At 60.0% G+C, this 45,268-nt stretch carries 39 protein-coding genes and 1 riboswitch (1 of these 40 cut by a window edge); of the genes, 31 read left to right on the forward strand and 8 right to left on the reverse strand.

The window, feature by feature from the left end:
• From NOM06_RS11690 to tldD, 16 genes are all read left to right on the forward strand, one after another.
• On the forward strand, positions 1-49 hold the final stretch of the coding sequence (locus tag NOM06_RS11690) for a prepilin-type N-terminal cleavage/methylation domain-containing protein (RefSeq protein WP_255911698.1). Its footprint begins 623 nt before the window's first position; the window shows 49 of its 672 coding nt (coding positions 624-672); the start codon falls outside the window, past its left edge; the stop codon is at positions 47-49.
• A gap of 14 nt (positions 50-63) precedes the next feature.
• Complete coding sequence (locus NOM06_RS20890; protein WP_193860614.1) at positions 64-498, forward strand: prepilin-type N-terminal cleavage/methylation domain-containing protein; 435 nt, start codon at positions 64-66, stop codon at positions 496-498.
• Between the two features lie 56 nt (positions 499-554).
• Positions 555-1,049, forward strand: a complete 495-nt coding sequence (locus NOM06_RS11700; RefSeq protein WP_150997636.1) for a prepilin-type N-terminal cleavage/methylation domain-containing protein — start codon at positions 555-557, stop codon at positions 1,047-1,049.
• Positions 1,036-1,596, forward strand: a complete 561-nt coding sequence (locus tag NOM06_RS11705) for a prepilin-type N-terminal cleavage/methylation domain-containing protein (RefSeq protein ID WP_255911699.1) — start codon at positions 1,036-1,038, stop codon at positions 1,594-1,596. The genes NOM06_RS11700 and NOM06_RS11705 overlap by 14 nt, the downstream gene beginning before the upstream one ends.
• On the forward strand, positions 1,596-2,525 hold the full coding sequence (locus NOM06_RS11710) for a type II secretion system protein (RefSeq protein ID WP_255911700.1): 930 nt from the start codon (positions 1,596-1,598) through the stop codon (positions 2,523-2,525). Before NOM06_RS11705 ends, NOM06_RS11710 begins: the two co-directional genes overlap by 1 nt.
• Before the next feature lie 37 nt (positions 2,526-2,562).
• Positions 2,563-2,988 carry an MSHA biogenesis protein MshP gene (locus NOM06_RS11715; RefSeq protein ID WP_255911701.1) on the forward strand — a complete coding sequence of 142 codons (426 nt, stop codon included), beginning with the start codon at positions 2,563-2,565 and terminating at the stop codon, positions 2,986-2,988.
• Between the two features lie 137 nt (positions 2,989-3,125).
• A complete protein-coding gene (locus tag NOM06_RS11720; protein ID WP_255911702.1) occupies positions 3,126-7,604 on the forward strand; it encodes a DUF6701 domain-containing protein in 4,479 nt (1,492 codons plus the stop codon).
• Positions 7,605-7,808: 204 nt separating this feature from the next.
• A complete protein-coding gene (locus NOM06_RS11725; protein ID WP_005340051.1) occupies positions 7,809-8,849 on the forward strand; it encodes a rod shape-determining protein in 1,041 nt (346 codons plus the stop codon).
• A gap of 42 nt (positions 8,850-8,891) precedes the next feature.
• Positions 8,892-9,782: a rod shape-determining protein MreC gene (gene mreC / locus NOM06_RS11730; protein WP_005340053.1), complete on the forward strand. Its 891-nt coding sequence runs from the start codon at positions 8,892-8,894 to the stop codon at positions 9,780-9,782.
• Entirely contained in the window at positions 9,782-10,267 is a 486-nt protein-coding gene (gene mreD / locus NOM06_RS11735) for a rod shape-determining protein MreD (protein WP_005340054.1), read from the forward strand. Before mreC ends, mreD begins: the two co-directional genes overlap by 1 nt.
• 2 nt (positions 10,268-10,269) lie before the next feature.
• Entirely contained in the window at positions 10,270-10,857 is a 588-nt protein-coding gene (locus NOM06_RS11740) for a nucleoside triphosphate pyrophosphatase (RefSeq protein ID WP_005340055.1), read from the forward strand.
• Positions 10,858-10,952: 95 nt separating this feature from the next.
• A complete protein-coding gene (gene rng / locus NOM06_RS11745; protein WP_005340056.1) occupies positions 10,953-12,422 on the forward strand; it encodes a ribonuclease G in 1,470 nt (489 codons plus the stop codon).
• Positions 12,423-16,316, forward strand: a complete 3,894-nt coding sequence (locus tag NOM06_RS11750; protein ID WP_255911703.1) for a YhdP family protein — start codon at positions 12,423-12,425, stop codon at positions 16,314-16,316. It abuts the gene before it with no gap.
• Between the two features lie 34 nt (positions 16,317-16,350).
• Positions 16,351-16,671 carry a Dabb family protein gene (locus tag NOM06_RS11755; protein ID WP_255911704.1) on the forward strand — a complete coding sequence of 107 codons (321 nt, stop codon included), beginning with the start codon at positions 16,351-16,353 and terminating at the stop codon, positions 16,669-16,671.
• Positions 16,672-16,696: 25 nt separating this feature from the next.
• Positions 16,697-17,503 (forward strand): carbon-nitrogen hydrolase family protein, encoded by an 807-nt coding sequence (locus tag NOM06_RS11760; RefSeq protein WP_255911705.1) that lies wholly within the window; start codon positions 16,697-16,699, stop codon positions 17,501-17,503.
• 133 nt (positions 17,504-17,636) lie between these two features.
• Positions 17,637-19,085 carry a metalloprotease TldD gene (gene tldD / locus NOM06_RS11765; RefSeq protein WP_026035085.1) on the forward strand — a complete coding sequence of 483 codons (1,449 nt, stop codon included), beginning with the start codon at positions 17,637-17,639 and terminating at the stop codon, positions 19,083-19,085.
• A 132-nt stretch (positions 19,086-19,217) separates the two neighbouring features.
• Here the strand turns inward: tldD and NOM06_RS11770 are convergent, their stop codons facing one another.
• From NOM06_RS11770 to NOM06_RS11780, 3 genes are all read right to left on the reverse strand, one after another.
• Positions 19,218-19,421 (reverse strand): hypothetical protein, encoded by a 204-nt coding sequence (locus NOM06_RS11770; protein WP_005340062.1) that lies wholly within the window; start codon positions 19,419-19,421, stop codon positions 19,218-19,220.
• A gap of 159 nt (positions 19,422-19,580) precedes the next feature.
• A complete protein-coding gene (locus NOM06_RS11775; RefSeq protein ID WP_255911706.1) occupies positions 19,581-20,303 on the reverse strand; it encodes a MarC family NAAT transporter in 723 nt (240 codons plus the stop codon).
• A 138-nt stretch (positions 20,304-20,441) separates the two neighbouring features.
• The gene (locus NOM06_RS11780; protein WP_255911707.1) at positions 20,442-21,761 is read right to left on the reverse strand and encodes an MFS transporter; all 1,320 of its coding nucleotides are present in this window, start codon (positions 21,759-21,761) and stop codon (positions 20,442-20,444) included.
• Positions 21,762-21,927: 166 nt separating this feature from the next.
• Here NOM06_RS11780 and NOM06_RS11785 point away from each other — a divergent pair, with 166 nt between their 5' ends.
• Together NOM06_RS11785 and aphA are read left to right on the forward strand one after the other, a co-directional pair.
• Complete coding sequence (locus NOM06_RS11785) at positions 21,928-22,602, forward strand: adenine nucleotide alpha hydrolase (protein ID WP_255911723.1); 675 nt, start codon at positions 21,928-21,930, stop codon at positions 22,600-22,602.
• A gap of 106 nt (positions 22,603-22,708) precedes the next feature.
• Positions 22,709-23,428 carry an acid phosphatase AphA gene (gene aphA, locus NOM06_RS11790; protein ID WP_255911708.1) on the forward strand — a complete coding sequence of 240 codons (720 nt, stop codon included), beginning with the start codon at positions 22,709-22,711 and terminating at the stop codon, positions 23,426-23,428.
• A 73-nt stretch (positions 23,429-23,501) separates the two neighbouring features.
• Here aphA and NOM06_RS11795 read toward each other — a convergent pair whose 3' ends face one another.
• Positions 23,502-23,768, reverse strand: a complete 267-nt coding sequence (locus tag NOM06_RS11795) for a hypothetical protein (RefSeq protein WP_005348674.1) — start codon at positions 23,766-23,768, stop codon at positions 23,502-23,504.
• Positions 23,769-23,937: 169 nt separating this feature from the next.
• On the opposite strand from NOM06_RS11795, the gene NOM06_RS11800 reads away from it, so the two are divergent.
• Both NOM06_RS11800 and NOM06_RS11805 read left to right on the forward strand, forming a co-directional pair.
• On the forward strand, positions 23,938-24,759 hold the full coding sequence (locus tag NOM06_RS11800) for an HDOD domain-containing protein (RefSeq protein ID WP_255911709.1): 822 nt from the start codon (positions 23,938-23,940) through the stop codon (positions 24,757-24,759).
• A 128-nt stretch (positions 24,760-24,887) separates the two neighbouring features.
• On the forward strand, positions 24,888-25,385 hold the full coding sequence (locus NOM06_RS11805) for a GNAT family N-acetyltransferase (RefSeq protein ID WP_255911710.1): 498 nt from the start codon (positions 24,888-24,890) through the stop codon (positions 25,383-25,385).
• Between the two features lie 153 nt (positions 25,386-25,538).
• Here the strand turns inward: NOM06_RS11805 and NOM06_RS11810 are convergent, their stop codons facing one another.
• Together NOM06_RS11810 and NOM06_RS11815 are read right to left on the reverse strand one after the other, a co-directional pair.
• Positions 25,539-25,715 carry a hypothetical protein gene (locus NOM06_RS11810; protein WP_005340085.1) on the reverse strand — a complete coding sequence of 59 codons (177 nt, stop codon included), beginning with the start codon at positions 25,713-25,715 and terminating at the stop codon, positions 25,539-25,541.
• A gap of 506 nt (positions 25,716-26,221) precedes the next feature.
• Complete coding sequence (locus tag NOM06_RS11815) at positions 26,222-27,499, reverse strand: sodium:proton antiporter (RefSeq protein ID WP_021231596.1); 1,278 nt, start codon at positions 27,497-27,499, stop codon at positions 26,222-26,224.
• 216 nt (positions 27,500-27,715) lie between these two features.
• Here NOM06_RS11815 and metH point away from each other — a divergent pair, with 216 nt between their 5' ends.
• Positions 27,716-31,411 carry a methionine synthase gene (gene metH / locus NOM06_RS11820; RefSeq protein WP_255911711.1) on the forward strand — a complete coding sequence of 1,232 codons (3,696 nt, stop codon included), beginning with the start codon at positions 27,716-27,718 and terminating at the stop codon, positions 31,409-31,411.
• A 231-nt stretch (positions 31,412-31,642) separates the two neighbouring features.
• Positions 31,643-32,539 (forward strand): 30S ribosomal protein S6--L-glutamate ligase, encoded by an 897-nt coding sequence (gene rimK / locus NOM06_RS11825; protein WP_005340088.1) that lies wholly within the window; start codon positions 31,643-31,645, stop codon positions 32,537-32,539.
• A 95-nt stretch (positions 32,540-32,634) separates the two neighbouring features.
• Here rimK and NOM06_RS11830 read toward each other — a convergent pair whose 3' ends face one another.
• Together NOM06_RS11830 and NOM06_RS11835 are read right to left on the reverse strand one after the other, a co-directional pair.
• Entirely contained in the window at positions 32,635-33,879 is a 1,245-nt protein-coding gene (locus NOM06_RS11830; RefSeq protein ID WP_255911712.1) for a HAMP domain-containing sensor histidine kinase, read from the reverse strand.
• Positions 33,876-34,544 (reverse strand): response regulator transcription factor, encoded by a 669-nt coding sequence (locus NOM06_RS11835; protein ID WP_019446511.1) that lies wholly within the window; start codon positions 34,542-34,544, stop codon positions 33,876-33,878. Before NOM06_RS11835 ends, NOM06_RS11830 begins: the two co-directional genes overlap by 4 nt.
• An 88-nt stretch (positions 34,545-34,632) precedes the next feature.
• Here NOM06_RS11835 and NOM06_RS11840 point away from each other — a divergent pair, with 88 nt between their 5' ends.
• From NOM06_RS11840 to thiH, 9 genes are all read left to right on the forward strand, one after another.
• The gene (locus NOM06_RS11840; RefSeq protein WP_005340092.1) at positions 34,633-35,055 is read left to right on the forward strand and encodes a hypothetical protein; all 423 of its coding nucleotides are present in this window, start codon (positions 34,633-34,635) and stop codon (positions 35,053-35,055) included.
• 86 nt (positions 35,056-35,141) lie between these two features.
• Entirely contained in the window at positions 35,142-35,627 is a 486-nt protein-coding gene (locus NOM06_RS11845) for a hypothetical protein (RefSeq protein WP_255911713.1), read from the forward strand.
• Between the two features lie 260 nt (positions 35,628-35,887).
• Positions 35,888-37,351, forward strand: coding sequence for an aerolysin AerA (aerA, locus tag NOM06_RS11850; RefSeq protein ID WP_255911724.1), 1,464 nt, complete (start codon positions 35,888-35,890; stop codon positions 37,349-37,351).
• 252 nt (positions 37,352-37,603) lie between these two features.
• A riboswitch (TPP riboswitch) is annotated at positions 37,604-37,716 on the forward strand.
• A gap of 280 nt (positions 37,717-37,996) precedes the next feature.
• Positions 37,997-39,988 carry a phosphomethylpyrimidine synthase ThiC gene (gene thiC, locus NOM06_RS11855; protein WP_305120782.1) on the forward strand — a complete coding sequence of 664 codons (1,992 nt, stop codon included), beginning with the start codon at positions 37,997-37,999 and terminating at the stop codon, positions 39,986-39,988.
• Complete coding sequence (gene thiE, locus NOM06_RS11860; RefSeq protein ID WP_255911715.1) at positions 39,985-41,592, forward strand: thiamine phosphate synthase; 1,608 nt, start codon at positions 39,985-39,987, stop codon at positions 41,590-41,592. Before thiC ends, thiE begins: the two co-directional genes overlap by 4 nt.
• Complete coding sequence (locus NOM06_RS11865; protein WP_255911717.1) at positions 41,582-42,376, forward strand: HesA/MoeB/ThiF family protein; 795 nt, start codon at positions 41,582-41,584, stop codon at positions 42,374-42,376. Before thiE ends, NOM06_RS11865 begins: the two co-directional genes overlap by 11 nt.
• Positions 42,373-42,579: a sulfur carrier protein ThiS gene (gene thiS, locus NOM06_RS11870; RefSeq protein ID WP_255911719.1), complete on the forward strand. Its 207-nt coding sequence runs from the start codon at positions 42,373-42,375 to the stop codon at positions 42,577-42,579. The genes NOM06_RS11865 and thiS overlap by 4 nt, the downstream gene beginning before the upstream one ends.
• An 85-nt stretch (positions 42,580-42,664) precedes the next feature.
• Positions 42,665-43,432 carry a thiazole synthase gene (locus tag NOM06_RS11875; protein ID WP_255911721.1) on the forward strand — a complete coding sequence of 256 codons (768 nt, stop codon included), beginning with the start codon at positions 42,665-42,667 and terminating at the stop codon, positions 43,430-43,432.
• Between the two features lie 20 nt (positions 43,433-43,452).
• Entirely contained in the window at positions 43,453-44,673 is a 1,221-nt protein-coding gene (gene thiH / locus NOM06_RS11880; protein ID WP_255911726.1) for a 2-iminoacetate synthase ThiH, read from the forward strand.
• Positions 44,674-45,268 lie beyond the last annotated feature (595 nt).

A 45,268-nucleotide genomic window follows, 5' to 3' on the forward strand; every position in this document is an offset into this window, starting at 1 on the left:
TTTCAGTTACCGTCCGGCGTCCGGTCAGGTGACCACAAATATTAATTAACAGAGGAAAGTGAAATGAAAAAACAGGCGGGTTTTACCCTGATCGAACTGGTTATCGTGATCATCATTCTGGGTATTCTGGCGGTCACCGCTGCACCCAAGTTCCTGAATCTGCAGGATGATGCAAATGAGGCTGCAGCACAGGGTGTTGCTGCTGCAATCAAAAGTGGAGCTCAATTGGTATATAGTCGTTCAGCTATTGATGGGACTGAGACAAGCGGCGCTTCTTCAGTGGCTGTTGGTACCGAACGAGTAACCACTAAATTTGGTTACCCTACTGCTGATGATGCGGGTATCGGTAAAACCATTACTGTTGATGGTGGTTGGGCACAAAATAATGATGGTATCTATAAGTCTAATCAGAACAACAGTTGCCAAGTTATATACACAGCGCCTTCTGTTGCAGGGGCTACATTCTCTGTATCTCTGAGCGGTGCTAACTGTTCGTAATTGCCATGAAAGCGAGGCTTCGGCCTCGCTTTCTCTTTTCCCTAATGAGAAGTCCCATGCCTGCAACCAAGGGCTTTACCCTGATTGAACTGGTACTGGTGATCCTGTTGCTCGGGATTCTAGCCGCCTTTGCCGTGCCCAAATGGCTGGGCAAAGGCGGCTTTGAAACTCAAACCGTACGTGACGAGCTGCTGACCCGGCTGCGGCTGGTACAGACCGTCAATATGCATGAACCTGCCAACCGCTGTACCCAGCTGGTGGTTGCCTCTCCCCGTTTTGCCCACCGAACTTATGCTGCGTGTCCCGCCAGCGATGATCTGGATACCAATAGTGGCTGGACTCCCCAGTTGGAGACTCGTGGTCGACTGGTTACGCCCTCTGCCGGTATATCCATCTCCCTAGATAACAACAACCGCTTCGTGCTGCGCTTCGATCAGATGGGCAGACCGCTAGGCAACTGTGCCACCGGTTGTACCTTGCTGGTGAGTGATGGCCGCGAAATCAGCCGTATCAAGATTGAATCCGAGGGGTTTATTCATGAGATCCCTTAAGCGCGGTTTCACCCTGATTGAGCTGATCGTTGGCATAGTGCTGCTGGCGGTGGCTTTGACCGGCATTTTGGGGTTGCTTATCAATCAGGCGCCACAGGCGGTGGATCCGGTGCAGCAGGTACGCGCCGCCCAGCTGGCCCAGCGCCTCTCCGGCGAGATCTTGCAAAAGTCGTTTGATGAACATTCGGATCATAACGGTGGTCGTTATCGTTGTGGCGAGCAGGTGGCAGGGGTGATCATCTCTTCCTGCTCCACCAGTTATGGCCCGGATGGCGAGCCCGCATCCTATGCCTATAACGATGTGGATGATTTCGATACCGCAGGTAGCTGGGTGGATGCCAACACGCTGACTCAGACTGCGACGGGAGTCAGCAGCGAGGAGTATCGCAACTATCAGGTGAAAATTGCGGTGAGTGGAGCCGATTTCAGCGACGGCACCTTCAAGAGTTGTGTCGCCCCCTGCTCTGTGGGCAAGCGTATTGATCTGCAGATCAAGCTACCGGATCAGAGCGTGCTCGACTTCTCCTTCTATCGGGGGAATTACTGATGGATCGCTCTGCTATCAGGTATTGCCTGTCTACCGGAATATCAGCGCCCTTAGCCAATTTCGGCGTTCGATCACGCTTGGCGGCCAATCGAACCTACCGTAAACCTCGGGGTAACAGTGGCTTTACCCTAGTCGAGCTGGTGATGGTCATCCTGCTGCTCGGGATTATGGCGACCTTTACCAGCCAGTTTATCGGTATCGGCACCCAGATTTATGGCGATGCCAGCAGCCGTGAGCAGCTGATGAGCGATGCCCGCTTCGCCATGGAGCGGCTTAACCGCGAACTGCGCGATGCGGTGCCGGGATCGGAGCGGATCGAGACGACTGGCGGGACATGGGTCGACACCGGCGCCTGTTTGCGGTTCTGGCCCATCAGCACCTCGAGCCGCTATCTGGCACTTAACCGCGCCATGTCGGGGAGCACGGCCACCCTTGAGCTGGTGATGGCGACCCCGGCTTCTGCTGCCAATCCGCTGGATGTGGATGCCACTGCCGTCAAAAAAGATGATCAGCTGATCGTCTTCCCCGTGCCGGACAAAAAAGTCGGTTCGCTCACGGCAGGCTGCGATTATGGCCGTTGTGTAGCCAGGGTTACCGATGTGCTGACGCCCGTATCCGGAGCGCAAACCATCCGCTATACCAGCACCGAGAGTCTGGCTGGCCTCTCTCCTGGCAGCCGGGTCTACTTTGCCAACCAGCAGGTACGTTACTGTGTGGAAGGAAACACGCTGACCCGCGCTACCGCGCCCATTGGTGCATCCTTACCTGCACAGGGTGTGTTGATGGCGGACTCCCTTCGTATTGGCACCTTCTATAGAGAAACCTCGGCGTTTAACGCTGAAGGGGAGTTTGGTATGCGTTTTGTGTTCGAGCGCAAGGGGGAGTCGGTCACCTTCAACCACAAGATAGAGGTGTTCAATGTGCCCTGATCCACACGCTTTCGGACGGATGCGAGGCAGTGCCTTGATGATCGCCCTGTTTGTGATTGTGGTGATGGCGCTGCTGGCGGCTGCCATGGGCCGTTTTCTGGTCGATAGTGGTGAGAAAAATACCGTGGAGGTGCGCAGCGTGCGTGCCCTGCTGGCCGCCCAGAGCGGGCTGGAAGTAGCGCTCTATCGGTTGTTCCCCAAGCGCACGCTTGCCCAACCGACCCCCCCAGCGGTCTGCCTGGCAAGCAGCCCACTGAGCTTTGCCAGCACTCCCGGACTGACCAACTGTCAGGCTGTGGTTCGTTGCGCCACGGTGCCGGTGACCTACAACGGATCTGTGACCAATGGCTATCGTCTCGAGAGTGTCGGAACCTGTGGCAGCTCCGACCTTAACGGTGCCAACCCTGATTTTGCCGTGAGCCGAACCCTGATGGTCGAAGCTTATGATGGAGGAGCGCCATGAATCGTGATGGCGATGATGTCGGTTGTGTTAGTCACTTCTGGCTGGAGTGGTTATCGCTGTTTCAGTGCAAGTCATTCGCCTGCACTTTGTACTGACGATCGATATTGCGGCAGATGATACAAGTGGAGAGGAAAGTGATGGATTTTAAATGGCTGGTTGGTTTATTACTTTTCTGCGATACAGCTGTGGCGCAACAATATAATTTATCCATCAATCAATACCCACCATGTAATACAACATGGCAAAAGTCAGGAAATGTTTACACCTGTACTGGTGGTAATGGTCAGGTAACATTAAACGACGGTGATGTGATTGTCGCTAGTCAAGATTCAACGCTGAGTGCAGATGCCGGGATTTCTCTCACGAATAACAAGATTGGCAATGCTTCAAGTAGAATAAATCTTAAGGCTAGTTTTGGTGGTATTGTATCTCAAGGATATCAAAATACCATATATGGTGATATTTTAGCTGGCGGCTCAAATATTACACTGAACAATATCTACTTATACGGAAGTATTACTACCAGTGGGAACGTGTCGCTAAACTCGGGAGTTGTTCAGGGAAATATCACCAGCAGTAGTAACTCTGTCAGTGTGACTAATGTGCAGTTATCAGGAGATATCAGTGCAAATAGTTCTTTGACGATATCTGGCGGAACTTATAGTGGTAATATTACCATGCGCTCAAATAATCCAGTGACGTTCAACTCAGTTAATATGACTAGTGGAAGTGTCTCTGGGGCTAGCTCTTTTAATGCAACAGGTAGCCAACTGGGATCTCAGGGAAGTCCTGTCATTATCTCGACCACATCAAATAATATCACTGTTACCAATTCTACGGTTTATGGCAATCTGACTGCTGCAACAAATAATGCCGGTGGGGTGGTGAATGTCAACAATAGCTCTGTGACTGGTACTTGCCTACCAGTGTCAAATCCGGTAAATGCTTGTGTCCCGGCACCTGTTGCCTTGTATCAGCTTGAAGAAAGTAAGTGGGCTGGTGTTGCAGGAGAAGTCAAAAACGCTGTTGCTGATGTGCTACATGGTCGCGCAATGAGGGGCGCGAAAACTAATACTGTGTCGCCTGCATTACCTGCAAACGCGAATAATCTTGGTACTTGTGGTTATGGTGAGTTTACTGGCAGCAGTAATCAATACATTGAAGTGCCACATGACGCTCGCCTGTCATTTTCCAATCAGTTAACTGTTTCTGCTTGGGTATATCCGGTAAGTCGGCCATCAGCTGGAAATTTGTATTCTATCGTGTCAAAAGATGGCAACTATGAGTTTCATATGGATAGTCAAGGCAGAGTGTTCTGGTATTGGGAAAGAAGTTCTGGCGTGAACCAGACACTGACAACAAACACCAAAATACCGTTAAATACATGGTCCCATATAGTCATTCGCTATGATGCAATGGCTGCTGGCAATCAACGTCAAAAAATATATATCAATGGAGTCGCTGATACAGCTAGAGGTAATGATGCAAACTCATTAAGAGCAAATACACAAAATTTAGAGATTGGTCGAGATTATATTGATAGTCGCAGCTTTAATGGCCGAATTGATGAGGTTGCTATTTATGGTTCGGCCCTGTCTGACACTCAGATAGCTGAGTTATATAGTCAACGTCATCCCTGTGGTGGCTCGACATTGATTTGTGAGACCGATGACTTCTCCCAGCCGCTCGGTGATAGGTGGGCCGTCAAGCAGAGTGCTGGAGGATTTATACCATCCATTACGGCAGAACGACGTTTACGGATGACCCAAGCCAGCACGGGACAAGCAACCTCTGCGACTTATCAGCGGCTATTTCCTGCTGCTGGCAATCTGGTGACGCTGACATTTAATCACTACGCCTATGGTGGCACGAGCACTGGTGCAGATGGTATGACCGTTGTGCTTTCTGACGCGTCGGTGACGCCACAACCTGGTGCTGCGGGGGGGCCCTTGGGTTATGGCCATTATCAACCGAGTAACTCACCTGGATTTGCTGGCGGTTGGCTCGGATTTGGCTTGGATGAATATGGCAACTTCTCATCCTTTGGGGGGGGGGGAAGTGTGGGCTATCGCCCGCAATCGGTTGTCGTGCGTGGCTCGGGATCCAATTTTTCCGGATATAACTATCTGCGAGGCACCTGTAATAACGGAACTACCAATGTTAATACCAGTTGCTTGAGTCCAAAGGTAGATGGTAACGGTAGCGCCAACCATCGTTACCGTCTGACGATTGATTCACGAACCAGTGGGCGAGCGATGGTCAAAGTAGAGCGTGATACGGGAAGCGGGTTTATCTCTCTTATCGATTCGTTTGATGCGCTGGATCCTGCATTGGGGCAAAGTCCGTTACCGCAAGACTTTTATGTGTCATTGACAGGTTCTACAGGTGCCCTGACCAATATTCACGAACTCGATAACGTAGAAATATGTGCGCTGAAATCAAGAGAGGTAGGCGTTCAGGTAGATCATTTCGAGTTGCAGTATTCGGGTCAACCTCTGACCTGCAATCCGGAAGAGATCACTATCAAGGCGTGTGCAAATCCAGATTGCAGTCTGCTGATTACCGAACAAGTTGCTGTTTCCTTGTTGCCACAGAGTCTCCAGGATGGTGGTTGGTACCCACTGTCTGGTGCCAACAATGTGAGTGGCAATACGGTGACCTTTACCGGTGGAACGGGCAAAGTTTTGTTGCGTAACAATACTCAGACCCAAGTGACGTTGGGCGTGAACAATTCCGTTCCTGCTGTCAAACCACTCAGTGAAACCTTGTGCAAGGCCGGGGCCGGTACGCCCAGTGCGGCAGCCTGTACCCTGAACTTTGCCGATAGCGGCTTCTTCTTTGATGTGCCTGATACTTATTCCAACCAGCCTCAGGATGTGACTATCAGTGCGGTCAAAAAAGACGATATTACCAAGCAATGTGTGCCCGGATTTACCGGCGTGAGGTCTGTCGGCTTTTGGGGAACGTACAACAATCCAAATACCAATAGCTTTGGTAGCAAGATCTCCATCGATGGCAACGCCATTGCAACTTATGCCGCCAGTGTTCCTTCACCAACACCAACCACCCTCAACCTGACTTTCGATAATCAGGGTAAGGCGACCTTGAAAAAAGTGACCTACCCGGATGCGGGTCAGATGCAGCTTTCAGCCAGTCATAATGGCAGTGGTGAGACGGCGGGTCTGGTGATGACGGGGTCCGACACGTTTGTGGCACGTCCGGTCGGCCTGTGCATTACGCCCCCGCAAGGGGTCTGCGCGGCGGGTGACAGCAGTTGTCCAGTATTCAAAAAAGCAGGGGAAACGTTCCTGGTAGATATCAAGGCGATGGCCTGGGAGTCGGCCAATGATGGGGATATCTGCGTAGGGAATCAGACTACGCCCAACTTTGCCCTGCCCAATATTGCTCTGGGCAGTACGCTGGTGGCACCCAATCCGGGCACCAATGCAACGCTGGGTACTACCGCCTATAGCCATGTGGCTGCGGCCAACAGTGCCAATAACGTTAGCCAGACGGTGAGCGAGGTGGGGGTGTTCCGGATGACGGCAACGCCACCGGAGGCAACGCCACCAGAGGGAAGCGCTGTATCTACGGGCTATTTCGGCTATACCATCCCTCCCGCCAGCAGCCTGCCGGTGGGACGTTTTGTCCCTTGGGATTTCAATTTGCTGAGCGGGGTGCTTACTCCTGCTTGCGGGCAGTTCAGCTATATGAGTCAGCCATTCGGGGTCAAGATGACGGTACAGGCTCGTAACAAGAGTGCCGGGGTGACCACAAACTATGGTGGCGAGTTCGCGAAGGGGCGGCTCTATCTGGTGGCAGGCAATAATCATGATGGGATTGATCGCACGGATCGAGTGGGGAGCATGATGGCCAGCTGGGCATCAGGCGAAGCCAATATTGACAGCCAGAGCCGCTTTGCCCGGCTTTCTGAGCGCGATCCCGGCCAGACTACTCCCGAAGAGCCCTTTAAGTTACTGCGTTTTGGCCTGCAAGTGCTTGATGAGGAGTCACCCTCAGTCACTTTCATGGCTGACGCTGACCTGAATCCTGGCATCAAGAATGGTTGTACCAAAGGGGTCAACTGCAATGCCAAGCAGTTGACGATTCCTACGCGGGTGAATAACACCATGACGGCTTATTATGGCCGCCTGCTGGCTGGCACGGCGGCGGGTCTTGCCTCTGCGCCGCTGGCCATTCCACTGCAGATGCAATATTACGAAGGGGGCAACTGGCTGCAAAACAAGGAAGATAAATGTACCCAGCTCTCTTTGGCCAATCAGGGGTTCACTTTCCTCAATCCGAGTCACACCTTTGATGCGGCGACTCGCGAGCTGAATCTGGGGGCGGGTCGCAAGATCAAGCTGGGGTTGGGCAGTTCGGCACCGGGTGGGGATGCTGCACTGGCGAAAGACGGGGAGATCCTGTTCCACTTTGCCAAGCCGGACATCTCGGTGCGCATTCCCTACAAGGTCGATTTGGCAAAACAGCCATCATCGCCACTCTGGTTGTCTGACCTCACGAGTGCCAATGACGGCAACCTGCAAGGTGAGGCCATTTTCGGCTCCAGCCGGGGTAATGACAGAATTATTTATCGGCGCGAAGTATTGCAGTAAATGATGCGTGAGGGGGGTTGGCTCAACAGCATCCCCCTAAATCCTTGTTTATTAGTGTTTGCAAGCGTGTGCGAGTGAGTGATGACTCGCATTTTTGTCGCGCCTGATTGATTGGCGACAGTTTGAGCGCTTGCCCATTGGGGTGGGCATTGGTAAAGTTAGCCGGTTTTCTGCACCTCCAAATTCTTAGGATTTCCCGTAGCCATGTTCAAAAAGCTCAGAGGCGTCTTTTCCAACGATCTGTCGATCGATTTGGGAACTGCCAACACCCTGATCTATGTAAAAGATCAAGGGATCGTCCTTAACGAACCCTCAGTTGTCGCCATTCGCCAAGAGCGCGGGAACGCCAAATCGGTCGCTGCTGTCGGTCATGCCGCCAAGCAGATGCTGGGCCGTACCCCGGGCAACATCTCCGCAATCCGCCCGATGAAAGACGGCGTGATCGCCGATTTCTACGTGACCGAGAAGATGCTGCAGCACTTCATCAAGCAGGTTCACGACAACAACTATTTCCGCCCCAGCCCGCGCGTGCTGGTGTGTGTACCGTGCGGTTCAACCCAGGTTGAGCGTCGCGCCATCAAGGAGTCCGCACTGGGCGCCGGTGCCCGTGAGGTCTACCTGATCGACGAGCCTATGGCTGCTGCCATCGGTGCCGGCCTGCCGGTATCCGAAGCGACCGGCTCCATGGTGGTTGATATCGGTGGTGGTACCACTGAAGTGGCCATCATCTCCCTGAACGGTGTGGTCTACTCCCAGTCCGTCCGTATCGGTGGCGACAAGTTTGACGAAGCGATCATTAGCTACGTCCGTCGCAACTACGGCAGCCTGATCGGTGAAGCGACTGCCGAACGCATCAAGCACGAGATCGGCTCCGCCTATCCGGGCGAAGAGGTGCGCGAGATTGAAGTCCGTGGTCGCAACCTGGCCGAAGGTGTACCGCGCAGCTTCACTCTCAACTCCAACGAAATCCTGGAAGCGCTGCAAGAGCCGCTGTCCGGTATCGTGGCTGCCGTCATGGTGGCGCTGGAGCAGTCTCCGCCCGAGCTGGCTTCCGACATCTCCGAGCGCGGCATGGTGCTGACCGGTGGTGGTGCGTTGCTGAAAGATATCGACCGTCTGCTGATGGAAGAGACCGGCATTCCTGTCGTCGTTGCCGAAGATCCACTCACCTGTGTGGCCCGTGGCGGCGGCAAGGCGCTGGAGCTGATCGATATGCACGGTGGCGATCTGTTCCACTACGAATAAGACCCAAAGCCGGCCAGCGTGCCGGCTCTTTTTTGACGACCCATGAAACCCATTTTTGGTAGAGGCCCTTCGCTTCAGTTACGGTTGTTTCTCGCCGTCATCATCTCCATCGCTGCCATCGTCGCGGATTCCCGCTTCGGTGTGTTTACCCATGTCCGCGTCTACCTCAGTTCGTTAGTCAGTCCCCTGCAATACATGGCCAATGCGCCCGGTACCCTGCTCGACACCATGTCGACCCAGGTGCAGACCCGCGCCGATCTCATCGAGCAGACCAAACAGCAGGAGCAACAGCTGTTTACCCTGCGTGCCCGTCTGCTCAAAATGGATCAGCTGGAGCACGAGAACCAGCGGCTGCGTGAGCTGCTCGGTTCGCCGGTGCACAAGGAGTCCCGCAAGATGGTGGCCGAGCTGCTGTCAGTGGATTCTGACCCCTTCAGCCATCAGGTGCTGATCAACAAGGGGGCGCTGGATGGCGTCTACAACGGTCAGGCGGTGATCAACGATCAGGGTGTGATTGGTCAGGTGCTCCACGTGGGCTCCACCACCAGTCGCGTGCTGCTGATCACCGACTCCAGCCACGGTATTCCGGTGCGGGTGCTGCGCAACGACTTGCGCGCCATTGCTTCCGGCAGTGGCGAGCTCGACAAGCTTGAGCTGCGCAACCTGCCGCGCAACACCGATATTCAGGTGGGTGACCTGCTGGTCACCTCCGGTCTGGGTGGCCGCTTCCCGGAAGGTTATCCGGTGGCGACTGTGACCCGTTCCGAGTATGTGGAGGGCAAGCCCTTCGCCCAGGTCGAGGCCAAGCCGCTGGTGGAGCTGGACAGACTGCGCTATCTGCTGCTGCTGTGGACCGACAAGAAGCCTGAAGTACATGATGAGGATGGCGAACGGGCGGCTCCCGCTGCGTCCGCTGCAGGAGCCACCCGCTGATGCTAGAACCCGCCAGCGGCAGGATCTGGATCTGGATCTCGATCCTGCTGGCCTTGAGCCTGTCGATCCTGCCGCTTCCTTTCGAATTTGACCCCTTCCGCCCGGACTGGCTGGCCATGGTGCTCATCTACTGGGCACTGGCCTTGCCGCACCGGACCAACGTCGGCACCGCCTGGGTGGCGGGCCTGCTGCTGGATGTGCTGCTTGGCAGTACCCTCGGCGTGCGGGCGATGGCGATGGCCATCACCACCTATCTGGCGGCCTTCCAGTTCCAGAAGATCCGCAACTTCTCCCTCTGGCAGCAGGCACTGATCATCGGTGGCCTCTCGCTGGTGGGTAAAATGACGGTATTCTGGGCCGAGCATCTGTTCAGCCAGGCCAGTCTCAACTTCTCCTACTTTTGGTCGACGTTGACGACGATGCTAATATGGCCCTGGGTGTTTCTGGTGCTGCGCAAGGTGCGGCGCCGCTTCAATATCAGGTAAATATGAACAAAAACAACGAACCACAACTCTATCTCGCCTCGGCTTCTCCCCGTCGCCGTGAACTGCTGACCCAGATTGGCTACCGCTTCGAGGTGCTGAAACTGGATGTGCCCGAGCAGCGGGAAGAGGGTGAAAAGGCGCAGGATTATGTCTGCCGTCTCGCCCGTGACAAGGCGATGGCGGGCGTGGCGTGTGCGCCGACGGCGTTGCCGGTGCTGGGTGCCGACACCATAGTGGTGCTGGGCGACCGGGTACTGGAGAAACCGTCCGATCTGCTGGATGCCAAAGATATGCTGGAGTCCCTCTCCGGCAAGGTGCATCAGGTGATGACGGCGGTGGCGCTGGCCAGCAAGGATCGTTGTGACGTGCGTCTGGTCACCACCAACGTGGCGTTTCGCAAGCTGGACGAGGCCGAGATCGAGGCCTACTGGCAGACCGGTGAGCCCTGTGACAAGGCCGGGGCTTATGGCATTCAGGGTATTGCCGGCAAGTTTGTCAGCCGCATCGAAGGGAGCTATAGCGCCGTGGTCGGCCTGCCCCTGCTGGAGACAGACTTGCTGATCAAGCATCATCTGGAACAGCTCAAATAATTTCCCGTCAGCTGTGCTCTGCTGCGTTTCTCCCTTGCGCGCGTTGTACCGGATTGGCTCTATAGAATTCAAAACTGGAACAGGCAAGGTTACTTATGTCGGTAGAACTGCTGGTTAACGTTACCCCCTCCGAGACCCGGGTCGCTCTGGTCGAAAACGGTCTGCTGCAGGAAGTGCATGTAGAGCGTCAGGCCAAACGCGGCATCGTGGGCAATATTTACAAAGGCAAGATCAGCCGGGTGCTGCCCGGCATGCAGGCGGCATTCGTCGATATCGGCATGGACAAGGCGGCGTTTCTCCATGCCTCCGACATCGTGCCGCACACCGAATGTGTGGCGGTGAAGGAGAAGGAGCAGTTTCAGGTCGGCAACATCGCCGAGTTGGTGCGTCAGGGGCAGGACATCATGGTGCAGGTGGTGAAAGATCCGCTGGGTACCAAGGGTGCCCGTCTCACTACCGATATCACCCTGCCATCCCGCTATCTGGTCTTTATGCCGGGCAGTGCCCACGTAGGTGTCTCCCAACGTATCGAGTCCGAAGCAGAGCGGGAGCGCCTCAAGCGCACCGTAGCTGGTTATGTGGACGAGCTGGGTGGCTACATCATCCGCACCGCCGCCGAAGGGGTGGGGGAGCAGGAGCTGGAGCAGGATGCTGCCTTCCTGAAGCGTCTGTGGCGCAAGATCCTCGAGCGCAAGCAGAAGTATCCCCCCTGCAAGATCCTCTACGAGGATCCCAGTCTGGCATTCCGGGTAGTGCGCGACTTCGTCGGTGCCGAGCTCGACAAGATCCGCGTTGACTCGCGCCAGAGCTTCGATCAGCTCAAGCGCTTCACCGAGGAGTACGTGCCTGAGCTGGCCAGCAAGCTGGAGTACTACCCCGGCGAGTCGCCTATCTTCGATCTCTACGACGTGGAGAACGAGATCCAGCGGGCGCTGGAGCGCAAGGTGGAGCTGAAATCCGGCGGCTACCTCATCATCGACCAGACCGAAGCCATGACCACGGTGGATATCAACACCGGCGCCTTCGTCGGCCATCGCAATCTGGAAGAGACCATCTTCAACACCAACGTCGAGGCGACGGCGGCCATCGCCCGTCATCTGCGCCTGCGCAACCTCGGTGGCATCATCATCATCGACTTCATCGACATGCAGTCCGAGGATCACCGCCGTCGGGTACTGCACAGTCTGGAGCAGGCGCTGTCAAAGGATCGTGCCAAGACCAACGTCAACGGCTTCTCCCAGCTCGGTCTGGTGGAGATGACCCGCAAGCGCACCCGCGAGAGCCTGGAGCACGTGCTCTGCTCCGAGTGCCCCGAGTGCAAGGGGCGCGGCCGGGTCAAGACGGTGGAGTCGGTCTGCTTCGAGATCCTGCGGGAGATCATCCGGGTCAATCGCGCCTACGATGCGGATCAGTTCACCGTTTACGCAGCCCCGGCTGTGGCCGACTACCTCCATGGCGAGGAGTCCCACAGTCTGGCTGAGCTGGAAGTGTTCATCGGCAAGCAGGTGCGGGTAGTGAGCGAACCCCTCTGTGGTCAGGAGCAGTTCGACGTGGTGATGATGTAATTGGTCTATCGCTGGCTGAGTCGGGGCTGGTTGGCCCTGGGGGTCCTGTTCGTACTGATGGCCATGCTGGTCACGCTGGTACGGGTCGGGGGCCCTTTGCTGAATCAATACCGGGAGAGTCTGATCCATACTCTGCTGGGCGATTCACAACTCAAGGTCAGCGTGGAGCAAGTGGGGCTGGACTGGACACAGTCCGGGCCCGCCCTCGAACTGCAGCAACTTGCCATCGCCCCGGATTCGGGGCGTTTTGCCGTACAGCTCGGCAAAGCCTGGGTGCATCTCGACTTCTGGCGCACCATTAACGAGCTCAAGCCGGTGTTTGGCGAGCTGATCCTCAGCGATGGCGATATCACCATCGACTTGCGCCAACCGGCTGACGACAGCCCCTCCGGCGATCCCCAGCAGGGCGCCCTGCTGCGCTTTCTGCTGACCCAGCTCTCCACCTTCGATGTGCACAACACCCGCCTCAGCGTCACCACCTCCCTCGGTGATCTGCGCGCCCTCGACATCGCCCAACTGCGCTGGCAGAACCGTGGCAAGCGCCATCAGGGGGTCGGCAAGGCTTACCTCATCAACGGGGTGGGCGAGAGTACCCTCGATCTGATTCTGGATGTGGACGCCCCGACTGCCCGGCTCGATCGCCTCAAGGGGCAACTCTATCTGGGGGCCCGCCAGCTCGATATCACCCCGACCCTGGCCAGGAGCCATGCGGGCGAACCCAAGGTTGCCGGTCAGCTCGACTTCCAGCTCTGGAGCGAGTTTGACAGTGGCAAGCTGGGCAATACCCTGCTGGCGTTTGGCAACAACTACCTGATCTGGAAGGATCCCAAGAAAGGGGAGATGCACCGCTTCGGTCTCGATGGTGGCAAGATCCAGCTGCGCCGTGACGGCACTGACTGGCAACTGGCCAGCCACAACGTCACCTTCAAGCTGGATGGCAAACCCTGGTTGCAGAGCCGCTTGCAACTGGAACGGATCGGGGATCGGGTGCAGGGCTATCTGCCCAGCATAGAGTTCGACAAGATCACCCAGATCAGTCAGCTGGTCTCGGCGCTCTACCCCACACTCTGCGAGACCCTGCGCCAGACCAATCCGCAGGGGGCGGTGCAGGATCTGACGCTACTGGCTAACGCCGACTGGCAGGATCTCTCCATCAGCGGCCGCTTCAGCAAGGTGCACCTCAAGGCCTGGCAGGATATACCCGGGATGCAGGATCTCAACGGCGAGTTCTGGCTTACCCCGACCGGCGGTAGCGCCAGATTGGCGCTGGCGAACGACAAGGTGGATCCCGCCCGTCACTTCAAGATGCCGATCCCGGTCGACCACTTCTCGGCCCGCCTCGACTGGTGGCGCGAGGAACAGGGCTGGGTGCTCTACGGGCAGGATATCGCGCTGGATAACCCCGACCTGACCCTGGCCAGCCGTTTCCGCCTCGATCTGTTCGAGCACCCCTTCCTCGCCCTGACTGGTCGCATCGATGTGAAGAATGCGGGCCATGCGGATCGCTACTTCCCGCTGCAGGCGATGGACAAGGGGCTGGTGGATTACCTGAGCGGCGCCATCAAGGGGGGCAAGGCCCAGGGGGCAGACCTGCTCTGGTATGGCGAGTTTCGGGATTTCCCCTACGACAACGGCAAGGGCATCTTCCAGGTGGCGGTGCCGCTGGAGCAGGCCACCTACGAGTTCTTCCCCGGTTGGCAACCGCTCACCGACCTGCAGATCGACCTCTTGTTCCAGAATGCCGGTCTCGATATGCGCAGTCGATCCACCAAACTCGGCAAGGCGAGCTCCGACTCGGTGCATGCCTGGATCCCGGATCTCTCCCCTGGCGCCCACCTCTATGTGGATGCCAAGGTGCAGGGGGAGGGCAAGGCCATCAGCGACTACCTGCAGGACTCCCCGCTGGGCAGTTCGGTAGGTCAGGCGCTGAGGGAGATCGAGATCCGCGGCCCGATGGCAGGATCGGTCAAGCTCGATATTCCTCTCGATGGCGAGAGCGAGGTGAAGGCGAGTGGCGATGCCACCTTCAACAACAACAAGGTGCGGGTCGCCAGTCTGGATCTGCCGCTAGAGAAGGTGCAGGGGCGTCTCGAATATGACAACGAACAGACCCGCTTCAGCAACCTCAAGGCGAGTTTGTGGAACCAGCCGCTGACCCTCGACTATCAGGGGCGCCAGCATCCGGATCACTATCAGGTCGACCTCGATTTCAAGGGGCAGTGGGATAGCCGCCGCCAACCCGCCGCCATCTCTTCATTCGGCATTCTCAACGGCCGCAGTAACTGGGGCGGCAAGCTCGGGTTGACCCTGCCCGACAGCAAGCCGTTCAGCTTCCAGCTGGCGCTCGACTCCAACCTGCAGGGGATGGCGCTGGATCTGCCGCTGCCGCTGGCCAAGAGCAACGCCAGCCGGCTGCCGCTCAAGGTGATCGCCCGTGGCCGGGATGGCAGCGCCGACATTCGTGCCGTACTGGGGGCTGATGTGGATATGCAGACCCGACTGGTCTACGGCGAAGGGGTGCCTTATCTCAGCCGGGTGCGAGTTGATGTGGGCCAGCCGGGCGCCCGGGTAATGCGCGATGCTCCCATGCTGCTTGCCATCAACCAGCAGGAGGCCGATGTGGGTGGCTGGCTGGCCAGACTCAAGCAGTGGTTGCCAGCGCAGAACCAGACTGGCAATGCGGTGGTTGGCCCCGCGTTCCTGCCGCAGGAGTGGTGGGTGGATGGACAGCTGGCTCGCGCCTATATCGGCAGTGCCACCCTCAAGGCGGCGCGTTTCACCGTGGGGCCGACCAATCAGGCTACCGAAGTGATGATCGACAGCCCCGACGTGATGGGGGTGATCCGCCTGCCTGCAGTAGCCAATCGCCCGGTGGATGCCAAGTTTGCCCGTATCTACTGGTCCGGCAAGAGTTCGGATCTCAGCCCGGATCCCGATGCCAAGCAGGATAACGCCATCATGGCATCCATCCCCTGGCTGACATTCAGCTGCGTAGATTGTCGCTTTGGCGAGCTACCGCTCGGTGAAGTGAAAGGGGAGCTGGTGCCCGGCGCCAACAAGGTGACCCTCAAGGGACTGGATATGCGGCTGGCAGGTAGTCAGCTCACCGGCAGCGTCGACTGGTTGGCCGATGGCAACCGGATGCAGACCCGTGCCCGTGGCAAGCTGACCAGCAACAACAGCGAACTGCTGCTCAAGCGGCTCGGTTACACCTCGCCCATAGGCGATGCCCCCGGATCTCTCGCTTTTGATCTGAACTGGCAGGATGTGCCCTATCGCCCGAGCCTGCCGACTCTGGGGGGAAGTGCCAACTATCAGCTGGAGGGCGGCACCCTGCGCGAGGTCAACGACAAGGGGGCTCGGCTGCTCTCCCTGCTCAGCCTCGATTCCCTGCTGCGCAAGCTGCGGCTCGATTTTCGCGATGTGTTCGACAAGGGCTTCTACTTCGAATCCATGTCCGCCTCTGCCACCATCAAGCAGGGGCTGGTCAGCAACGATGATTTCTATATGAAGGGGGCGGCAGGCAACCTGCGCGGCGAGGGGATCGCCGATCTGGTGCGCTGGCGGCTCGACTACGAGCTGAGCTTCTCCCCCAATCTGGGGGGTACCCTGCCGGTGGTGGCGGCCTTCTCCATCACGCCGGTCACGGGTCTCTATGTGCTGGCCCTCTCCAAACTGCTGGAGCCGGTGGTGGATGTGGTGACCCGTATCGATTTTCGCATCTCGGGCCCGCTCGACGCACCCAAGCTGATCGAGGCGGGGCGCGATCGCGCGCGCATCAAGCTCAACCAGCAGCAGAAAGAGGCGGTTGACGCCGTTGCCCCCGGCCTGCCGACCCAAGAAGTGACCCCTTTCCTGCTGAGCCCCAAACACGCAGGGCCCGCTCAGCGCTGAACGAGCGGCCCGGCACCATCACAAGGAGTGAGCCATGATCCGACATATCCTGCTGATCGCCTTCAAGCCGGGCACCCAGCCTGCCCAGATAGATGCGGTGCGTACCGCCTTTCTCGCCATTCCCCATCAGGTCAGCGGCGTGACCGCTGTGGAGTGGGGTCGGGATGACAGCCCGGAGGGGCGAGCCGAGGGGTTTACCCACAGCGTGCAGATGACCTTCGCCGACGAAGCGGCCCGCCAGCGCTATCTGCCCCATCCTGATCACGATGCCCTCAAGGCCATCTTCCGTCCGGTGCTGGAGCGCATCATAGTGCTGGATTACACCCTGCAGGCGGGGGATGCTGTCACCGTCTGATGGCCCAAGCGACAAGGAGAACGTCATGTGGTTAGCCGCAATACAGCTGGTATCAGGCCGTCACTGGCAGGATAACCGGGAGCAGATTGCCAACGAGTTGGCCATGCTGCCCAAGGAGCGGCCGCTGCTGGTGCTGCTGCCGGAGAACTTTGCCCTGTTTGGCGAACGGCAGGGCTATCTGGATGGGGCCGAGGCAATAGGTGAGGGCCCGATCCAGCAGCAACTGGCGGAATGGGCCCGCGATTACGGCATCTGGCTGGTGGCCGGAGCCATGCCGACCACCATCGCAGGTTCCGACCATATCCACACCAGCTCGCTGGTGTTTGACCCAGGCGGTGAGCTCAGGGGCCACTACCACAAGATCCACCTGTTCGACGTGGATGTGGCGGACAATCACGGTCGCTACCGTGAGTCGGAGACATTCAGCCCGGGGGAGGTGCCTGTGCTGGTGGACTCTCCCTTTGGTCCCCTCGGCCTCTCGATCTGTTATGATCTGCGCTTTCCCGAGCTCCATCGTCAGTTGGCCCGTGCTGGTGCCCGTGTGCTGCTGGTGCCTGCCGCCTTTACCGCCGTGACCGGCGAGGCGCACTGGGAGCCGCTGCTGCGGGCCCGCGCCATCGAAAACCAGTGCTACGTAGTCGCTGCCAATCAGGGCGGCACTCACGAAACGGGGCGCCAGACCTGGGGCCACAGCATGGTGATCGACCCCTGGGGTCGGGTGCTGGCGAGCAAAGAGTCCGGGCGCGGTACCGTGCTGGCGCAGATTGAGCCCGGGCTTATCGACGAATTGAAACGCACCATGCCAGTGTTGCAACACGCCCGTTTGCTCTGATGGTGTGGTGAAAAATTGAAACGCAGCCGTTTGTCCGTGCTGGAGCATGCCCGTTTGTTGTGATGGTGTGGCTTGTTGCCAACCCGTCGGCAAGACGATTTAAAACAGCTCGTTACGAGAGTGGAGAAGAAGATTGAGTCTATTGAGCCAGGTTAGTGCCTCCCTGTTGGCCCCGAACGATCTCGACGAAGGGCGCCTGCAGCAGCTGCTCGGCAGCCTGATGAGCCATCAGGTGGAGTTCGGCGATCTCTATTTCCAGCGCAGCTGGCACGAGTCCTGGATGCTGGAAGATGGCATCGTCAAGGATGGCAGCTACAACATCGATCAGGGGGTCGGGGTGCGCGCCGTCAGCGGCGAGAAGACCGGCTTCGCCTACTCGGACGAGCTGAGCCTGCTGGCGCTGCAACAGTCGGTGACTGCCGCTCGCGGCATCGCCGCAGCAGGTGCTCACGGCAAGGTGAAGGCGTGGGCCCGCACCGAAGCGAACCTGCTCTATCCGGCCATGGATCCGCTGCAGACCCTCGACAAGCATCAGAAGATCGCCCTGCTGGAGCAGATGGACAAGTTCGCCAGAAGTCTGGATCCCGCCATCAATCAGGTGATGGCCTCCATCAGCGGCGTCTACGAAGAGGTGCTGGTGGCCGCGACCGACGGCACCCTGGCCGCCGATGTGCGCCCGTTGGTGCGTCTGTCGGTGACCGTGATCGCCGAGAAGGGCGATCGCCGCGAGCGTGGCAGTGCCGGTGGCGGTGGCCGCTTTGGTTACGACTGGTTCCTCGAACTGGACGGGCTGGAGAGCCGCGCTTTTGGCTATGTGCGTGAAGCGGTGCGTCAGGCGCTGGTCAATCTGGAAGCCATCGACGCGCCAGCCGGTACCATGCCGGTGGTGTTGGGCTCCGGCTGGCCCGGCGTGCTGCTGCACGAGGCGGTAGGTCATGGTCTGGAGGGGGATTTCAACCGCAAGGGATCTTCCGCATTTGCTGGCCGCATCGGCGAGCAGGTGGCCTCCAAGCACTGTACCATCGTCGATGATGGCACCCTGCCGGGTCGCCGTGGTTCCGTCTCCATCGATGATGAGGGGACGCCGGGTGGCTACAACGTGCTGATCGAGAACGGTATCCTCAAGGGTTATCTGCAAGACAAGCAGAACGCCCGCCTGATGGGGGTGCCGCTCACCGGCAACGGTCGCCGCGAATCCTACGCCGCCATGCCGATGCCGCGCATGACCAACACCTATATGCTGGCGGGCCAGTATGATCCGGCGGAGATCATCGCCTCGGTGAAGAAGGGCATTTATGCCCCCAACTTCGGTGGCGGCCAGGTGGATATCACCTCCGGCAAGTTTGTCTTCTCCGCCTCCGAGGCTTACCTCATCGAAGATGGCAAGATCACCGCCCCCATCAAGGGCGCGACCCTGATCGGCAACGGCCCCGAGGCGATGAGCCAGGTCTCCATGGTGGGCAGCGATCTTGCGCTGGATCGCGGTGTCGGCATCTGCGGCAAGGAGGGGCAGAGCGTGCCGGTCGGTGTCGGCCAGCCCACCCTCAAACTGGATCAGCTCACCGTGGGTGGCACTTCGTAGGTTTGGGATAGCCGCGCAGCGGCGTAACCCGATGCATTCAAACCCCGGCTCTTGCCGGGGTTTTGCTATTCAGGGAACCACAGGCAACAAAAAGCCCCGGTCGTTGGACCGGGGCTGGCGGGTTATTCGGTATCAGTTGACGGATATGGCGCGGGCGTCGATGAAATAGCGAGCGTTACCCTGTTTGTCGATCTGGATTTTGGCAACCAGCTGCTCTTGATCTTTATATTCCCAGCGTTGCTCGATCTTGGCGAGGGATGGGCTCGCAATCCCAACCACGTTCAGGTACTCGTGAAACAGGCTATGGCTCCCTATTTCGGTCAGCATCTTGTCCATCTGCATACTCTCCTGAAGTTGAGTGGGTATTCATCAACAAACCTATCAGCGTCCATCTGAACAAAGTCTGTATGAAAAACAAACTAACTCATTTGTGTGTCAATAACATGATCAGGGACAAGATCAGTGCAGATCGTCAGGGACTTTTTGATACCGTTTTCAATCAGAGCCGGTGGGCTTCTGCGGCAACTGATCAAACGTGCCGGCAGCCTTTGGTTGCGCCGGTGCGGTTTGCACGGCCTGGCCGTTGTGGAAGACCGGATCCTGCGCCACTTCCTTGATGCCGTTGATGCAAAACTGCATACCCATGCAGACCAGCAGGAAGCCCATGATGCGGGTCATGGCATCGATGCCGGTGGCGCCCAGGATCTTGCAGACCGGATCCGCCAGCTTCAACACTCCCCAGCTGATCAGGCTCATCAGGGCAAACGCCGTTACTACACCGGCGTAGATGGTGAGGCGGTTGTACTCGTCAGGCAGTTCGGCAATCTGGGCGGCACCGCTTATTACCAGCGCCATGGTGCCCGGCCCGCACATGCTGGGCATGGTGAGCGGTACGAAGGCAATGCTCTGGTTTATATCGACCCCGCTTTGCTGGCTGGGGGCGGGGAACAGCATGCGAAAGCCGATAAAGCCGATGATGAGGCCACCGGCCAGGCGCAAGCCCGGAATGGAGATCCCGAACAGATCCAGGATCGAGGATCCGATAAAGAAGGTGCTGCAGAGGGTGCAGAACAGATAGATGGCGGCCAGATTGACCTGACGGCGCACGTGTTCGCGCGACATCCCCTTGCTCAGTCCCAGCAGCAGGGTGGCCGTGGTGGGCGGGTTGACCATGGGCAGCAGCGCCAGCAAGGTGAGTAATACGACCTGAAAGAACATCTTGAGCCTCGGATAAAGAGTTGGACGTCATGGGGCGACGCGGGTGGCAGGCCCCAGAGGGAGGCTATCTTATGCTGGTGAAACTGAACATAAGCAGTACAAAAAAGCCCCGGCAGATGCCGAGGCTTGTTGTTCGGGTCAGGCCGCTTGCGGCGCTTGCTGTTGCCGGATGGCCCGTTGCTGGAACCAGAGCCAGAGACCGATGGCGAACCCCAGTACAGACAAGCTCACCACATAGTGGGAGGGGGCCAGCATGTCGCTCTTCATCCAGAGGGTAACCGCCATCGGGGTGAGGCCGCCGAAGATGGCGTAGGCCACGTTGTAGGAGAACGACAGACCAGAGAAGCGCACCACCGGTGGGAAGGCGTTGACCATCACGTAAGGCACGGCGCCGACAATCCCGACCGCAAAGCCTGCCAGCATATAGAGCGGCACCAGCTGGCCCGTACCGGCCGCCAGACTGTGATAGAAGGCGTAGCTGGAGCCCGCCAGCAGCAGGGAGCCGAACATGAAGGTGAGACCGCTGCCCAGCAGGTCGATCAGTCGACCATAGACGATGCAGCCGAGGGTCAGGGCAACGATGGCCAGCGAGTTGGCGGTCAGGGCGTCCGCCGGGCTGATGCCGTAGACCTTCTGCAGATAGGTGGGGGTCATCAGGATCACCACCACGATACCGGCGGAGAGCAGCCAGGTGAGCAGCATGGAGACCACCACGCTGCTCTTGTGGTTGCGCAGCACCGACTTGAGGGGGAGCTCATCGGCCAGGGTCTTGTTGGCTTTCATCTCGGCGAAGACCGGGGTTTCGTGCAACCAGCGACGCAGGTACATGGCGACGATGCCGAAGATACCGCCCAGCAGGAAGGGCACTCGCCAGCCCCACTCGCTCACTTCGGCTGGTGTCAGGCTCTTGTTGACCGCAGTGGCGATGAGGGAGCCAAGCAGGATGCCGGCCGTCAATCCCGCCGTGAGCGTGCCGCAGGCGACCCCGACCCGACGGGCAGGGACGTGCTCGGCGACAAATACCCAGGCGCCCGGCACTTCACCGCCGATGGCGGCGCCTTGCAGGATCCGCAGTCCCAGCAGGGCGATGGGAGCGCCGATGCCGAGCACTGCATAGGTGGGCAGCAGACCGATCAACAGGGTCGGCAGCGCCATCATGATGATGCTGAGGGTGAACATCCGCTTGCGACCGATGAGATCGCCAAAGTGGGCCATGATGATGCCGCCGAGCGGGCGGGCCAGATAACCGGCGGCGAAGATGCCGAAGGTCTGGAACTGGCGCAGCCACTCGGGAATGTCGGCCGGGAAGAACAGCTCGCCGATGACCACGGCGAAAAAGACGAAGATGATGAAGTCGTAAAACTCCAGCGCACCGCCGAGGGCAGCCAGACTCAGGGTTTTGTAATCCTGTCGATTGAGGGGGCGGGCGTGATCATGTTGTTGTATGGTCGTGGTCATATCCGTATGTTTCCCATCGGTTTTTTTAGTTATTGTCACCCCGTGCAAGGGGCATATACAGGTGATCGAGAGTATGCTGCCTGCCTCTTGTGTGTAAATCGCGCAATTCGCAACACTGTCTTGCATCTTTTTGGGGCAATCCGAGTGCCCCGCTGGCGGAGGAATGATGGAAAAGAAACGGGTACTGCTCTCCTGGAGCAGCGGCAAGGATTGCGCATGGGCACTGCATCAGTTGCGGCTAGATCCCGCCATCGAGGTGGTGGGGCTGTTTACCACCCTCAATCAGGCATTCGAGCGGGTGGCGATGCACGGGGTGCGCAAGCAGCTGTTGACCGAGCAGGCCGCCTGCGTCGGGCTGCCTCTCATCACCATCGATCTGCCCTGGCCCTGCAGCAACGAGGATTACGCCCGCATCATGACCGGCTTTATCGCCGATGTGGTGGCACAGGGGATCCGCCATATGGCCTTTGGCGACTTGTTCCTCGAGGATGTGCGAGCCTACCGTGAAAAGCAGCTGGCAGGTACCGGCATCGAACCACTGTTCCCGCTGTGGGGCAGCAATACCCGTGAACTGGCGCCGCAGATGGTGGCCGCTGGGTTGAAGGCGCGGATCAGTGCTCTCGACCCGAACAAGCTGGATGCCAGCCTGGGTGGCCATGAGTTTGACGAGGTGCTGCTGGCGGCGCTGCCGGAGGGGGTCGATCCGTGCGGCGAGAACGGCGAGTTTCATACCCTGGCCTATGATGGCCCCATGTTCTCCCGTCCGCTCGGCATTCGGGTCGGCGAGACAGTGCTGCGCGACGGCTTTGTCTTTACCGATCTGCTGCCAATCGAGGATTAATTATCGGGCGTCAAATGCTCCCTTTTGCAGGAGCATTCACAGATTTGAGAGTCGGGATGGGGGCACTATTGGCCCCCTATTTTGATTCAAGATGACAACCTGCCTTATGAAACACCTCTCTCGTCCGGCGCTGCTTGCCTCCTTGCTGGCTGCTGCCCTCTCTCTGCCTGCCGTCGCGGGTCAAGCCGCTAACGTTCAGCCGATCCCTGCCGGTGTCACCACCGTCACTCTGGCCCAGCAGGCGCCGATCCACTGGGTATCAGTGGAGCAGATTGCCAAGAGTCTGGATGGCCTGCCCCCGATGGCGGTCGGGTTTGATATCGACGATACCCTGCTTTTCTCCAGCCCGGGTTTTTATCGCGGCAAGCAGGAGTTCTCGCCCAACGACGAGAGCTACCTGAAGAACCCGGCCTTCTGGGAGAAGATGAACAACGGTTGGGATGAATTCAGCGTGCCGAAAGAGGTGGGCAAGGCGCTCATCGCCATGCACCTCAAGCGCGGCGATCACATCTATTTCGTCACCGGTCGCTCAGCCACCAAGACCGAGACGGTGAGCAAGACTTTGCAGCAGACCATGAATATTCCGGCCGATCAGCTCAACCCGGTGATCTTTGCCGGTGATAAGCCGGGCCAGAACACCAAGGTGCAATGGCTCAAGGATAAGCAGATGAAGCTCTTCTACGGCGACGCCGATGGGGATATCAAGGCGGCGCAGGAGGTCGGCATTCGCGGCATTCGTCTGCTGCGGGCCGCCAACTCCAGCTATCGGCCACTGCCGTTGGCAGGGGCGCTGGGGGAAGAGGTGATCATCAACTCCCAGTTCTGATCCGGAGTGGATCCATGCAACAAGGGCGGGGCCATTGGCACCCGCCCTTTTTGTATCCGTCATCCAGCTCGGGTCAGTCGTCTGCCCATGGCATCTCGGGCAGGCTGTCGAGGAACTCGCCGTAACGGGTCAGATTGAAGGGGCCCTGATCGGCCTCCATCGCCATCAGCTCGGCTCCGAGGGCGCAGGCGATATATTGCAGCGCCTCTTCTCGCGGGGTGCCCTTCATCACCAGCCGCATCAGAGTCGCCTTCACATGGGGCGGGTGACCATCGTTGAGCTGGTTCTCCACCATCTCCAGCAGCGCGTCTTCGTCAAAAAATTCCTGAGTGTCGTTCATGGGATATCCGCAACAGTTAATGTGGCGGCCAGTATAGCCTGAATGTGACTAACACCTTGAATGGCCAGCGAATAAACAATCCGATGGGGAGGCCATTTGTTACCCATAATTAGGAGGAGTTTGCCAAGGCAAACAGGTTGGAACACAGATAACATGGATGGACACGCCTATGCCCACGATAGATTCCCTGCTGGCCGAGCCCAAGCTACTGCCCCAGATCCCGGAAGTGATGCGCGATTTGATCCAGACCTTCAATGAAAAGGATCCGGATCTGCTCAAGATCAGCAAGTTGATCAACAAGGACCCTGTCATCTCCGCCAAGTTGCTGCGGCTGGCCAACTCGGCCAAATTCGGCAGTAGTCGTCAGATCGGCACCGTCAATGAAGCCGCGGTGCGGCTGGGGTTGGCGATGGTGCGCAACATGGTGCTGGCCTGCGGGCTCACCGAATCGGTCACTGCGGTGCCCGGCATTGACCTCAAACACTTCTGGGGCAGCGTGTTCAACGTGGCGGAGCTGGCCCGTCGTCTGGCGGTGAAGAAGGGGATGAAGGGGGATGAGGTCTTTACCTGCGCTCTGCTCTACGATCTTGGCCGACTGGTGATGCATGTGGGCCTGCCGGAAAACACAGTTCACCACATTCACGATCTGGAGTTGCACAAGGGACGGGCCAAGGCGGAAGAGCTGGTGGTTGGCTTCAACTATGCCCAAGTCGGGGCCGCCATGGCGCGTTACTGGAAGTTCCCCGAGACCATCAGCAATGCAGTGGAGCATCACTACAACCCCATGCAGGCCAAGGAGTTCTCTCCTGAGGCCGGGTTGATCCATCTGGCGATCGTGCTGGCAGCGCAATCCGATGTGGGGGAAGAGGCGCCACCCGAGTGGCCCCACAAGGTGGCAGACGCGCTGGGGCTGAGCTGGGCCGATTGCGCCGCCCAGTTCACTGCGCTGCGCGAGCAGGGTAATGGCTACGCCGGATTGCTGGCTGCCTGAGCCCGTTTATCCCATCTCATCAGGGGCCAACGCGGCCCCTTTTTCATGGCCGATGGCGCCACAGGCTTGCCAGCCCTGGAGTGACGGGGCACTCTTTGCCCTTCACTTTCCGTTTGAGAGCCCTTGCCATGATTGCCTCCTCCCGCCTGATCCTGCGCGAAATGATCGCCACCGATGCCCCCTTCATCCTTGAGCTGCTCAATGACTGCGACTTTTATCGTTACATCGGCGATCGGGGCATTCGCACCCTGGAGCAGGCGCAGGAGTATATCCAGCAGGGACCGGCGGTCAGCTATGCCCGCTATGGTCACGGACTCTATCTGGTGGAGCGCAAGGAGGACGGTGCCAGCCTCGGTATCTGCGGCCTGATCAAGCGCGACACCCTGGAGCAGGTCGATATCGGTTACGCCTTCCTGCCGCAATATCGCGGTCAGGGCTACGCCATTGAAGCGGCGCAGGCCGCTCTTGCCGATGGCAAAAGCCGGTTGGGGATCGGGCAGGTAGTTGCCATCGTTACGCCGGGCAACGAGCGTTCCATCGGCCTGTTGGCCAAGCTGGGGCTGGTGCGCAGTCGACTGGTCAAGTTGAGCGAAGATGCCGATGAGTGCCTGCTGCTGGAGCAGTGATCAGGGTCAGAGAGCTGGAAAGCGAATGACGAGGTGGCTGTCAGGCTGAGTGACAAGCAAGAGCCCGGGTCTAGCGAAAGGAGTAAGAGAAGCAAAGAGGCCGCCGTGAGTTGCGGCCTGTCTGCATCGGGCGCTGCCGGAGGGCAGGCAGGATCAGTTGAGGTCTTCGATGGAGAACTCGCCAGCGATACCATCACAGGAGATGGCGAAACCGCCGCTGAAGCGGGTGCTGAACTGGATCAGGAACGCATCATTGTCGTGCTCTTGCACAGGCAGGTTGATGGGCTTGCTGCGACGCAGGGGCTTGTGTGTTTGTACTGCTTTCATCATGGTATTTCTCTATATAAATTAGGTGTTTGCTCCTTGTATTGGCAAATGTCAGGTCAATGGGCGCGGTCGATTGGGTGAACGACAAGCGCGCAGGAATACCCAGCCCGGTTAAGGGGCGTCTGCACTTTCAAGGAATATGCTGATGCATAAATCAAATTGGGTGGGCAGATCGGGTCTGCACCGTGAGAGCCGGGCAACGCAGGCAGACAGCCTGACGGTTCTCAAGGCGAGTAAATCAGAAGAAGGTTATGCGGGTACTGGCAGGATTCATCGTGAGGTGAAGCATTGCAGGGTAAACATAAACAGGGCTGATTAACTAGCCGACGCGCATTCTCTCCTCGAAATGAATAAAAAGCAAACAATAATTTGCCGATGTTGAAGTCAGTACGCTTTTCCTCTGTGTAATCAAGGGGCTGTCAGCAGCAAATATTCGCATCTATCCGCCATAAAAAGAGGGCTCCCGACGGGAGCCCTCTCTCATTCTGCAACCAGCACAGTGGGCCGACTCAGTAGTCGCCACAGGCCTTCTTGGCGGCCGTGATCATCGGGGTGATGGTCATGCCTTGCACCACGATGGAGAACATCACCACCGAGTAGGTCATCACCAGGATGACCTGACGCAGGTCGACGCCATGTTCCGGGATCATCATGACGCCGGAGGGGAGTGCCAGTGCCATCGCCATGGCCAGGCCACCGCGTAGGCCACCCCAGGTGAGGATCCGCACCGAGAAGGTGTTGTAATTGCGGAATCGGCGGAAAGCCACATAGGGCAGCGACACGCTGATAAAGCGGGCACCCAGGCAGAGCGGCACCGCAATGACCAGCAGGATCCAGTCACGCCAGGCGAGATCCAGCAGTACCAGCGCCAGACCGATCAGCAGGAACAGCAGGGCGTTGAGGAACTGGTCCATCAACTCCCAGAAGTGATCCAGGTGATGGCTGCTCTGCTCGGAGAAGCCGGAGTGACGGGTCCAGTTGCCGATCATGATGCCGGTGACCACCATGGCCAGTGCGCCGGAGACGCCGATCATGTTGGCAAAGGCGAAGCCGGCGGTCGGGATGCAGAGGGTCAGCAGCAGCTCCAATGAACCGTCATCGGTGGCGCTGATCATCACGTGGGCGATGAGGCCCAGCACGGCGCCGAACAGGATGCCACCGAGGGCTTCGTGCAGGAACAGACCGGCCACGCTACCGAAGGTCGGCTCGACACCGCCAAAGGCGACGGCAAACACGGTAGCGAAGATGACGAGGCCAACACCGTCGTTGAACAGGGATTCCCCTTCGATCTGGATGGCGATCTGGGGTGGCGCTTTCATCTTCTTGACGATGGCCAGTACGGCAATCGGGTCAGTGGGGGAGATCAGCGCGCCGAACAGCATGCAGTAGACCAGCGGCAACTCCCAGCCCAGCAGCTTGGCGATAAACCAGAAGCCGTAGCCGATGAGGAAGGTGGAGAGCAGGGTGGCAATGATGGCCAGAATGGTGATCTCCCACTTCTGGCTACGCAGCGCCTTGAGGTTGATGCCGAGGCCACCGGCGAACAGCAGGAAGCCCAGAATCCCCTTCAGCAGGAAGTTCTGGAAGTCGATGCTCTCCATGGTCTTGACGGCAAGAGGTTCCAGGTTGAACCAGCCCAGTTTGCCAAACAGCACCAGCAGTGCGGAGATCAGCATGGAGCCCGCAGTAATGGCGATGGTGGTCTGGATCTTCACAACATACTGGTTGGCAAAGGCGATAAAAATCGCCAACGCTGCCAGAAAACAGAGTGTGTAGTAGACGCTCATAGTTATTTTTTTCTCGTTGGTAGACAGCAAGCACGTATCCCTATGCAGGACGGGCATAGGTTACTCTCGGGCCCTATGTTACTCATTACCCATAAATGAGTATATGATGGCGCATTTGGACTGATGGACGGCTAGATTTCCATTTTATTTGTTTGCTGTTAGGATGCTGTGTACGCAGTTGCATGGATGTAAGAGGAACACGCGGTGTCGAACGTAATGTCGAGCAGAGAGCCGAGCAAGCAGTCGGACGTAACAAAGAAGCTGGAAGCCTGCCTCAGGGAGCGGATCCTGATCATCGACGGGGCCATGGGCACCATGATCCAGCGCTACAAGCTGGGGGAGGCGGATTATCGGGGTGAGCGGTTTGCCGACTGGCATACCGACATCAAGGGCAACAACGATCTGCTGGTGCTGACCCGTCCGGCGGTGATCCGCGAGATCCACGAGCAGTATTGCGCTGCCGGGGCCGACATTCTCGAGACCAACACCTTCAACGCCACTCGCATCGCCATGGCCGATTACGAGATGGAAGAGTTTTCTGCCGAGATCAACCGGGAAGCCGCCCGTCTGGCCCGCGCCGTGGCAGACGAGTGGACGGCAAAAGATCCCGCCAAGCCGCGTTTCGTCGCAGGGGTGTTGGGCCCCACCAACCGCACCGCCTCCATCTCGCCGGATGTGAATGATCCCGGCAAGCGCAACGTCACCTATGACCAGCTGGTGGCCGCCTACACCGAATCGACCCATGCCCTGATCGAGGGCGGCGCCGACATCATTCTGATCGAGACCATCTTCGATACCCTCAACGCCAAGGCGGCCGCCTTCGCGGTGGAAGGGGTGTTCGAGGAGCTGGGCTACAGCCTGCCGGTGATGATCTCCGGCACCATTACCGATGCCTCCGGCCGAACCCTCTCCGGCCAGACCACCGAAGCCTTTTACCATTCGCTGCGCCACGTCAAACCGGTGTCGTTCGGCCTCAACTGTGCGTTGGGACCCGATGAGCTTCGCCAGTATGTGGAGGAGCTGTCGCGCATCAGCGAATCCTGCGTCAGTGCCCACCCCAACGCCGGTCTGCCCAATGCGTTCGGCGAGTACGACCTCGATGCCGTCGAGATGGCGGAGCATATCCGCGAGTGGGCCCAAAGCGGCTTTCTCAACCTGGTCGGTGGCTGCTGCGGCACCACCCCGACCCATATCCGCGCCATGGCCGACGCCGTGGCGGGCATCAAGCCGCGCGTGCTGCCCGAGCTGCCGGTAGCCTGCCGCCTGTCGGGCCTTGAGCCGCTGATCATCACCCCCGAGTCCATGTTCGTGAACGTGGGGGAGCGCACCAACGTTACCGGTTCAGCCAAGTTCAAGCGGCTGATCAAGGAGGGGCTCTACGACGAGGCGCTCGATGTTGCCAAGCAGCAGGTAGAGAACGGCGCCCAGATCATCGACATCAACATGGACGAGGGGATGCTGGACGCCGAAGCGGCCATGGTGCGCTTCCTGAACCTCATCGCCGGTGAGCCAGATATCGCCCGGGTGCCTGTGATGATCGACTCCTCCAAGTGGGAGGTGCTGGAGGCGGGCCTCAAGTGCGTGCAGGGCAAGCCGGTGGTCAACTCCATCTCCATGAAAGAGGGGGAGGAGAAGTTTATCCAGCAGGCCAGATTGCTGCGTCGCTACGGTGCCGCCGTTATCGTGATGGCGTTCGATGAAGCGGGTCAGGCCGATACCCGCGCCCGCAAGTTCGAGATCTGCCAGCGTGCCTACCGGATCCTGGTGGATCAGGTCGGTTTCCCGCCGGAAGACATCATCTTCGATCCCAACATCTTCGCGGTGGCGACCGGCATCGACGAACACAACAACTACGCGGTGGACTTTATCGAGGCGGTGAAGGACATCAAGACGCACCTGCCCCACGCCATGATCTCAGGCGGCGTCTCCAACGTCTCGTTTTCGTTTCGCGGCAACGAGCCGGTGCGCGAAGCCATTCACGCCGTCTTCCTCTATCACGCCATCAAGAACGGTATGGACATGGGGATCGTCAACGCCGGTCAGCTCGCCATCTATGAAGACATTCCGTCGGAGCTGAAAGAGAAGGTCGAGGCGGTGGTGCTCAACCTCAATGGCAATGCCACCGAGGAGTTGCTGGCCATCGCCGAGAAGTATCGCGGTGTCGGTGCCCAGGCTGAGGATCCGCGGGATCAGGAGTGGCGCAGCTGGCCGGTGGGCAAGCGGCTGGAGCACGCGCTGGTCAAGGGGATCACCGACTTTATCGAAGAGGATACCGAAGAGGCACGCGCTGGCGCCGAGAAGCCGCTGCACGTCATCGAAGGGCCGCTGATGGATGGCATGAACGTGGTCGGCGACCTGTTCGGCGCGGGCAAGATGTTCCTGCCGCAGGTGGTGAAATCGGCGCGGGTGATGAAGCGGGCGGTGGCCTATCTGCAGCCCTATATCGAGGCGGAAAAATCGGGCGGCTCCAGCAATGGCAAGATCGTGCTGGCGACCGTGAAGGGGGATGTGCACGACATCGGCAAGAACATCGTCGGGGTGGTGCTGCAGTGCAACAACTTCGAGATTGTCGACCTCGGGGTCATGGTCTCCTGCGAGACGATTCTCAAGACTGCGCGGGAGGTCGGCGCCGATATCATCGGGTTGTCTGGTCTCATTACCCCGTCGCTGGACGAGATGGTGCACGTGGCCAAGGAGATGGAGCGTCAGGGCTTCAAGCTGCCGCTCTTGATCGGCGGTGCCACCACCTCCAAGGCCCACACTGCGGTGAAGATCGAGCAGAACTACTCGGAGCCAGTGGTCTATGTCTCCAACGCCTCCCGCGCGGTAGGGGTTGCCCAGAGCCTGCTCAGCCCGGATCTGAAGGAGGCGTTTGTCGCCCGCATCGACAAGGAGTACGAGATCGCCCGGGATCAGCATGCCCGCAAGCAGCCGCGCTCCCGCCCGGTCAGTCTGGCCCATGCCCGCGCCAACCGGCATCAGCTGGATTGGGTTGGCTACCAGCCGCCCAAGCCCCGCGAGCTCGGGGTGCAGAAGTTCGAAGATGTGGCCATTTCGGTGCTGCGCCCCTACATCGACTGGACGCCGTTCTTCCTCAGCTGGGAGCTGGCAGGCAAGTATCCGCGCATCCTTGAGGACGAGATCATCGGCGAGGAAGCGACCAAGCTGTTTGCCGATGCCAACGCCATGCTGGACCAGCTGGAAAAGGATCAGAGCGTGCGCTGCGCCGGGGTGATCGGCCTGTTCCCCGCCAACGCGGTAGGGGACAGCATCGAGGTCTACAGCGACGAGTCCCGCACCGAGGTCATCAAGGTGTTGCACCACCTGCGCCAGCAGAGCGAGAAGCAGGGCTTCCCCAACTACTGTCTGGCGGACTATGTGGCGCCGAAAGAGAGCGGCAAGCCCGACTGGATCGGCGCCTTCGCGGTGACCGGCGGCATCGGTGAGGAGGCCATCGCCAAGGCCTACAAGGCGCAGCATGACGACTACAACGCCATCCTTATTCAGGCGGTGTGCGACCGTCTGGCCGAAGCCTTTGCCGAGTATCTGCACGAGCAGGTGCGCAAGGTGCACTGGGGCTATGCCCCCGACGAAGCCCTCAGCAACGAGGAGCTTATTCGCGAGAACTATCGGGGCATCCGTCCGGCGCCGGGTTATCCGGCCTGCCCGGAGCACACCGAGAAGGGCACCCTGTGGGAGCTGCTGGATGTCGAGCAGGCCATCGGCATGCAGCTCACCGAATCCTACGCCATGTGGCCGGGGGCTGCGGTGTCGGGTTGGTACTTCTCCCACCCCGAGAGCAAATACTTCGCGGTGGCACAGATCCAGCACGATCAGGTGGAAGATTACGCCGCCCGCAAAGGGATGACGCTGGCCGAGGCCGAGCGCTGGCTGGGGCCAAACCTGAACTGACTCCCGCGTGACATCGGTTGATCTTTAACGAGAAACGGCGGCATCCTTGCACGGGTTGAACAACCTGCGCAGAGCCGCCGTTTAACCTGTTGGTCACAGTGATGTGGTAGCGTGCGGTTTGGTGTGGTTTGTCTTGTTGTCAGGATAAACAATTGGCGTTGTCTTGGCGCTGTGGCACCTTATACTCTCCCGCCCCATCCTGCCCAGGCATAGCCTTCTAGCGGAATTGTCATGAAGATCGCCATTTTATCCCGTGAGCCGAAAAACTACTCCACCCGCCGTCTGGTCGAGGTGGCGCAGGCGCGCGGTCATCAGGTAGAGGTGCTCGACACCCTGCGCTGCTATATGAATATCGCTTCCCACAACCCCTCCATTCACTACGAGGGGGGGGAGCTGGGAAGCTATGACGCCGTGATCCCGCGGATCGGGGCCAGCATTACCGCCTACGGTACCGCCGTGCTGCGCCAGTTCGAGATGATGAACACCATGGCCCTCAACAGCTCGGTGGCCATCAGCCGCTCCCGCGACAAGCTGCGGGCGATGCAGCTGCTCTCCCGCCATGGCATCGGCCTGCCCATCACCGGCTATGCCCACAGCACCCACGACGTACCCGACCTCATCACCATGGTGGGCGGGGCGCCGCTGGTGGTGAAGCTGCTGGAGGGTACCCAGGGGATTGGCGTGGTGCTCTGCGAGACCCAGAAAGCCGCCGAGAGCGTGATCGAGGCCTTTATCCAGACCAACAACAACATTCTGGTGCAGGAGTATATCCGCGAGGCCAATGGCGCCGATATCCGCTGTCTGGTGGTCAACGGCAAGGTGGTTGCCGCCATGCGCCGTCAGGCCCAGCCGGGGGAATTTCGCTCCAACCTGCACCGTGGCGGTACTGCCGAAGCGATCAAGATCACCCCGGAGGAGCGCGCCACCGCGGTGCAGGCCGCCAAGATCATGGGGCTGGATGTAGCGGGGGTGGATATCCTGCGTAGCGCCCGTGGCCCGCTGGTGCTGGAGGTCAACTCCTCCCCCGGCCTGCAAGGGGTGGAAGCCGCCTCCGGCAAGGATGTGGCTGGCAAGATCATCGAGTTCCTCGAACTCAAGGCGAGCCGCAAGAACAAACCGGCGGAGTGAGCCTCAAGCTTGCATCCGTCAGATATAAACAGGGCGCCCTCGGGCGCCTTGTTGCTATCTGGCTGGTGGGTTGGCGGTGCCACTGCGCCCTCACCCTAACCCTCTCCCAAAGGGAGAGGGAACTGTTCGGTAGTGATCATCGCCAGCCTTGCGCTAAATACGCCATCCTCGAGCCGGGTGTCGATCTGCCAGCCCAGCTTCTCGCAGATGCGCTGGATGATGGTGAGGCCGCAGCCGTAGCCGAGGATCTGATCCGGCGCCGCTGCCGTCGGGTTGCTGATGGTGAGCACCGGGCCACACAGCTCGATGTCGATATGTCCTTCGGCATAGCTCAGGGCATTTTTCAGCAGGTTGCCGAGGGCAATGGCGAGCAGGGAGAGGGGGGCGTTGACTTCGCTGCTCTCGTCCAGATTAAGCCGGATATCGAGTGCCTCCCGCTGCAACAGCGGAGCGAGGCGGGCCAGCTCCTTACGGATCAGCGGGGTGACCTGCTGCAGCGGCCGCTCCACCGCCTCCTTGCGGCCCAGCAGCAGGAAGGTCTCGGTGAGCAGCGCCATCTCGTCGGCGGCGGCGCGGATGCGGGTGGTGGCGCGGGCGGCCGGCGCGGGCAGATCCGTCACCTTGCCGAGCAGCGCGGCCGAGCCCTGGATCACCATGTTGGGGGTGCGCAGCTCGTGGCTGGCGAAGCGGCTGAACTCCTGCTCGCGGGCGAATACCGCGCTCACCTCCTGTTTACCGGCCAACAGTGCCAGTTCGATATCGCGCAGCTCCTGCCAGGGGGCGTCGGGCTCGAAATCCGCCTGATCCGGAGTGAGGTGGGCGACCCTCTGTTGCAGCCGTTGCAGCGGCCCTGTGATATGGCGTACCAGCCAGATGCCGAAGCCGAGGCAGGCGAGCAGCAGCGCCAGCCCGATCAGCCGAGTGGCCAGATGCAGCTTGTCCTCGTAGGGGTCGAGGTAGTCATCGGCGTCGTCATTGAACACCAGATAGAGCAGTCCCTCACCGGAGGGGTGACGGGCCACCAGAAAGTGTTTGTCCTCCTTGCCCAGCTGATGCTCGAAAAAGCCGGGAGTCTGGTAGGGCTTCAGCCATTTCGGCAGACGGCCCGCTTCGGTCCAGTAGCTGGAGAACTGTCTGGGGCTCGGGGCTGCGGCGGCCGGGCCGAGTCGCAGCCAGTCATCGCTGTAGCGGGTCACTTCGGCTTCCAGCCAGTGGCGCAGGCTCAGCTCCTCCATCTTGTCCTCGGCCACCAGCATCAGGCCGGAGAGTAGGATCAGCAGTACTACCCCGGCGCCGCCGAGCGCCATGATCAGGCGGCGGCGCAGGCTCGGCAGGCTCATGCGCTCACCAGTCGATAGCCCTGACCGTGCAGGGTCTCCAGCATGGGAGTGGGGAAGGGCTTGTCGAGCGCGTTGCGCAGGGCGTAGATATGGCTGCGCAGGGCATCGGAGTCGGGCTCCTCATCCCCCCAGACGGTGTCGAGCACCTCCTGACGGCTGACAATGGCGGGGGCGCGGCGGGCCAGCAGGGCGAGGATTTGGAACGGGATCTTGCCGAGTTTGAGGGGCTCACCGGCGCGGGTGGCGCGGCCGCTGGCGACATCGACCGTCAGATCGCCAAAGCTGATGGCCCCCACATCGCCGCGCGGACCGCGCAGGCTCAGGGCTTGCAGCCGTACCTCCAGCTCCTCCATGGCGAACGGCTTGACCAGATAGTCGTCGCCACCGGCCTTGAAGCCCGCCAGCTTGTCCTCCAGGCTGTCGCGGGCGGTGAGAAACAGCACGGGAGTGGCAATCCCCTGCTCGCGCAGGCGCGCCACCGTGCTGAGACCATCGAGGCGCGGCATCATCACATCCATGATGATGACGTCGAAACGCTGCTCCTCCAGCAGTTGCAGCGCCGCCTGACCGTGATAGGCACAATCGAGGCGGTGACCGGCCAGCTCCAGATAATCCATGATGGTTTCCGCCACCTGAGGATTGTCTTCCACTACCAAAATCTTCATGCTTTGCTCTCCTGGTTGGTGAGCGTTTCACGCTCTTTTCACACCGGATTCGGCATCCTGTTTGCCAGTGTAACCCCGAGGATCCCTGATGAAGAAGTCTCTCTGCGCCCTCCTGTTGCTGATCTTGTTGCCACTTGGCACCGCACAGGCGACCGAATTCAAACTGACCGGCCGCACCACCTGGCAGCTTGGCCAGTTGATGGTCAACGGCATGCCGTTCGTGATCGATGACCAGACCCGCTTCAAGGATTGGCTCAACGAGGATGATCTCGGCGGCACCTGGGTCGAGATGAAAGGGGTGGTGGAGAACGGCGTGCGCTATGTACGCAAGGTCGAAGCCCTCGACGAAGATGACAAGGACGAGATGGATCTGGAGGGGCCGGTGGAAGGGGGGAGGATCTGGGGCTACACCACCTCGGATAACAGTCTGGCGCCGTTCGAAGGGCGCTGGCTGGAGCTGGAGTGCAAGTTTGACGGCATGCGCCTGAGCCGCTGCCGCGAGGATGACTGATCCGATCTCTGCGTTCCGATTAGAAATGCTCCCGAATGAAGCCCATGCTTGTCCAGCATGGGCTTTTTGTTCAGGGACGAACGAAGATGGAACAATCGAGGAAGTGGTGTGCATGGATGCTGGGTGTGCCGCTCTGGGCGGCGCAGGCGGGAGCCGACGAATTGTGGCTGGTGGAGCTGGAGCACAGCGACGGCATCCGCCTGCAATTTCAGGGGGCCGAAGTGGAGCTGGGCAGTGCCGCCATCTGGCGGCAGGGGGAGATTTGGCCGCAGCCACTCAAACCCGGCGACCAGCTCGCCCTGCTGGTGGCCGATGGCGTTGCCACCCGCATTGAGCTGCTGGCCGCCAGAGCCCCGCTGGCCAATCAGCCCTGGCAGCGGGCGCAAGATCGCCTGCAATCCTTCGATGACCGGCAGCTCACGCTGGCAACCCTGGGCACTGTGCGACTCAATCCGCAGGTGCGCTGGGTCAACGGTTCGGCCGCCGATCTGCATGCCGGAAGCGAGCTGGTATTGATCCGTTCGGCGGATGGAATATTGCAGGGAATTGAAGTGGTCAATCCGGAAGAGTAATTCAGCATCTTCTTATTTAATATAGCTTCACCATATTGTGGCAGGTATTAAATAATATCTGTCACAATATTTATGATTTATTCCTCAATAAAGTCATCGCTCTAATTATTTTCCTGCATCACCATTATTTTGTTTGTCATGGATGTTTTTTGGTGGTTTATTTTATTTGTGTCAGGTTTTGTCGGAGTCCATACCTGTCAAATGAAAAAGGATATTTCTACACAATAACAATTATCGTATGTCTGAAAGAGGGATAAATGATGAATAGAATAATTACCGCCAATCTGGCGTTTTTGGCGTCTTCATTGATGCTCGCGCAGGTGCAGGCGGCTGAACCTGTCTACCCTGATCAGGTCAAGTGGGCGGGTCTTGGCACGGGCGTCTGTGCCAGTGGTTACCGTCCTCTGACCCGCGATGAAGCTATGAGTATCAAGGGTAATCTGGTCAGCCGCATGGGGCTGTGGCAGATTACCGGGCTGGCGGATCGCTGGGTGATTATGGGGCCGGGATATAATGGCGAAATCAAACAGGGCACTGCCGGAGAAACCTGGTGTTATCCCAACTCACCGGTTTCCGGAGAAATACCAACACTCTCTGACTGGAATATTCCGGCGGGTGATGAGGTCGATGTGCAATGGCGGCTTGTCCACGACAATGATTATTTTACCAAGCCAGTCAGTTATCTCGCCCATTATTTGGGATACGCCTGGGTGGGTGGAAATCATAGCCCCTATGTCGGGGAAGATATGGATGTTACCCGGGTTGGCGATGGCTGGCTGATAAAGGGAAATAATGACGGCGGCTGCTCCGGATATCGTTGCGGGGAGAAGAGCTCCATCAAGGTAAGCAACTTCTCATATACCCTGGAACCCGACTCCTTCAGCCATGGTCAGGTCACCGAGAGCGGCAAGCAGCTGGTCAAGACCATCACGGCCAATGCGACCAACTACACGGATCTGCCCCAGCAGGTGGTGGTGACCCTGAAGTACGACAAGGCCACCAACTGGTCGAAGACCGACACCTACAGCCTGAGCGAGAAGGTGACCACCAAGAACAAGTTTCAGTGGCCGCTGGTGGGGGAAACCGAACTGGCCATAGAGATCGCGGCGAGCCAGAGCTGGGCCTCCCAGAAAGGGGGCTCGACGACCGAGACCGTCTCGGTTGAAGCGCGCCCCACGGTGCCGCCTCACTCCAGCCTGCCGGTGCGGGTTGCCCTCTACAAGTCCAACATCTCCTACCCCTACGAGTTCAAGGCCGAGGTCAATTATGACCTGACCATGAGGGGCTTCCTGCGTTGGGGCGGCAATGCCTGGTATACCCATCCGGAGAATCGTCCGACCTGGGAGCACACCTTTGCCGTCGGCCCGTTCCGCGACAAGGCCAGCAGCATCCGCTATCAGTGGGACAAGCGTTATATCCCGGGTGAAGTGAAGTGGTGGGACTGGAACTGGACCATCAGCGAGTATGGTTTGTCGACCATGCAGAATAACTTGGGTCGTGTGCTGCGCCCGATCCGTTCGGCGGTGACCGGTGACTTCTATGCCGAAAGCCAGTTTGCCGGCGATATCGAAATCGGTCAGCCCCAGACCCGTTCCGCGAAGTCTGCCCAGCTGCGCAGTGCCTCTGCCGATGAGGTGGCGCTTACCGGTGTGGATTTGGATCAGGAGGCCCTTGCCAACGAAGGGTTTGGCAATGTATCCCTGACCATAGTTCCGGTTCAATAACCTCACTCGCAGGCCCCTTTCATAGGGGCCTGTTTCTGTTTGCCCTGCGCCCCTCGATTTTCCCTCTTTTTCTCCTCTTGTCCCTGAATGATCACAACAGGAAGCTATGGCTTGCCAAGGTGATGCCTACGCAGGTTTGACCTGTACTTGGGGTGGCCCCGTGAGCGAGGCATCGTTCACTCATTTGTTGAAAGAGGCGTGTTGGCCAGATTGTTAACGGCTTGTGCTTTAAATTTTCCCCCTTATACTGGCGCCATCTTGTCGGAGTGCTGACCGTCGAACGACGCGAAGCTGAGACCGTTAATTCGGGATCCGTGGAACCTGATCAGGTTAAAACCTGCGAAGGGAACAAGGGTAACTTGCGGGTTACCGCGCCGGAGGAGGAACAAGCCTCTTCCGCTCATCGAAGGGAGCACCCTTGGTGGGTCAGGGCGCACAGGAGGGAGTCTGTCCCGTCCGGTTGTCCAGCATGTGGGGCGCCTTGCCCACAGCGTGCAGAGAGCAGGAAGCGGCAGCACGGCAGAGCGGAGATCCATCCCGCGCGCACTCCCTCCCGACATAAACACCCCGCCGCAAGTTCATCTTCTCCTCGAACTCCAGACAAGCAAACACCCATAACTTCAACCAGTTAATGTGAGTTTTGCTATGTCTACCAATGTATCTGATACCGCCAAATCCAGCCGCCGCGAGCAGCGCTCTAGCGCTCAGGCCTTTATCGACAGCCTCAAGGGGATGGCTCACCCCAACTCCCGCCGCATCTTTATCGAAGGCTCCCGCGCCGATATCCGGGTGCCCCTGCGGGAAATCCAGCTGGCCGATACCTTCGTCGGCGGCACCAAAGAAAATCCCCAATTCGAGCCCAACGAGCCGGTGCCGGTCTACGACACCTCGGGCCGTTACGGGGAGGAGGGGGTCGCCATCGACGTGCGCCGCGGCCTGCCGCGCCTGCGGGAAAACTGGGTGCTGGAGCGCGATGATACCGACGAACTGCCGGGGCTCAGCTCTACCTTCACTCAGGAGCGGCTGGCCGACGAGGGGCTGGATCACCTGCGCTTCGAACATCTGCCCAAGCCGCGCCGCGCCAAGCCGGGCCGCCGGGTCACCCAGCTCCACTATGCCCGCGCCGGTATCGTCACCCCCGAGATGGAATTTATCGCCATTCGCGAGAACATGGGTCGCGAGCGGGTGTGTTCCGAGCTCCTGCACACCCAGCATCCGGGCCGCGATTTCGGTGCCCGTTTGCCCCAGAACATCACCCCCGAATTTGTGCGCGATGAGGTGGCCGCCGGTCGCGCCATCATCCCCAGCAACATCAACCACCCGGAAGCGGAGCCGATGATCATCGGCCGCAATTTTCTGGTGAAGATCAACGCCAACATCGGCAACTCGGCGGTCACCTCCAGCATCGAAGAGGAGGTGGAGAAGCTGGTCTGGTCCACCCGCTGGGGCGCCGACACAGTGATGGATCTCTCCACCGGCCGCTACATCCACGAGACCCGCGAGTGGATCCTGCGCAACAGCCCTGTCCCCATCGGTACCGTGCCCATCTATCAGGCGCTGGAGAAGACCAACGGCATCGCCGAAGACCTCACCTGGGAGCTGTTCCGCGATACCCTGCTGGAGCAGGCCGAGCAGGGGGTGGACTACTTCACCATCCACGCTGGCGTCCTGCTGCGCTTCGTGCCGATGACCGCCAAGCGCCTCACCGGCATCGTGTCGCGCGGCGGCAGCATCATGGCCAAGTGGTGCCTCTCCCACCATAAAGAGAACTTCCTCTACCAGCACTTCCGCGAGATCTGCGAGATCTGCGCCGCCTATGACGTGGCCCTGTCGCTGGGCGATGGTCTGCGTCCGGGCTCCGTCTATGACGCCAACGACGAGGCCCAGTTCGCCGAGCTGCGCACCTTGGGCGAGCTCACCAAAATTGCTTGGGAGTACGACGTGCAGGTGATGATCGAGGGGCCGGGTCACGTGCCGATGCACATGATCGAGCGCAACATGACCGAGCAGCTGGAGCACTGCCACGAGGCGCCGTTCTACACCCTTGGCCCGCTCACCACCGATATCGCGCCGGGTTACGATCACTTCACCTCCGGCATCGGCGCCGCGCTCATCGGCTGGTACGGCTGCGCCATGCTCTGCTACGTCACCCCCAAGGAGCATTTGGGGCTGCCCAACAAGGAGGATGTGAAGCAGGGGCTGATTACCTACAAGATCGCCGCTCACGCCGCCGATCTGGCCAAGGGGCATCCGGGTGCCCAAATCCGCGACAACGCCATGTCCAAGGCGCGCTTCGAGTTCCGCTGGGAGGATCAGTTCAATCTGGCCCTCGACCCCGACACCGCCCGTGCCTACCACGACGAGACCCTGCCGCAGGAGTCCGGCAAGGTGGCCCACTTCTGCTCCATGTGCGGGCCCAAGTTCTGCTCCATGAAGATCACCCAGGATGTGCGTGACTACGCAGCAAAGCTGGAGGCTGTGGAGATCAAGCTGGTCGGCATGGATGGCCAGCAGGAGCAGGTAGTGGCTCAGGTGGAGAGCGGCATGGCCCGCATGGCGGAAACCTTCAAGGAGACCGGTGGCGAGATCTACCATCAGGCGGCGGCACTGAAACAGGCCGCAGGGGAGGAGGCGTGAGCAGCGCAAGCGGGGCTTTCAGCCCCGCCGATCTGCCGCCTGTGACCGACTCTCGCCCGGTTGTCTGGACCATCGCCGGTTCAGACTCCGGCGGCGGCGCCGGCATTCAGGCAGATCTGCACACATTGCACGACCTTGGCGTGCACGGTTGCTCGGTTATCTCCGCCATCACCGCCCAGAACTCGGTGGCGGTGAAGATGGTTGACCCCGTGCTGATGCAGACCTTCACCGCCCAGATCGACGCCCTCGGCGTCGATCTGCCGCCCGCCGCCATCAAGATCGGTCTGCTGCCGACCCGGCTCCACGTCGAGGTGTTGGCTCGCCGACTGGCAACTATCGAGGCTCCCTTCGTGGTCTACGACCCGGTGGCCATCGCCAGCACCGGTACCCCGATGGCGGAGCCCAATATGCTGGAAGCGGTGCGCGAACAGCTGTTGCCACGTCTGTCGCTCATCACCCCCAACGGCCCCGAACTGGAAGCCCTGACCGGCATTCCCGCGACCAGCCCTGTGTTGGTGCGCTTCGCCGCCCAGCGGCTGCGCGAACTGGGCGCCCGTGCCGTGCTGGTCAAGGGGGGCCATCTGGGTTGGAGCGGTGAGCTCTGCCTCGATTACTACCAGGACGAGACCCGCGAATTCTGGCTCGCCGCGCCGCGCCTGAATACCCGCCATGGCCACGGCACAGGTTGCTGCTACGCCAGCGCCATCGCCGCCGTGGTGGCGCAGGATTATCCGGTGGAGGACGCCATCACCCTGGCGCGAGCCTACCTGCAACAGGGGTTGGCGGCGGCGCAAGGAGTGGGGGCAGGCCCCGGCCCCATCGCCCATCTCGGCTGGCCGACCTGTCTTGCCCACTTCCCCCGCGCCGTGTTGGCGGGATCAACCCTCGATCGCCGCTTCGGCCTTTATGAGCCGAGCAGCTCCCGCCTGCCGCAGGGCCCCTTTGCGCCGACCGAACACAACCTCGGCCTCTATCCGGTGGTCGATTCGGTCGAGTGGCTGCGCCGCCTGTTGGGGCTGGGGGTCAAGACCATCCAGCTGCGGATCAAGGATCTGCCCGCCGCAGAGGTGGCGCCAGCCATTCGTGATGCGGTAGAGCTTGGTCGCCGCCATGGGGCGCGGCTCTTTATCAACGACTACTGGCAACAGGCCATCGAGGCGGGCGCCTGGGGCGTGCATCTGGGGCAGGAGGATATGGAAACCGCCGATCTCGCCGCCATTCAGGCCGCCGGACTGCGCCTTGGCATCTCCACCCACGGCTACTTCGAGCTGATGCGGGCCCGCGAGCTGGCCCCCTCCTATATGGCGCTCGGCCATATCTTCCCGACCAACACCAAGGCGATGCCTTCGCGCCCGCAGGGGCTGGTGCGGCTGCATCGCTACTGCGCCCTGATGGCGGAGTGGCCCACGGTCGCCATCGGCGGCATCAGCGAGGAGCGGGTGGCGGCGGTCAAGGCAAGCGGGGTCGGCAGTATCGCGCTGGTCTCGGCCATCACCGCCAGCGACGACTGGCAGGGGGCGACCGAGCGGCTGCTCGCCGCCGTCGGGGCGGGGGATGAGCCGCGCTCGGCCACCGTTATACGGGAGGCAGAACATGCTCTCTGATGCCGCTTCTATTAGTGACAAAGAGTATCTGCGATACGGCCGCCAGCTGATGCTGGCGGAAGTGGGGGAGGCGGGTCAGGCACGGCTGAAAGATAAGTCTGTGCTGATCGTCGGTCTCGGCGGGCTCGGCTCGCCGCTCGCCCTCTATCTGGCCGGTGCCGGTGTCGGCACCTTGTGGCTGGCCGATGGCGATACGGTGGACTCCAGCAACCTGCCGCGCCAGATCCTGTTCGACTCCGAGGCGGTCAACCACTCCAAGGCGGAGCTGGCCCGCGAGCGCTTGGCGGCCCACAACCCGCTGGTGGAGCTGATCGCCATCAACCAGCGGCTCGATGCCGCCAGCCTGCCGGAGTTTGTGGCCGAGGTAGATCTGGTGATCGACTGCTGCGACAACCTCGCCACCCGGCAGGCCATCAACGCCGCCTGCGTGGCTCAGGGCAAGCCCTGGATCTCCGCCGCCGCGGTGGGTTGGCAGGGGCAGCTGATGGCGCGCACCAGCAGCGATCACGCCTGCTACGCCTGCCTCTATCCGCTGGATACCAAGGTGAATCAGAGCTGCGAGACCAGCGGTGTCACCGGCCCGCTGGTCGGAGTGATGGGCTCTTTGCAGGCGCTGGAGGCATTGAAGCTGCTGCTCGGGATGGCAAGCCCGGTCGCGGGCACACTGCGCCGCTTCGATGCTTTGACCCATCAGTGGCAGACCCTCACTTTGGCCCCCGATCCCGATTGCCCGGTTTGCGGGCTGCGCCGATGCCCGACACACGATAAGGAGATCTCCCCATGACCTTGACCATTCGACTCAACGATAAAGCCCAGTCGCTGGCGGCAGGGCAGAGTGTGGCCGACCTGCTGGCCGCGCAGGGGGTCAATCCACATGGCGTAGCGGTGGCCCTTAACGGCGCCGTGCTGCCCCGTGGCCGCTGGGCCGAGACCCGTCTCAATGACGGGGACGAACTTCACCTCTTCACCGCCATTGCCGGAGGCTGATCCATGATGCTTGCAGTCCCATCTTCGAGCGCTCTGCCTTGCGGCGGGGCCTCATCTCTTCTTATCGCAGTGGCCGGAGGCTGACATGCTCAAGATTGCCGATCACACCTTCTCATCGCGCCTCTTTACCGGCACCGGCAAGTTCGCCCGCCCGGAATTGATGGCCGCCGCCATCGAGGCGAGCGGCTCCCGGCTGGTCACCATGGCCATCAAGCGGCTCGAACCGGGCAAGGCCCACGACGATATCCTGAGCCCCTTGCTGCAACTCGGGGTCAAGCTGCTGCCCAACACCTCCGGCGCCAAGACCGCCGCCGAGGCGGTGTTTGCCGCCCATCTCGCCCGCGAGGCGCTGGGGACGAACTGGCTGAAGCTGGAGATCCACCCCGATCCTCGTTACCTCTTGCCCGATCCCATCGAGACGCTGAAAGCCGCCGAGCAGCTGGTGAAAGAGGGCTTTGTGGTGCTGCCCTACTGCGGTGCCGACCCCGTGCTCTGCAAGCGGCTGGAAGAGGTGGGCTGCGCCGCCGTGATGCCGCTCGGCGCGCCCATCGGTTCCAATCAGGGGCTAGTGACCCGGGAGTTTCTCTCCATCATCGTCGAGCAGGCCAATGTGCCTGTGGTGGTGGATGCGGGCATAGGTGCGCCGAGCCACGCCGCCGCCGCCTTTGAACTGGGGGCCGATGCCGTGCTGGTCAACACTGCCATCGCGGTGAGCGGCGATCCGATTGCCATGGGCCGCGCCTTTGCGCTGGCCTGCACCGCCGGGCGCAGCGCCTATGAGGCTGGCCTTGGCGCGCGCGCCCTGCAGGCCCAAGCCTCCAGCCCGCTCACCGATTTTCTGGGGGCGTTATGAGTCATGAAACAGGGGCGACCATGAACATCTCCCCCTTGCCCCAAGGGCAGCCAGAGGTTTGCCCCCCTCTCCCTCTGGGAGAGGGGCTGGGGGTGAGGGCGCCGGGGTTGAGGGCTAAGGAGCCTACCTTTCTCGACCGATGGCAGGAGCTGGAGTGGGACGATATCGGCATGCAGATCCGCGCCAAGACCGCCGCCGATGTGGCGCGGGCGCTGGGTTCACCCCGCCGTACTCTGGCCGATTTTATGGCGCTGATCTCCCCTGCCGCCGAGGCGTATTTGCCGCAGATGGCGGCTGAGGCCGAGCGCCTCACCCGCCAGCGTTTTGGCAACACCATCGGCTTTTATGTGCCGCTCTATCTGTCGAACCTCTGCGCCAACGACTGCACCTACTGCGGCTTCTCCATGAGCAACCGCCTCAAGCGCAAAACCCTGAATGCAGAGGAGATTGAGCGCGAGTGTCTGGCCATCAAGGCGCGTGGTTTTGACAGCGTGCTACTGGTGACCGGCGAGCACGAGCACAAGGTGGGGCTCGCCTATTTTCGGCAGGTGATGCCCATCATCCGCCGCCACTTCAGCACGGTAGGGATGGAGGTGCAGCCCCTCTCGCAGGACGAGTATGCCGAGCTGAAGAGCCTCGGCCTCGATGCCGTCATGGTCTATCAGGAGACCTACCACGCCCCCACCTACGCCCGCCATCACCTGCGCGGCAACAAGCAGGACATCGCATGGCGCCTCGCCACGCCGGACCGGCTCGGCCGCGCCGGTATCGACAAAATCGGGTTGGGGGCGCTGATCGGTCTCTCCTCGGACTGGCGTGCCGACAGCTACTTTGTCGCCGAGCATCTGAGCTGGCTTGAGCGCCACCACTGGCAGAGCCGCTATTCGCTCTCCTTCCCGCGCCTGCGCCCCTGCACCGGCGGGCTGGAGCCTGCAGTGGTCATGTCGGATCGCCAGTTGGCCCAGCTTATCTGCGCCTGGCGCCTCTTCTCGCCCACGCTGGACTTGTCCCTCTCCACCCGCGAGTCCGCCACCTTTCGCAACGGCGCGGTGCGCCTTGGCATCACCCAGATGTCGGCCGAGTCGCGCACCCAGCCGGGGGGCTATGCCGAAGGGGATGCGGAGGAGCTGGAGCAGTTCGCCATCCACGACGACCGCCCGGTGGGGGAAGTGGCCACCGCCGTGCGGCAGGCGGGGTTGCAGCCGGTGTTTAAAGATTGGGAACCCTTCTTGGGCCGATAGGGGCGGCCACGCCCCTTTTGCCGGTGGCATCCCGGCGTCCAGCCAGATTCCGTGCCTGTGGCGAGCAGGCACGGCTGCGCCGTGCAATCGTAGGGTCGATTAGCCGTCAGGCGTAATCGTCCGTTTTACCGCTTTAGGGGATGTTCGATAGCATGGCTTTGCCGTGCAGGATGTAAGGCCGTTGGCTTCGAAGGGGTTTCGCCCTTCGGGCTTGGGCGAGTGACTTTTCTTTGCGTGGCCAAAAAAAGTCACCAAAAGAAAGCCCACCCCCGCTTATTCGCCCGACTTCGTCGGGTTCCTTCGGCTCACCTGCTTGTCCGACGGCACGCGCCGACGGGCCATCTATGGCCCGGCGCCGCTCGCTCGACATCCTGTCTCGCGGTCTGGACAAGCGGGCTCGCCTCAGCGAATAAGAGGGGGAACCAAAACCGTGCCCACCATAACCTCAGGGGTAGTCGTAGGGTGCAATAAGCGGAGCGCATTGCACCGCTATTGTGACGAGAGGTGCAATTCACTTCGTGTATGGAGATGGTATTCACCTGACAGTTGCCCACAAAAGGGAGTGGTCATACGGCTTCAAACCGGATAACAAAAC

The sequence above is a fragment of the Aeromonas sp. JL9 genome (assembly GCF_024436075.1).
Classification (GTDB): Bacteria; Pseudomonadota; Gammaproteobacteria; order Enterobacterales; family Aeromonadaceae; genus Aeromonas; species Aeromonas veronii.

Coding starts and splice junctions, on each gene's coding strand:
- NOM06_RS11700 (WP_150997636.1), top strand. CDS start 555: ATGCCTGCAACCAAGGGCTTTACCCTGATTGAACTGGTACTGGTGATC.
- thiC (WP_305120782.1), top strand. CDS start 37,997: ATGTCTACCAATGTATCTGATACCGCCAAATCCAGCCGCCGCGAGCAG.
- NOM06_RS11720 (WP_255911702.1), top strand. CDS start 3,126: ATGGATTTTAAATGGCTGGTTGGTTTATTACTTTTCTGCGATACAGCT.
- NOM06_RS11715 (WP_255911701.1), top strand. CDS start 2,563: ATGATCGCCCTGTTTGTGATTGTGGTGATGGCGCTGCTGGCGGCTGCC.
- mreC (WP_005340053.1), top strand. CDS start 8,892: ATGAAACCCATTTTTGGTAGAGGCCCTTCGCTTCAGTTACGGTTGTTT.
- NOM06_RS11815 (WP_021231596.1), bottom strand. CDS start 27,499: ATGAGCGTCTACTACACACTCTGTTTTCTGGCAGCGTTGGCGATTTTT.
- NOM06_RS11755 (WP_255911704.1), top strand. CDS start 16,351: ATGATCCGACATATCCTGCTGATCGCCTTCAAGCCGGGCACCCAGCCT.
- NOM06_RS11840 (WP_005340092.1), top strand. CDS start 34,633: ATGAAGAAGTCTCTCTGCGCCCTCCTGTTGCTGATCTTGTTGCCACTT.
- metH (WP_255911711.1), top strand. CDS start 27,716: ATGTCGAGCAGAGAGCCGAGCAAGCAGTCGGACGTAACAAAGAAGCTG.
- rimK (WP_005340088.1), top strand. CDS start 31,643: ATGAAGATCGCCATTTTATCCCGTGAGCCGAAAAACTACTCCACCCGC.
- NOM06_RS11710 (WP_255911700.1), top strand. CDS start 1,596: ATGGATCGCTCTGCTATCAGGTATTGCCTGTCTACCGGAATATCAGCG.
- NOM06_RS11705 (WP_255911699.1), top strand. CDS start 1,036: ATGAGATCCCTTAAGCGCGGTTTCACCCTGATTGAGCTGATCGTTGGC.
- NOM06_RS11760 (WP_255911705.1), top strand. CDS start 16,697: ATGTGGTTAGCCGCAATACAGCTGGTATCAGGCCGTCACTGGCAGGAT.
- NOM06_RS11805 (WP_255911710.1), top strand. CDS start 24,888: ATGATTGCCTCCTCCCGCCTGATCCTGCGCGAAATGATCGCCACCGAT.
- NOM06_RS11835 (WP_019446511.1), bottom strand. CDS start 34,544: ATGAAGATTTTGGTAGTGGAAGACAATCCTCAGGTGGCGGAAACCATC.
- NOM06_RS11780 (WP_255911707.1), bottom strand. CDS start 21,761: ATGACCACGACCATACAACAACATGATCACGCCCGCCCCCTCAATCGA.
- NOM06_RS11875 (WP_255911721.1), top strand. CDS start 42,665: ATGCTCAAGATTGCCGATCACACCTTCTCATCGCGCCTCTTTACCGGC.
- NOM06_RS11845 (WP_255911713.1), top strand. CDS start 35,142: ATGGAACAATCGAGGAAGTGGTGTGCATGGATGCTGGGTGTGCCGCTC.
- NOM06_RS11865 (WP_255911717.1), top strand. CDS start 41,582: ATGCTCTCTGATGCCGCTTCTATTAGTGACAAAGAGTATCTGCGATAC.
- NOM06_RS11740 (WP_005340055.1), top strand. CDS start 10,270: ATGAACAAAAACAACGAACCACAACTCTATCTCGCCTCGGCTTCTCCC.
- NOM06_RS11830 (WP_255911712.1), bottom strand. CDS start 33,879: ATGAGCCTGCCGAGCCTGCGCCGCCGCCTGATCATGGCGCTCGGCGGC.
- NOM06_RS11800 (WP_255911709.1), top strand. CDS start 23,938: ATGCCCACGATAGATTCCCTGCTGGCCGAGCCCAAGCTACTGCCCCAG.
- rng (WP_005340056.1), top strand. CDS start 10,953: ATGTCGGTAGAACTGCTGGTTAACGTTACCCCCTCCGAGACCCGGGTC.
- thiS (WP_255911719.1), top strand. CDS start 42,373: ATGACCTTGACCATTCGACTCAACGATAAAGCCCAGTCGCTGGCGGCA.
- aerA (WP_255911724.1), top strand. CDS start 35,888: ATGAATAGAATAATTACCGCCAATCTGGCGTTTTTGGCGTCTTCATTG.
- mreD (WP_005340054.1), top strand. CDS start 9,782: ATGCTAGAACCCGCCAGCGGCAGGATCTGGATCTGGATCTCGATCCTG.
- NOM06_RS11775 (WP_255911706.1), bottom strand. CDS start 20,303: ATGTTCTTTCAGGTCGTATTACTCACCTTGCTGGCGCTGCTGCCCATG.
- aphA (WP_255911708.1), top strand. CDS start 22,709: ATGAAACACCTCTCTCGTCCGGCGCTGCTTGCCTCCTTGCTGGCTGCT.
- NOM06_RS11795 (WP_005348674.1), bottom strand. CDS start 23,768: ATGAACGACACTCAGGAATTTTTTGACGAAGACGCGCTGCTGGAGATG.
- NOM06_RS11725 (WP_005340051.1), top strand. CDS start 7,809: ATGTTCAAAAAGCTCAGAGGCGTCTTTTCCAACGATCTGTCGATCGAT.
- NOM06_RS11770 (WP_005340062.1), bottom strand. CDS start 19,421: ATGGACAAGATGCTGACCGAAATAGGGAGCCATAGCCTGTTTCACGAG.
- NOM06_RS11810 (WP_005340085.1), bottom strand. CDS start 25,715: ATGATGAAAGCAGTACAAACACACAAGCCCCTGCGTCGCAGCAAGCCC.
- NOM06_RS11785 (WP_255911723.1), top strand. CDS start 21,928: ATGGAAAAGAAACGGGTACTGCTCTCCTGGAGCAGCGGCAAGGATTGC.
- NOM06_RS20890 (WP_193860614.1), top strand. CDS start 64: ATGAAAAAACAGGCGGGTTTTACCCTGATCGAACTGGTTATCGTGATC.
- thiH (WP_255911726.1), top strand. CDS start 43,453: ATGAACATCTCCCCCTTGCCCCAAGGGCAGCCAGAGGTTTGCCCCCCT.